At 70.1% G+C, this 48,900-nt stretch carries 47 protein-coding genes and 1 pseudogene (1 of these 48 cut by a window edge); 36 read left to right on the plus strand and 12 right to left on the minus strand.

Annotated features, from left to right (window positions below):
• The 4 genes from SLW56_RS17525 to SLW56_RS17540 all read left to right on the plus strand — a co-directional run.
• Window positions 1-225 carry the final stretch of a lysophospholipid acyltransferase family protein gene (locus SLW56_RS17525; RefSeq protein WP_019801786.1) on the plus strand. The gene continues 570 nt to the left of window position 1, outside the view, so only the last 225 of its 795 coding nucleotides appear in the window; its start codon lies off the left edge, out of view; it ends in the stop codon at window positions 223-225.
• Between the two features lie 67 nt (window positions 226-292).
• Window positions 293-1,285 (plus strand): alpha/beta fold hydrolase, encoded by a 993-nt coding sequence (locus SLW56_RS17530; RefSeq protein WP_043094059.1) that lies wholly within the window; start codon window positions 293-295, stop codon window positions 1,283-1,285.
• Between the two features lie 357 nt (window positions 1,286-1,642).
• The gene (locus SLW56_RS17535; RefSeq protein WP_320695238.1) at window positions 1,643-3,718 is read left to right on the plus strand and encodes a tetratricopeptide repeat protein; all 2,076 of its coding nucleotides are present in this window, start codon (window positions 1,643-1,645) and stop codon (window positions 3,716-3,718) included.
• Window positions 3,719-3,738: 20 nt separating this feature from the next.
• Complete coding sequence (locus tag SLW56_RS17540; protein WP_320695239.1) at window positions 3,739-4,350, plus strand: YbhB/YbcL family Raf kinase inhibitor-like protein; 612 nt, start codon at window positions 3,739-3,741, stop codon at window positions 4,348-4,350.
• A 382-nt stretch (window positions 4,351-4,732) separates the two neighbouring features.
• On the opposite strand, the gene SLW56_RS17545 is transcribed toward SLW56_RS17540, so the two are convergent.
• Window positions 4,733-5,524 (minus strand): undecaprenyl-diphosphate phosphatase, encoded by a 792-nt coding sequence (locus SLW56_RS17545; protein WP_017908899.1) that lies wholly within the window; start codon window positions 5,522-5,524, stop codon window positions 4,733-4,735.
• Between the two features lie 223 nt (window positions 5,525-5,747).
• Here SLW56_RS17545 and glnA point away from each other — a divergent pair, with 223 nt between their 5' ends.
• From glnA to SLW56_RS17580, 7 genes are all read left to right on the plus strand, one after another.
• Window positions 5,748-7,157, plus strand: coding sequence for a type I glutamate--ammonia ligase (gene glnA / locus SLW56_RS17550; RefSeq protein ID WP_017908900.1), 1,410 nt, complete (start codon window positions 5,748-5,750; stop codon window positions 7,155-7,157).
• Window positions 7,158-7,482: 325 nt separating this feature from the next.
• On the plus strand, window positions 7,483-7,821 hold the full coding sequence (locus SLW56_RS17555; RefSeq protein WP_010341076.1) for a P-II family nitrogen regulator: 339 nt from the start codon (window positions 7,483-7,485) through the stop codon (window positions 7,819-7,821).
• Between the two features lie 19 nt (window positions 7,822-7,840).
• Window positions 7,841-9,286, plus strand: a complete 1,446-nt coding sequence (gene amt, locus SLW56_RS17560; protein WP_170268085.1) for an ammonium transporter — start codon at window positions 7,841-7,843, stop codon at window positions 9,284-9,286.
• Window positions 9,287-9,620: 334 nt separating this feature from the next.
• Window positions 9,621-10,652, plus strand: a complete 1,032-nt coding sequence (locus tag SLW56_RS17565; RefSeq protein WP_039726947.1) for an ATP-binding protein — start codon at window positions 9,621-9,623, stop codon at window positions 10,650-10,652.
• A gap of 10 nt (window positions 10,653-10,662) precedes the next feature.
• A complete protein-coding gene (gene ntrC / locus SLW56_RS17570) occupies window positions 10,663-12,093 on the plus strand; it encodes a nitrogen regulation protein NR(I) (protein WP_267093281.1) in 1,431 nt (476 codons plus the stop codon).
• A gap of 269 nt (window positions 12,094-12,362) precedes the next feature.
• Window positions 12,363-12,941: a superoxide dismutase family protein gene (locus SLW56_RS17575; protein ID WP_267085350.1), complete on the plus strand. Its 579-nt coding sequence runs from the start codon at window positions 12,363-12,365 to the stop codon at window positions 12,939-12,941.
• A 79-nt stretch (window positions 12,942-13,020) separates the two neighbouring features.
• Window positions 13,021-13,647, plus strand: coding sequence for a superoxide dismutase family protein (locus tag SLW56_RS17580; protein WP_265531112.1), 627 nt, complete (start codon window positions 13,021-13,023; stop codon window positions 13,645-13,647).
• Between the two features lie 146 nt (window positions 13,648-13,793).
• On the opposite strand, the gene SLW56_RS17585 is transcribed toward SLW56_RS17580, so the two are convergent.
• A complete protein-coding gene (locus SLW56_RS17585; RefSeq protein WP_295969318.1) occupies window positions 13,794-14,360 on the minus strand; it encodes an NADAR family protein in 567 nt (188 codons plus the stop codon).
• A gap of 212 nt (window positions 14,361-14,572) precedes the next feature.
• Window positions 14,573-15,460 (minus strand): hypothetical protein, encoded by an 888-nt coding sequence (locus SLW56_RS17590; protein ID WP_267093283.1) that lies wholly within the window; start codon window positions 15,458-15,460, stop codon window positions 14,573-14,575.
• 105 nt (window positions 15,461-15,565) lie between these two features.
• On the opposite strand from SLW56_RS17590, the gene SLW56_RS17595 reads away from it, so the two are divergent.
• Window positions 15,566-16,846: an acetyl-CoA C-acetyltransferase gene (locus SLW56_RS17595; RefSeq protein WP_026143786.1), complete on the plus strand. Its 1,281-nt coding sequence runs from the start codon at window positions 15,566-15,568 to the stop codon at window positions 16,844-16,846.
• Between the two features lie 159 nt (window positions 16,847-17,005).
• Window positions 17,006-17,575: a hypothetical protein gene (locus tag SLW56_RS17600; RefSeq protein WP_267093284.1), complete on the plus strand. Its 570-nt coding sequence runs from the start codon at window positions 17,006-17,008 to the stop codon at window positions 17,573-17,575.
• Window positions 17,576-17,803: 228 nt separating this feature from the next.
• On the opposite strand, the gene SLW56_RS17605 is transcribed toward SLW56_RS17600, so the two are convergent.
• From SLW56_RS17605 to SLW56_RS17615, 3 genes are all read right to left on the minus strand, one after another.
• On the minus strand, window positions 17,804-19,072 hold the full coding sequence (locus SLW56_RS17605) for a heme biosynthesis HemY N-terminal domain-containing protein (RefSeq protein ID WP_017908649.1): 1,269 nt from the start codon (window positions 19,070-19,072) through the stop codon (window positions 17,804-17,806).
• Window positions 19,069-20,049 (minus strand): uroporphyrinogen-III C-methyltransferase, encoded by a 981-nt coding sequence (locus tag SLW56_RS17610; protein ID WP_017908650.1) that lies wholly within the window; start codon window positions 20,047-20,049, stop codon window positions 19,069-19,071. The genes SLW56_RS17605 and SLW56_RS17610 overlap by 4 nt, the downstream gene beginning before the upstream one ends.
• Window positions 20,050-20,161: 112 nt before the next feature.
• On the minus strand, window positions 20,162-20,944 hold the full coding sequence (locus tag SLW56_RS17615) for a uroporphyrinogen-III synthase (RefSeq protein WP_295965809.1): 783 nt from the start codon (window positions 20,942-20,944) through the stop codon (window positions 20,162-20,164).
• Window positions 20,945-20,977: 33 nt separating this feature from the next.
• On the opposite strand from SLW56_RS17615, the gene SLW56_RS17620 reads away from it, so the two are divergent.
• The 5 genes from SLW56_RS17620 to SLW56_RS17640 all read left to right on the plus strand — a co-directional run bounded on the left by SLW56_RS17620 (window position 20,978) and on the right by SLW56_RS17640 (window position 24,052).
• The gene (locus SLW56_RS17620) at window positions 20,978-21,448 is read left to right on the plus strand and encodes a YiiD C-terminal domain-containing protein (RefSeq protein ID WP_267121731.1); all 471 of its coding nucleotides are present in this window, start codon (window positions 20,978-20,980) and stop codon (window positions 21,446-21,448) included.
• 45 nt (window positions 21,449-21,493) lie between these two features.
• Window positions 21,494-21,913: a hypothetical protein gene (locus SLW56_RS17625; protein WP_026144149.1), complete on the plus strand. Its 420-nt coding sequence runs from the start codon at window positions 21,494-21,496 to the stop codon at window positions 21,911-21,913.
• Window positions 21,914-21,966: 53 nt separating this feature from the next.
• A complete protein-coding gene (locus SLW56_RS17630; RefSeq protein WP_150408901.1) occupies window positions 21,967-22,401 on the plus strand; it encodes a rhodanese-like domain-containing protein in 435 nt (144 codons plus the stop codon).
• An 88-nt stretch (window positions 22,402-22,489) separates the two neighbouring features.
• Window positions 22,490-23,008 (plus strand): protein-export chaperone SecB, encoded by a 519-nt coding sequence (gene secB, locus SLW56_RS17635; protein ID WP_017907745.1) that lies wholly within the window; start codon window positions 22,490-22,492, stop codon window positions 23,006-23,008.
• Window positions 23,009-23,026: 18 nt separating this feature from the next.
• Complete coding sequence (locus tag SLW56_RS17640; RefSeq protein WP_148829788.1) at window positions 23,027-24,052, plus strand: NAD(P)H-dependent glycerol-3-phosphate dehydrogenase; 1,026 nt, start codon at window positions 23,027-23,029, stop codon at window positions 24,050-24,052.
• A 176-nt stretch (window positions 24,053-24,228) separates the two neighbouring features.
• On the opposite strand, the gene SLW56_RS17645 is transcribed toward SLW56_RS17640, so the two are convergent.
• Both SLW56_RS17645 and SLW56_RS17650 read right to left on the minus strand, forming a co-directional pair.
• Window positions 24,229-24,801 carry an Ax21 family protein gene (locus SLW56_RS17645; protein ID WP_017907743.1) on the minus strand — a complete coding sequence of 191 codons (573 nt, stop codon included), beginning with the start codon at window positions 24,799-24,801 and terminating at the stop codon, window positions 24,229-24,231.
• 244 nt (window positions 24,802-25,045) lie between these two features.
• Window positions 25,046-25,588 carry a TetR family transcriptional regulator gene (locus SLW56_RS17650; RefSeq protein ID WP_152182519.1) on the minus strand — a complete coding sequence of 181 codons (543 nt, stop codon included), beginning with the start codon at window positions 25,586-25,588 and terminating at the stop codon, window positions 25,046-25,048.
• 147 nt (window positions 25,589-25,735) lie between these two features.
• Here SLW56_RS17650 and SLW56_RS17655 point away from each other — a divergent pair, with 147 nt between their 5' ends.
• On the plus strand, window positions 25,736-26,425 hold the full coding sequence (locus SLW56_RS17655) for a DUF1349 domain-containing protein (RefSeq protein ID WP_320695240.1): 690 nt from the start codon (window positions 25,736-25,738) through the stop codon (window positions 26,423-26,425).
• Between the two features lie 85 nt (window positions 26,426-26,510).
• Here SLW56_RS17655 and SLW56_RS17660 read toward each other — a convergent pair whose 3' ends face one another.
• Both SLW56_RS17660 and SLW56_RS17665 read right to left on the minus strand, forming a co-directional pair.
• A complete protein-coding gene (locus tag SLW56_RS17660; RefSeq protein WP_017907740.1) occupies window positions 26,511-26,990 on the minus strand; it encodes a tRNA (cytidine(34)-2'-O)-methyltransferase in 480 nt (159 codons plus the stop codon).
• Between the two features lie 41 nt (window positions 26,991-27,031).
• A complete protein-coding gene (locus SLW56_RS17665) occupies window positions 27,032-27,508 on the minus strand; it encodes a hypothetical protein (protein WP_043094087.1) in 477 nt (158 codons plus the stop codon).
• Between the two features lie 414 nt (window positions 27,509-27,922).
• Between SLW56_RS17665 and SLW56_RS17670 the strand changes: the two genes are divergently transcribed.
• The 6 genes from SLW56_RS17670 to SLW56_RS17695 all read left to right on the plus strand — a co-directional run bounded on the left by SLW56_RS17670 (window position 27,923) and on the right by SLW56_RS17695 (window position 35,365).
• Complete coding sequence (locus tag SLW56_RS17670) at window positions 27,923-30,796, plus strand: pitrilysin family protein (protein ID WP_320695241.1); 2,874 nt, start codon at window positions 27,923-27,925, stop codon at window positions 30,794-30,796.
• Window positions 30,797-30,921: 125 nt separating this feature from the next.
• Window positions 30,922-31,239, plus strand: a complete 318-nt coding sequence (locus tag SLW56_RS17675) for a DUF4156 domain-containing protein (RefSeq protein WP_152237149.1) — start codon at window positions 30,922-30,924, stop codon at window positions 31,237-31,239.
• A 102-nt stretch (window positions 31,240-31,341) separates the two neighbouring features.
• On the plus strand, window positions 31,342-32,358 hold the full coding sequence (locus tag SLW56_RS17680; protein ID WP_017907736.1) for a 3-oxoacyl-ACP synthase III: 1,017 nt from the start codon (window positions 31,342-31,344) through the stop codon (window positions 32,356-32,358).
• A gap of 118 nt (window positions 32,359-32,476) precedes the next feature.
• Entirely contained in the window at window positions 32,477-33,649 is a 1,173-nt protein-coding gene (locus SLW56_RS17685) for a Fic family protein (RefSeq protein ID WP_192578980.1), read from the plus strand.
• 85 nt (window positions 33,650-33,734) lie between these two features.
• Window positions 33,735-34,640 carry an alpha/beta fold hydrolase gene (locus SLW56_RS17690; RefSeq protein WP_267085343.1) on the plus strand — a complete coding sequence of 302 codons (906 nt, stop codon included), beginning with the start codon at window positions 33,735-33,737 and terminating at the stop codon, window positions 34,638-34,640.
• 245 nt (window positions 34,641-34,885) lie between these two features.
• On the plus strand, window positions 34,886-35,365 hold the full coding sequence (locus tag SLW56_RS17695) for a hypothetical protein (protein ID WP_017907733.1): 480 nt from the start codon (window positions 34,886-34,888) through the stop codon (window positions 35,363-35,365).
• A 177-nt stretch (window positions 35,366-35,542) separates the two neighbouring features.
• Here SLW56_RS17695 and SLW56_RS17700 read toward each other — a convergent pair whose 3' ends face one another.
• A complete protein-coding gene (locus SLW56_RS17700) occupies window positions 35,543-35,917 on the minus strand; it encodes a YkgJ family cysteine cluster protein (RefSeq protein WP_017911452.1) in 375 nt (124 codons plus the stop codon).
• 145 nt (window positions 35,918-36,062) lie between these two features.
• Between SLW56_RS17700 and oleC the strand changes: the two genes are divergently transcribed.
• Window positions 36,063-37,724, plus strand: coding sequence for an olefin beta-lactone synthetase (gene oleC / locus SLW56_RS17705; protein ID WP_295910798.1), 1,662 nt, complete (start codon window positions 36,063-36,065; stop codon window positions 37,722-37,724).
• 9 nt (window positions 37,725-37,733) lie between these two features.
• On the plus strand, window positions 37,734-39,296 hold the full coding sequence (locus SLW56_RS17710; RefSeq protein ID WP_295910800.1) for a winged helix-turn-helix domain-containing protein: 1,563 nt from the start codon (window positions 37,734-37,736) through the stop codon (window positions 39,294-39,296).
• On the opposite strand, the gene SLW56_RS17715 is transcribed toward SLW56_RS17710, so the two are convergent.
• Window positions 39,280-40,404 (minus strand): serine hydrolase, encoded by a 1,125-nt coding sequence (locus tag SLW56_RS17715; protein WP_295910801.1) that lies wholly within the window; start codon window positions 40,402-40,404, stop codon window positions 39,280-39,282. The genes SLW56_RS17710 and SLW56_RS17715 overlap by 17 nt on opposite strands.
• Before the next feature lie 194 nt (window positions 40,405-40,598).
• On the opposite strand from SLW56_RS17715, the gene oleD reads away from it, so the two are divergent.
• The 9 genes and pseudogenes from oleD to SLW56_RS17760 all read left to right on the plus strand — a co-directional run bounded on the left by oleD (window position 40,599) and on the right by SLW56_RS17760 (window position 48,544).
• Complete coding sequence (gene oleD, locus SLW56_RS17720) at window positions 40,599-41,609, plus strand: 2-alkyl-3-oxoalkanoate reductase (protein WP_295910802.1); 1,011 nt, start codon at window positions 40,599-40,601, stop codon at window positions 41,607-41,609.
• Window positions 41,610-41,672: 63 nt separating this feature from the next.
• On the plus strand, window positions 41,673-41,831 hold the full coding sequence (locus SLW56_RS17725; protein WP_003468167.1) for a DUF1328 domain-containing protein: 159 nt from the start codon (window positions 41,673-41,675) through the stop codon (window positions 41,829-41,831).
• 244 nt (window positions 41,832-42,075) lie between these two features.
• Complete coding sequence (locus tag SLW56_RS17730; protein ID WP_295910803.1) at window positions 42,076-42,258, plus strand: hypothetical protein; 183 nt, start codon at window positions 42,076-42,078, stop codon at window positions 42,256-42,258.
• A gap of 24 nt (window positions 42,259-42,282) precedes the next feature.
• Window positions 42,283-43,965, plus strand: a pseudogene (locus SLW56_RS17735) (S9 family peptidase).
• A 78-nt stretch (window positions 43,966-44,043) separates the two neighbouring features.
• Window positions 44,044-44,685 carry an SCP2 sterol-binding domain-containing protein gene (locus tag SLW56_RS17740; protein WP_295910804.1) on the plus strand — a complete coding sequence of 214 codons (642 nt, stop codon included), beginning with the start codon at window positions 44,044-44,046 and terminating at the stop codon, window positions 44,683-44,685.
• Window positions 44,682-46,340, plus strand: a complete 1,659-nt coding sequence (gene ubiB / locus SLW56_RS17745; protein ID WP_017911447.1) for a ubiquinone biosynthesis regulatory protein kinase UbiB — start codon at window positions 44,682-44,684, stop codon at window positions 46,338-46,340. Before SLW56_RS17740 ends, ubiB begins: the two co-directional genes overlap by 4 nt.
• 26 nt (window positions 46,341-46,366) lie before the next feature.
• Window positions 46,367-46,942 carry a class I SAM-dependent methyltransferase gene (locus SLW56_RS17750; RefSeq protein ID WP_267126306.1) on the plus strand — a complete coding sequence of 192 codons (576 nt, stop codon included), beginning with the start codon at window positions 46,367-46,369 and terminating at the stop codon, window positions 46,940-46,942.
• A gap of 178 nt (window positions 46,943-47,120) precedes the next feature.
• On the plus strand, window positions 47,121-47,894 hold the full coding sequence (locus SLW56_RS17755; protein ID WP_267121739.1) for a pseudouridine synthase: 774 nt from the start codon (window positions 47,121-47,123) through the stop codon (window positions 47,892-47,894).
• A gap of 320 nt (window positions 47,895-48,214) precedes the next feature.
• Window positions 48,215-48,544, plus strand: a complete 330-nt coding sequence (locus SLW56_RS17760; RefSeq protein WP_152182509.1) for a hypothetical protein — start codon at window positions 48,215-48,217, stop codon at window positions 48,542-48,544.
• Window positions 48,545-48,900 lie beyond the last annotated feature (356 nt).

The raw sequence follows: 48,900 nt of genomic DNA on the forward strand, positions 1-48,900 counted from the left end.
CAGCCGGTGGCGCTGCGCTACGGTGCCGGCGGCTCGGCGCAGCAGATCGTCGCGTTCGGCCCGCACGAGAGTTTCTTCGCCAACTTCCTGCGTCTGCTCGGCGAGCCGGGGCGGGTGGCCGAGGTGCATTTCCTGGAGCCGATCCGGCTGCAGGACGTGGAAGGGCGCCGCCGCATCGCCGAGATCTCGCGTGCGCGCATCGTCACGGCGATGGCACAACCCTGAACACCGGGACACTGTCGACGCCGCGCTTGACCGATTACTCCAGTCGACAGGCGCAAGCTCGCTGCCCATGAACGCGACCGATTACTCCCCCCCTCGCTGGCTGCGCAACCCGCACGTCCAATCGGTACTGGGTTCCAGCCTGCTGCGCGTGCGCCGTGGCGAACAGTTGCTCGCCGCCAGCGGCGCCACCACCACCTCGCACATCCTCGACGGCGGCGATGGCGTGCGCCTGCAGGGCTGGCTCAGCGTGCCGGCCGGCGAAGCGCCGCGCGGCACCGTGCTGCTGCTGCACGGCTGGGAAGGCAGCGCCGACTCCAGCTACATGCGCCTGACCGCGGCCAAGATGCTGGCGCTGGGCTACCAGGTGTTCCGGCTCAACTTCCGCGACCACGGCGGCACCCACCACCTCAACGTGGACCTGTTCCACTCCGAGCGCCTGGACGAAGTGGTCAACGCCGCCTGCGACCTGTGGCAGCGCTTCCCGGCGCCCACCCTGCTCGCCGCCGGCTACTCGCTGGGCGGCAACTTCGCCCTGCGCCTGGCGCTGCGCGCGCCGGCGGCGGGACTGCCCCTGCAGCACGTGGCCGCGGTGTGCCCGTTGCTGGACCCGGCCACCACCATGCAGCGGATCGAGAACGGCCCGCAGTTCTACGACTGGTATTTCCGCCGCAAGTGGCGCGAGTCGCTGCTGCGCAAGCGCGAACTGTTCCCCGACCGCCACGGCTACGACGACGCCACCCTGGCGCTGGACATGCGCGGGCTGATGGCCTGGCTGGCCGAGCGCCATGCCGGCTTCGCCAGCCTGGACGCCTATTTCGACAGCTACTGCATTGCCGGCGAGCGCCTGCTCGGCCTGCGCGTGCCGGCCGACATCCTGATGGCCGAGGACGACCCAGTGATTCCCCTGGACGACTTCCGCAGCTGGCGCCTGCCGGACCTCGCCCGGCTGGAAATCGCCCGCTGGGGCGGGCATTGCGGCTTCATCGAGAACGCGCGCGGCGACGGCTTCGCCGAACGCTGGGTGGCCGAACGGCTGACCGAGGGGTTGGTGGAGGCCTAAGCGGCGTTGCGCGCAGGCCGGCGGGCGACCTCGCCCGCGCCGGCGTGCGGCAGGCGGTCAGCAAGGTGGGCGCACCGGGATTCCCGGGTGTGGCACGCGTCGATGCTCCTTCCGCCGTTCCCGCACCATCACCGCCGCCGCCACGTAGCGCTGCCCGGCGCACGGGTCATCTACGCGGCCGGCATGCTCGGCAAACCTCGCAGGCGCGTCGCCTCAGTCCCCCGGCAGCGTCGGCGACACGGCCGCTCCCAGCGAGGCCCGATGCGCCCGATGTACCCGCCGCGCGGACGCAGGCGCCCGCGCAGGGCGGCCGGGCGCTCCCGCTACAATGCGGGTTTGCCCCAACGCCGGACCCACATGCACCAGCCCATTCTCGACGCCCTGCGCCGCCAGGACACCGCCGACGCGCTGCGTCTCGCCCAGACCTGGGCCGCCGAGGCCGCCGACGACCCGCAGGCCTTCCGCTGGCTGGCGCTGGCGCAGCAGCAGCACGGCGAGACCGCCGCCGCTCTCGACAGCATCGGCCGTGCGATCGCGCTGGCGCCGGAAGACGCCAGCCTGCACCTGCTGCACGCCGGCATGCTGGTCAGCGCCAACGATCTGGCCCAGGCCGAGGACGCGCTGGCGCAGACCGCGGCGCTGGATCCCAACGAATTCCTCGCCTACGTGATGCGCGCGCACCTGGCGCTGGGCCGCGGCGACCTGGACGAAGTGGAGCGGCTCAGCCGCACCGCCGCGCGCCTGCAGCCGGAGCATCCGCAACTGCTCGGCGTGGACGGCATGCTGGCGCTGCGCCGCGGCGACGCCGACCGCGCGCTGGCGCTGCTCGCGCGCGCCAGCAATGCCCTGCCGGAGGATCCGCGCCTGCTCTATGCGCTGGGTTTCGCCTACCTGGACAAGCAGCACTTCGCCTTCGCCGAGACCGCGTTCCGCCGCGTCGCCGCGCTCACCCCGGGCACCGGCGCGGCGATGATGGCGCTGGTCGCGCAGTTGGCCTACCGCCAGGGCCGCCTGGACGACGCCATCACCGCGCTGGAGACGGTGCTGGCCGATCCGTCCGGCGATACCGCCAACATGCGCCGGCTGGCCGGCGAATACGCCCTGCAGGCCGACCGCCCGGCCGAGGCGCTGGACCACCTGCGCCGCACCCTGGCGGTGGCCCCGGCCGACCGCCGCACCCTGCACGCGGCGCTGATCGCCTGGCAGCGGCTGGGCACGATCGACGATGCCCGCGCCACCCTGGAAGCGGCGCTGGCCACCACCACCGACGCCCACGACCTGTGGCTGGCGCGGCTGGCGCTGGAGCCGGTGGGCGGCCCCGAGGCGCGCGCGCTGATCGCGCGCTGGCAGGCGGCGATGCCGGCGCACGTGCCGGCGCTGGAAGCGCAGCTGCGGGTGCACGACATGGCCGGCGAACGCGACCAGGGCGAAGCCGTGGCGCAGCGCATCGTGGCGCTGGAACCGGGCCGGCTTAGCGGCGAGGAACGCCTGGTCGAGGCGCTGCTGGAGCGCGGCGAGCACGACGCCGCCATCGCCCACGTGCGCGGCCTGATGCAGCGCATGCCCGAACGCGACCGCACCGTGGTGCGGCCCTGGCTGGCGGCGGTGCAGGATGCGGCCGGGCGCCCGGACGACGCACTCGCGACCTGGGTAGCCTTCCAGCAGGAGCAGCTGCCGCACCGCCTGCCGCTGCCGCCGCTGGGCCAGGCCCCGGCGCAGTGGCCGCCGCTGGGCGCGGTCGATCCGCAGAACCAGGCGCGCCCGCTGTTCGTCTGGGGCCCCCCGGGCAGCGGCGTGGAGCGGGCGATCGCGGTGATCGACGCGGCCAGTCCGGTATTGCGCGGCGACCGCTTCGGCCAGCAGCCGCCGACCGACGGCCTGCAGCGCTTCCGCAGCGTCGAGGAACTGGACAGCGGCACCCTGGACGGCGCGGCGCTGGTCGCCGAGTGGCGCGCGCAACTGCCGGCGCGCGGTGTCGGCGACGGCAACATCGTCGACTGGCTGCTGTGGTGGGACAACGCGCTGCTGCGCGCGCTGCGCCCGCACCTGCCGGAAGGGCGGCTGCTGATCGTGCTGCGCGACCCGCGCGACATGCTGCTGGACTGGCTGGCCAATGGCGCCCCGGCACCACTGGGCCTGGCCTCGCCGGAGACCGGTGCGCAGTGGCTGGCGGCGGTGCTGGCGCAGGTCGCCGACCTGCACGAGCAAGACCTGTATCCGCACCACCTGGTGCGCCTGGACGGGACCGAGCACGATCCGGCTGGCGTGGCGGCGGCGCTGGAGCAGGCGTTCGGCGTGGCGTTCCCGACCATCGCCACGGTCGGCCCGCCGCGCCTGGCCGCCGGCCACTGGCGCGCCTACGCCACGCCGCTGGCCGCCGCGTTCGCGTTGCTGACGCCGGTCGCGGTGCGCCTTGGCTACCCTGAAACCTGATTCCCCAAGGAGATTCACGCATGCGTCTTCGCAGTGACAGCATCCAGCCGGGTCAGCCCATCGCCGCGACCTACGCGATGGGCCAGGCCGACGGCTTCGGCGGCAACCGCAATCCCCACCTGGCCTGGGACGCGGTGCCGGCCGGCACCCAGTCCTTCGTGCTGTTGTGCGTCGATCCGGACGTGCCGACCGTGGCCGAGATGGTCGGCCGCGACGACGTGCAGATCCCGGTCGAACAACCGCGCACCGAATTCGTGCATTGGGTGGCAGTGGACCTGCCGGCCGACCTGCGCGAGATCGCCGAAGGCAGCGCCAGCGACGGCGTAGTGGCCAAGGGCAAGCGGCAACCGCCCGGCCTGGACGGCGCGCGGCAGGGGCTGAACAGCTACACCGACTGGTTCGCCGGCGACGCGGCGATGGGCGGCGACTACCACGGCTACGACGGCCCGTATCCGCCGGCCAACGACCTGCGTGTGCACCGGTACTTCTTCCGCCTGTTCGCGCTGGATGTGGCGCAGCTCGACGTGTCGGCACGCTTCACCGCCGCCGATGCCTTGCGCGCGATGCAGGGCCACGTGCTGGCCGAAGCCAGCCTGCACGGCACCTACAGCCTCAATCCGGCCGCGAAGTGAGCCGTAAAGCCCCTCTCCCGCCGGGAGAGGGGTTGGGGTGAGGGTGCGGCGCGCGCAGCGCTTAGCCCGATCTGACATTGCGAGGCTCCGCCCGTACCCTCATCCGCCCCTGCGGGGCACCTTCCCCCGAAAAGGGGGCCATGGTCCCGACGGGAGAAGGGAGGCGCCGAGCCCCTCTCCCCTCGGGAGAGGGGTTGGGGTGAGGGACCGGCGCGCGCAGCGCCTAGTTGATCTGTCATTGCGAGGCTCCGCCCGTACCCTCATCCGCCCCTTTGGGGCACCTTCTCCCGACGGGAGAAGGGAAAAGCCAAAGCCCCTCTCCCACCGGGAGAGGGGTTGGGGTGAGAGTCCGGCGCGCGCAGCGCCTCGCCGACTCAACCCCTCACGCCGCCGGCAACCACAGCAGCAGCGCCGCGCCCAGCACGATCCGGTACACCGCGAAGGCGGTGAAGCGGTGCGACTTGATGTAGCCCAGCAGCCACTTCACCACCACGAAGCCGGTGACCATCGAGGCGACGAAGGCCAGGGCCACGTCGCCCCAGTTCTCGCTGCCCAGGCCGCCGTCCTTGTACAGCTCCAGGAACGAATACGCGCTGGCCGCGAACATGGTCGGAATGCCGACCAGGAAGGCGAATTCGGCCGCGGCCGAGCGCTTGCTCAGGCCCAGCAGCATCGCCAGGAAGATCGTCGCCGCCGAGCGCGAGGTGCCGGGGAATACGCCGGCCACCACCTGCGCCAGGCCGACCGCGATGGCCACCGTCCAGGTCACCGTCTCGCGCTCTGGCATGCGCGCAGCGAAGTACTCGGCCACCAGCATCCACACGCCGCCGATCACCAGCGCCCAGGCCACCGGCTGCACGCTGTCCGGCAACTGCCAGCCGGCCTTGCGGACGATGAGACCGACCACCGCGGTCACCAGGAAGGCGGCGCCCAGCTTGAAGGCGTAGTCGCGGTTGGCGCGGTCGCCCAGGCCGGTGGCCAGGTCCCACAGGCGCTGCCGGAACACCAGGGTGGTGGCCAGGATCGCGCCGGCCTGGATCACGATGTTGAAGAAGTCGGACCGGTGGCCGAGCCAGCGCTCGGCGATCAACAGGTGCCCGGTGCTGGAAATGGGCAGGAATTCGGTCAGGCCTTCGATGATGCCCAGCAGCAGGGCCGACAACAGATCGCTCATGGAGGAGAGGGTCGCTTTGGGGGAGGGGAAGCTGCGCAAGGATAGAGCATCCGCCTCGCGCACAAATTTGGTGCGTTCAGGTGTGAATGCACCACTAAAGTGCAGTGCATTTGCATCCTTCGCGTGCACGCTTCAGCAGAATCAAGGGCTTGTGAGTGCCACATGCTTGGCATGGCGATTGCTGATACTCGCCCACGCCCTTCACAACCCGAGGTTGCATCGAATGTCTGCGGAAACTATTGAGAAGCTGGTCAAGGACAACAAGATCGAGTTCGTCGACCTGCGCTTCGTCGACATGCGCGGCGTGCAGCAGCACGTCACCTTCCCGGTCAGCATCATCGAGCCGGCGCTGTTCGAGGAAGGCAAGATGTTCGACGGCAGCTCGATCGCCGGCTGGAAGGGCATCAACGAGTCGGACATGGTCCTGCTGCCCGACGCCGACACCGCCTTCGTCGATCCGTTCATGGCCGATCCGACCCTGGTGCTGACCTGCGACATCCTCGACCCGGCCACCATGCAGAGCTACGGCCGCGACCCGCGCGGCGTGGCCAAGCGCGCCGAGGCCTACCTGAAGTCCAGCGGCATCGCCGACCAGGCGTTCTTCGGCCCGGAGCCGGAATTCTTCATCTTCGACGGCGTGCGCTTCGGCAACGAGATGGGCCACACCTTCTTCAAGATCGATTCGGAAGAGGCGGCCTGGAGCAGCGGCAGCAAGATCGAAGGCGGCAACAGCGGCTACCGTCCGGCGGTCAAGGGCGGCTACTTCCCGGTGCCGCCGACCGACTCGCTGCAGGACCTGCGCGCCGAGATGTGCAAGACCCTGGAGCAGGTCGGCATCGAAGTCGAGGTGCACCACCACGAAGTGGCCACCGCCGGCCAGTGCGAGATCGGCACCAAGTTCAACTCGCTGGTGAAGAAGGCCGACGAACTGATGATGATGAAGTACATCATCAAGAACGTCGCCTACCGCAACGGCAAGACCGCGACCTTCATGCCCAAGCCGATCGTCGGCGACAACGGCTCGGGCATGCACGTGCACCAGTCGCTGGCCAAGGGCGGCACCAACCTGTTCTCCGGCGACGGCTACGGCGGCCTGTCGCAGATGGCGCTGTGGTACATCGGCGGCATCTTCAAGCACGCCAAGGCGATCAACGCCTTCACCAATTCCGGCACCAACAGCTACAAGCGTCTGGTCCCGGGCTTCGAGGCGCCGGTGATGCTGGCCTACTCGGCGCGCAACCGTTCGGCCTCGTGCCGCATTCCGTGGGTGTCCAACCCGAAGGCGCGCCGCATCGAAATCCGCTTCCCGGATCCGCTGCAGTCCGGCTACCTGACCTTCGCCGCGCTGATGATGGCCGGCCTGGACGGCATCAAGAACCAGATCGACCCGGGCGCGCCCAGCGACAAGGACCTGTACGACCTGCCGCCGGAAGAAGAGAAGCAGATCCCGCAGGTGTGCTCCAGCCTCGACCAGGCGCTGGAAGCGCTGGATGCCGACCGCGAGTTCCTCAAGGCCGGCGGCGTGTTCACCGACGACTTCATCGACGGCTACATCGCGCTGAAGATGCAGGAAGTGACCAAGTTCCGCGCGGCCACGCACCCGCTGGAATACCAGCTGTACTACGCCAACTGAGTTCCACGCGCGGCGATGGCGAAGGCTTCCCCTCCCTCCTTCGCCATCGCCGCCACCTGCCCGGCTGGGGAGCCGCGCAGGTGGTCCGCGCCCACCATCGCGTCATCGAGTGTCCAGGGGATGGACCGCGCAACAGAGCGCTTGCGTGCCGTGGGCCACGTTCCCTCCCACGTCGCCGTCGCCGCCGCACCTTGGGTGCGGTGGGCCACGGCGTGATCCACGGAACGCATCGCGCAGCAGCACCCGCGCCGTTCGCGGCGCGGTCGATGGGCCCAGTGCCGGTCGGCCTTCGGCGGCCGGTTCCTTCCACCAACGGGGTATGCGCATGAAACTGATCACCGCCATCATCCGGCCATTCAAGCTCGACGAGGTCCGCGAGGCCTTGTCGCAGGCTGGGGTGTCCGGCATCACCGTCACCGAGGTCAAGGGCTTCGGTCGGCAGAAGGGCCACACCGAGTTGTATCGCGGTGCCGAGTACGTCGTCGACTTCCTGCCCAAGATCAAGATCGAGACCGTGGTGACCGACGAGCGTCTGGATGCCGTGGTCGAGGCGATCCAGGGCGCGGCCGGCACCGGCAAGATCGGCGACGGCAAGATCTTCGTCACCGCCATCGAGCAGGTCGTCCGCATCCGTACCGGCGAAATCGGCGCCGATGCGCTCTAACCCCACCTTGGAGCCCTTCATGAAGACAGGTCTGTTCGCCGGGTGGAAGGCCCGGTTCTACGCGGTATGCATGCTGATGCTGGTCAGCGCGATGGCGGTCGGCATCCCCGGCAAGGCCTTCGCCCAGGCCGAAACCACCCCGGCGCCGACGCCGGACGTGGTCACCGAACAACTGACGCCGCCGCCTGCGCCGGCCGCCGCGCCGGCCGCGGCCGCGGCCACGCCGGCGCCGGTGGTGGACAAGGGCGACGTCGCCTGGATGCTCACCTCCACGCTGCTGGTGCTGCTGATGGTGGTGCCCGGCCTGGCGCTGTTCTACGGCGGCATGGTCCGCGCCAAGAACGTGCTGTCGGTGCTGATCCAGGTCGGCGTGGTGTTCTCGCTGATCGCGGTGCTGTGGGTGGTGTACGGCTACAGCCTGGCGTTCGCCGATGGCGGTCCGTTCATCGGCACGCTGCACAAGGCGCTGCTGGCCGGCGTCGACACCACCACGCTGGCCGACACCTTCTCCAAGGGCTTCAAGCTGCCGGAGTATGTGTTCGTCGCCTTCCAGTTGACCTTCGCCGGCATCACCGGCGCGCTGATCGTCGGCGCCTTCGCCGAGCGGGTGAAGTTCGCCGCGGTGCTGCTGTTCGTGGTCATCTGGTTCACCTTCGGCTACCTGCCGCTGGCGCACATGGTGTGGTCGGCCCCCGGCTTCCTGTTCGGCAAGGGCGCGCTGGACTTCGCCGGCGGCACCGTGGTCCACATCAATGCCGGCGTGGCCGGTCTGGTCGGGTCCTACTTCGTCGGCAAGCGCCTGGGCTTCGGCCACACCGCGCTGAAGCCGCACAACGTGACCCTGACCTTCGTCGGCGCCTCGCTGCTGTGGGTGGGCTGGTTCGGCTTCAACGCCGGCTCGGCGCTGGAAGCCAACGCCACCGCCGCACTGGCCTTCCTCAACACCCTGCTGGCCACCGCCGCGGCGGTGCTGGCCTGGTCGCTGACCGAGAAGGTGATCAAGGGCAAGTCCTCGGCGCTGGGCGTGGCCTCGGGCATGGTCGCCGGCCTGGTCGGCATCACCCCCGCCGCCGGCACCGTGGGGCCGTTCGGCGCCATCGCCATCGGCGTGGCCGCCGGAGTGATCTGCGTGTGGGGCGTGACCGGGCTGAAGAAGCTGCTCAATGCCGACGACACCCTGGACGTGTTCGGCGTGCACGGCGTCGGCGGCATCGTCGGCGCGATCCTCACCGGCGTGTTCACCGACAAGGCGCTGGGTGGCATGGGCTACGCCGAGGGCGTGACCATGGGCCACCAAGTGCTGGTGCAGGCCGAAGGCGTGCTGATCACCGTCGGCTGGATCGGCGTGGTCTCGGTGGTCGGCTTCCTGATCGCCAAGCTGGTGATCGGCCTGCGCGTGCCGGAAGACGCCGAGCGCGAGGGTCTGGACATCACCTCGCATGGCGAATCCGCCTACGAATTGTGAGTTTCGCCGGCCCGCGACGGCGGTCGCGGGCCTTGTCGCAGGACGTGTGGCCGGCGCTGGTGGCCGGTCCGCGCGGCCGCGGCCTTCGCCGGCGCTTCCTGGGGGGAAGCGCCGGCCATTCTCAAAAGATCGAGGTATTCCGCGTGGCCATTCGCCTCGCCACACCCCCGGCTTTCCGCAAGATTCCTGGTTGCGTCGCGATGCAGGGCCGGGTGGCACCACCCACTGGTCGTCAGGCGGCTGCGCGACGCGCCATCCGCGAGGGCAGCGGCCGCGCCATGCGCCGCTCGCCCGTGCCGCCTGCTCGGCTTTGCACTACATTGGTGCAATGGCCATGAACACCCCGCCGCCCCCGCTTTCCGCCCTTGGCACCCCGGTGGTCTGGGCCGATACCGACGGCCGCCTGCGCGGCGCCAATCCCGCCTTCGCGCGCTGGCTCGGGGTCAGCGTGCGGCGCCTGCTCGACCAGCCGCTGGCCTCGCTGGAAGTGCAGGGCGATGCGCTGGCCCGGTTCCTGCGCAACGACGAGCGCGACGTGCTGCGCCTGCACCGCATGGCCCTGGCGGTGCCCGGCGAACCCCCGCGCTTTGCCGAGGGCTGGCTGTCGCGGCTGGACGACGGCGGCTGGCTGCTGGAAGCGCATCCGGTCGACGAGTTCCCCACGCCGGACCCGGCGCAGGCCCTGCCGAACGCGCTCAGCGCGGCGCTGAAGGGCCTGGCCCACGAACTGCGCAATCCGCTGGCCGGGCTCAAGGGTGCTGCCCAGCTGCTGGCGCGGCGCGCCCAGCACCGCGACGAGGACGAACGCGAACTGATCGAACTGATCGGCGCGGAGATCGAGCGCCTCAACAGCCTGCTCGACCAGTTGCTGTCGCCGGCGCCGGCACGCCCGCACGCCATGCTCAACATCCACGCGGTGCTGGAGCGGGTGCTGCGCCTGGCCGAGAACGAAGGCGGCTGGTCGGTGCGCCTGCAGCGCGACTACGACCCCAGCATCCCCGAATTCCTCGGCGATGCCGACCGCCTCACCCAGGCGGTGTGGAACCTGGTGCGCAACGCGATCCAGGCCGGCGCCGCGCAGGTCACCTTGCGCACCCGCGTCGAGCACGGCCAGCGCATCCGCGACCGCGTGCACGCGCGCGGCCTGCGCCTGGAGATCGTCGACGACGGCCGCGGCGTGCCCGAGGAACTGGCCGAGCACCTGTTCCTGCCGCTGGTCAGCGGCCGCGCCGAAGGCAGCGGCCTGGGCCTGGCGCTGGCGCAGCAGGTGGCGCGCGAGCATGCCGGCTCGCTGACCTACCGCTCCCGCCCCGGCCACACCGTGTTCACCCTGCTGCTGCCGCAGCGCGCAGCGGACACCGATTAGGAGCACTGCGATGACCGACTCCCTGCAAGGAACGCAACGTATCTGGGTGGTCGACGACGACCGTTCGGTGCGCTTCGTGCTGTCCACCGCGCTGCGCGACGCCGGCTACAGCGTCGACGGCTTCGACAGCGCCGCCGCCGCGCTGCAGGCGCTGGCGCAGCGGCCCATGCCCGACCTGCTGTTCACCGACGTGCGCATGCCCGGCGACGACGGCCTGGTGCTGCTGGACAAGCTCAAGGCCGCGCATCCGCAATTGCCGGTGATCGTGATGTCGGCCTACACCGACGTGGCCAGCACCGCCGGCGCGTTCCGCGGCGGCGCCCACGAGTTCCTGTCCAAGCCGTTCGACCTGGACGATGCGGTGGCGCTGGCCGCACGCGCGCTGCCCGATCCCGGCAGCGCCATCGCCGCGGCGCCGCCAGTGGCGCCGGCCGGGCAGGGCAGCACCGAACTGATCGGCGACACCCCGGCGATGCGCGCGCTGTTCCGTGCCATCGGCCGGCTGGCGCAGGCGCCGCTGTCGGTGCTGATCAACGGCGAGACCGGCACCGGCAAGGAACTGGTGGCGCACGCGCTGCACACCGAGTCGCCGCGCGCGCGCAAGCCGTTCGTCGCACTCAACACCGCCGCGATCCCGGCCGAACTGCTGGAGAGCGAGCTGTTCGGCCACGAGGCCGGCGCGTTCACTGGCGCGCAGCGCCGCCACATCGGCCGCTTCGAGCAGGCCGACGGCGGTACCCTGTTCCTCGACGAAATCGGCGACATGCCGCTGCCGCTACAGACCCGGTTGCTGCGCGTGCTGGCCGAGAACGAATTCTTCCGCGTCGGTGGCCGCGAACTGATCCGGGTCGACGTGCGGGTCATCGCCGCCACCCACCAGGACCTGGAGGCGCTGGTCGAACAGGGTCGCTTCCGCGCCGACCTGTTGCACCGCCTGGACGTGGTGCGATTGCAGTTGCCGCCGCTGCGCGAGCGTCGCGCCGACGTGCCGCAACTGGCCGAGAACTTCCTGGCGATGGCCGCGCGCAAGCTCGACACCCCGCCCAAGCGGCTGGCGCCGGCGGCGCTGGACGCGTTGCGCGCCTATCCGTGGCCGGGCAACGTGCGCGAACTGGAGAACGTGTGCTGGCGCCTGGCCGCGCTGGCGCCGGCGGAAATCATCGATGCCGGCGACGTCGAGGCCGCCCTGCTGCGCGGCGGCCGCCGCGAGCGCAGCGGCGACGGCGGCGAGTGGGACACGCAACTGTCGGCCTGGGCGCAGCAGCGCCTGTCCGACGGCGCCGAGGGCCTGCATGCCGAGGCCCGCGAACGCTTCGACAAGGCGCTGCTGGAAGTGGCGCTGCGCTTCACCCAGGGCCGCCGCGCCGAAGCCGCCGCCCGCCTGGGCGTGGGCCGCAACACCGTCACCCGCAAGCTGGGGCCCGGGCGGCGGCGGCGCTGAAGTTCGTGATTCGGGATTCGGGATTGGGGATTCGCAACGGCGAGGCCCCAGGTTCGGGCGGGTGTCGCCCGCTGCATGCGGCGCGTGCTGCGGCACGGCGTCACAGGCCATTGCGCCGAACCGGCTGGCGCTACGCTCTTGCGAATCCCCAATCCCCAATCCCCAATCCCCAATCCCCAATCCCGCCCGATTAGACTGCGCCCCGTGCACCTTCATGGGGTCTGCACGGCCGCCCCTCTAGTTTCGCCATGCCACAGGAGTCGATGTCGATGCGTTATGGATTGCCCCTCGCCGCGAGCGCCTTGTTGATGCTGGCCGCGTGCAGCAGCGCGCCGCCCAAGGCCCCGCCGCCGCCGCCGCCCAAGGCCCCGCCGCTGGCCAGCGCCGGCACGGTGCAGCAGGCGCAGGCCGTGCTGGCGCCGGCCTCCGGCAGCCTGGTCAGCGGCAAGCTGTCGCTGGTCGCCGCGCCCGGCGGCGTGCGCATCACCGGCACGCTGGGTGGCCTGCAGCCCAACCACAGCTTTGCCTTCCATGTGCATGAGCGCGGCGATTGCAGCGCGGCCGATGCCAGCAGCGCCGGCGGCCACTTCAATCCGCTCGGCGCGCCGCACGGCCGCGCCGGCAGCGGTCCGCACCACGCCGGCGACATGGACAACCTCAACGCCACGGCCGACGGCACCGCGCAGATCGACGTGCTGCTGCACGGCGTGGTGCTCGGCGGCGGCGCGGCCAACGATATCGTCGGCCGCGCGCTGGTCGCGCATGCCGATCCGGACGACTACCGCAGCCAGCCGGCCGGCAACGCCGGCGCGCGCGTGGCTTGCGGCGTGATCCGCCCGCTGCGCTGACCTCGCATCGCTACTTCCGCCCGGGTCCGCCTGGGAGGTCCGTCCGCATTCCGCGGCTCTGCAACGAAGGAGAACCCCCGTGCGTCGTACCCTTCCCAGTCTGCTGTTCCTGGCCACCACCCTGGCGCTGAGCGCCTGCAAGCGCGAAGAACCCGCCTCCACCCCGGCGGCGACCCCCGAACCCGCCGCCGCCCCGGCCGCGAGCGCACCGCCGGCCGCGACCAACGCCACCGGCAGCGCCAGCGCCGCGCTCAGCCCGACCCAGGGCAACGAAGTGGCCGGCGAGGTCAAGTTCACCACCGTCGACGGCGCCGTGCACGTCACCGGCACCATCACCGGGCTCAAGCCCAACAGCGAGCACGGCTTCCACATCCACGAGTTCGGCGACTGCAGCGCGCCGGACGGCAGCAGTGCCGGCGGCCACTTCAACCCGGCCAAGACCGAGCACGGCCAGGTCGGCAGCGATCCGCACCACGGCGGCGACATGCCCAATCTCAAGGCCGACGCCGAGGGCAAGGCGACCATCGATGCGGCGGTGTCCAACAACGTCAACATCGGCAAGGGCGACGGCTTCGACATCCTCAACCACGCGGTGATCGTCCACGCCGACCCGGACGACTACAAGAGCCAGCCCACCGGCAATGCCGGCGGCCGCCTGGCCTGCGGCGTGATCAAGGGCGACGCGGCGGCCGCGCCGGCGCAGTAAGCGCACGCTGGATGGCGTTCGCGATGGCGGCGTCCGGGTTGCGGGCGCCGCCGTTTTCCGCTTCCTGGATCCGCTGATATCCGGAAAGTGGCTCCAGTTGCGCCGGATCGAGGCTGCATGAAGCAGAGCAGCATCGCGCGTCGTGCTTAGCGAGGATCTGATTCCGCCAGTCGCCGGCGGACCTCCATCAGGGCGAAGCCCAGCAGGTTCTCGCCCTGCCACGTCGTGGGATCGGCGGCGCGCGGGTCGTTCGCCGCCAGGCCGATGCCCCAGATCCGGTCGACCGGACTGGCTTCGACCAGTACCCTGCCGCCGGTCCCGAGCAGGAAGGTCTTCAGCGCCGCATGCTGGCCGAACTTGCCCAGGTTGCCCGCGATGACCAACTGCATGCGGGCATCGCGCCAGGTGGATTCATCGAAACCCTGGATCTCCCGCCCGATCGCCTTGGCTTCTCCGGGATGCGCGGCGGCCAGAATGCGGGCACAGGCGGCATGGTCGCCGAACAGCCGCGCCTTGCCGGCCATCATGTAATGCTCGGCGGTGGGGTAGGTCACCGAATCGAGCACGAACGGCGCCTCGAACCATTGGCTGAAACAACTGCGGTCGATGGCGCCGGGCTGCTTCGGCGTATGCCCCCAGAAGTGGACGAACTTGAGGTGTTCGCCCGCCTGCTGACGTGCGCACAGCGCGTCCACGGTCAACACGGTGTGCATGGATGTCCCCGCTGGAAATCAAGTTCGTCTGCACTGCTGCAACCCCGCGATGCCAGGGCAGCGCCGCGCATGCTGCGACATGCCGGTGCGACCACCTGTTGCCGCGTCAGCCCGGCATCGCGGTCTCTCTGCAACGCGCGCCTGCCCGCATGCCACCGCTGGCCCGCTTGCTCCGGTCGAGCGGCGCAAGCCAGTGGAAGTGCCGACGCGGCTCAGGCCGCCAGCAACGCCTGCTTGGCGTCCTGCCCGCTCTCGCAATGCACGTACAGCACCGGCAGGCCGTGGGCCTCGAGTACCGCGGCCAGTTGCCGCTGGCGCGCCAGGTACTGCTCGTAGACCCGCTGCAGGCGCTCGCAGTCCTGGCGGTCGTAGGCGTAGTGCGCGCACCAACTGGCCGGGTCGAACAGCGCCATGCGCACCTCGCCTTCGCGGTAGCGCAGCAGCGGCTCGGGCGGGGCCTGCAGCCATTCTTCCTGGTCCGGCGCCAGCAGCGCGGTTTCGATCAGCGGCCACAGCGGTGCCAGACCCTGGTTGTCGTACTGCATGGACATCATCGCCGCCAGGTCGTGGCCGGTCAGGTAGCGGGCGTGCTCGATCTCCGCGCCAAAGCCCTTCTGCGCGAGCAGCGCGGTATCGGCCTGCGCCATGCCCTGCGCCAGCAACACGTCCTCCAATGCCTCGGCCACGGACTGCACGGTGTCGGCCGGGCCGCTGAGCAGGAACGGCACCACCCGCAATGCGCCGCCGCGCAGGCCGGCGTCGGCCTGGAACGGCAGCGGCACGCTGCCGTCGGCATCGGCACCGAAGGCCAGCAGGCGCGGGCCGTCGGCGCGGCCCGGCGCGCGGGCGGCGAGTTCCTCCAGGCGCCGGTGCAGCGGCCAGCCCGGACGCAGCGCTTCGGCCGGATCGAAATGCGCGCCGGCCAGGCTCAGTTCCAGTTCGCGCACCGCCGGCACCAGTTGCGCCAGGTCGCGGCCGACCTTCTCGGCCAGTTCGGCGGCCTGCGCATGCGGCAGCGCCGGGTGCGCCGGTTCGCGCCCGGAGGACAATTCCAGGGCGATGACCCCGTGGGCGTGGCGAGTGGCGGAGGCTTGGGTCATGGGATTGGCGGTTGGCCCGTCGCGGGCGCATAGCTACACTCGCTTCATTATGCCTGCGCTACCGTGCAGGCCATGTCCCCGACTCCCCTCGCGCGAGGTAATCCCATGCCAGCAGCCCGTCCCGTCGCCATTCTCGGCGGCGTCCGCATTCCGTTTTGCCGGCAGAACACGGCGTATGCGGATGTCGGGAACCTCGGCATGTCGGTGCGCACGCTGGGCGCGCTGGTCGAGCGTTACGGGCTGCACGGGCAGCAACTGGGCGAAGTGGCGATGGGCGCGGTGATCAAGCATTCCAGCGACTGGAACCTGGGCCGCGAGGCGGCGCTGTCCTCCGGGCTGTCGCCGCTGACTCCGGGCATCACCCTGCAACGCGCTTGCGGCACCAGCCTGGACAGCATCATCACCGTCGCCAACAAGATCGCGCTGGGGCAGATCGAGTCGGGCATCGGCGGCGGCTCGGACACCACCTCCGAAGTGCCGATCGTCTACGGCAAGAAGCTGCGCGCGCGCCTGCTGGCGGCCAACCGTGCCAAGAGCACCGGCGACAAGCTGCGCGCGCTGACCCGCGGCTTCAAGTTCGCCGAGCTCAAGCCCGAGTTCCCGGGCGTGGCCGAGCCGCGCACCGGCAAGAGCATGGGCGACCACTGCGAGGACATGGCCAAGCAGTGGAACATCTCGCGCGATTCGCAGGACGCCTGGGCGGTGTCCTCGCACCACAAGCTGGCCGCCGCCTACGAGCGCGGCTTCTTCGCCGACCTGATCGCGCCGTTCCGCGGCGTGGAGCGCGACAACATCCTGCGCGCGGATACCTCGCTGGAGAAGCTGGCCACGCTGAAGCCGGCGTTCGACAAGGTCAGCGGCCGCGGCACCCTGACCGCGGCCAACTCGACCCCGCTGACCGACGGCGCCGCCGCGGTGTTGCTGGCCTCGGAAGAATGGGCGCAGGCGCATGGCCACGTGCCGATGGCCTACCTGCGCGATGCGCAGGTGTCGGCGGTGGATTTCGTGCACGGCGAAGGCCTGCTGATGGCGCCGACCGTGGCCGTGCCGGAGATGCTCAAGCGCCATGGCCTGCGCCTGCAGGACTTCGACATCTACGAGATCCACGAGGCCTTCGCCGCGCAGGTGCTGTGCACCCTGCGTGCCTGGGAGAGCGAGGATTACTGCCGCACCCGGCTGGGCCTGGATGCGCCGCTGGGGCAGATCGATCCGGCCAAGATCAATCCGGTAGGCTCGTCGCTGGCCACCGGCCATCCGTTCGCCGCGACCGGCGCGCGCATCGTCGCCACCGTCGCCAAGCAACTGGTCGAACGCGGCGGTGGCCGCGCGCTGATCTCCATCTGCACCGCCGGCGGCATGGGCGTGGTGGCGATCGTCGAACGCTGAGCGTCACCGCGCGCTGGCACTCGTGCCGGCGTGCGCCGCGCCACGGCCTTCGGCCCTGCGGCGCCGCCCCGGCGCTGACCGCGCCGCATCCGTCGCGCTACCATGCCCGCCGATTCGCCTGCGTCACGCGGGCGACACGGCGCGCAGGGGGCGCAGGCCATGACCGAGCAGGGCAGTTTCAATCCGTACCAGGCGCCCAGCGTCGCCAGTCCGTCCAGCCTGCCGCCGCCGTTGCCGGGCGAGACGTTGTGGCGCGATGGCACGGATTTGCTGTGCCTGCGGGATGCGCCGTTCCCGCCGCACTGTGTGAAGTGCGGGGCGGCGCTGGGCAACGACGAACTCAAGAAGCGCACCTTCTACTGGCACGCGCCGGGCTGGTACGCGCTGATCCTGGTGAGCATCCTGGTCTATGCGATCGCGGCGCTGGTCGCGCGCAAGCGCAGCAGCCATGTGCTCGGGATGTGCGCGGTGCATCGGCGTCGGCGCAACCGGTACATCCTGTTGATCGCCGGTGCCTTCCTGGTTGGCCCGCTGCTGGGATTCGCCGTCGGCGGTGAGAGTGGGTTCTGGCTGGGAGGCGCCGTGTTCCTGGTCATGCTGATCTGGGGCATGTTCGGCGCGCGCATCCTGGTGCCGCGGCGCATGGACGAGCGCTACGCGCGCTACAAGGGCCTGGCACCCGCGTTCCTGGCGCGCCTGCCTGCGCTGCCGCCGGCCTTGCGGCGCTGAGCGGACGGACGCGGCCGGCCTACCTTCGGATGCGATGACCGGCGCGCCGCCGGCCTGGGCACACGACGCGGCCCAGGCCTTCTGCCGTGCTCCTCTTCGCTGATCGGCGCAGGAGCGATGCGCGTGCGCTGCCGCGTCCGGAAGCAGCCATGACGCGCTTTCGCCGCGGATCAGCGTGCCCGGCCTGGTCTTGCAGGCTCGGCCATCTCTGACAACACCGGGACGGACTCAACCCTCCAGCCGCGGGAATCCATGGTCGTCGCGGCGTTCCGTGCTGTCCGGCGCCGGCGCGATCGGGGTCACCGGCGCGACCGGCTCGGGCAGCGGCTGCGCGATGTCGCCGCGCTGCACGCGTAGCGCATTGGCGTAGCAGCGCTGCGCCGCGAGCATGTCGCCGGCGTCGGCATAGCCGTCGCCGAACACCTCCCAGGCCTCGGCACCGGCACCCAGCGCCAGCGCGCGGTGCAGGAATTCCTCCGCCTGCGGCCACTGCTGCTGGCGGCTGGCCAGACGCGCCAGGGTCAGCAGCAGCGCCGGGCTGTCCGGATGCGCCTGCAGCCAGCGCTGCGCGCTGGCGCGGCGCGAATCGTACTTCTCCACCGGCAGGCGCCCGTACAGCGCGGCCAGGCCTTCGTCCCAGCGCGTGTCCAGCGCCTGCTCCAAGCTGCGCAGCGCCGCATCGTCCCAGCGCAGGGCGGCCGCGCGCACCGCGTAGGCGGCGACCACCGCCGGCTCGCTGCGCAGCGATTTGGGCAGGCTCTCCCAGCGCTCGGCCAGGGCATTGGCATCGGCGGCCTGGTCCAGCGAGGCCGCGGCCAGGCGCGTTTCCAGCGTGGCGATCGCCTCCAGCGGCAGCGCCTGCTGCTGGCGGATCGCGCCGAGCTGGCCGTAGGCCTCGCCGGCACGACCGATGCGGGTCAGTGCCTCGGTGCGCAGCAACAGCCCGCGCGGCGGCAGCGGCTGCGCCGCGGCCACGTCCAGCGCATTGATCGCATCGACCGGGCGCTGCTGCTCCAGATGCAGTTCGGCCAGCAGCAATGCATGCGCGGCCGGATCGCGTTCGGCCAGGCGCCGCAGGTGGCGCTCGGTGGCCTCGCGGTCGCCGCGCGCATCGGCCGCGCGTACCGCGGCGATCAGGGCGATGGCGCTGACCTCGGGGTCTTCGGCGGCGGCGTTGAGCTGCTTCTCGGCCCGCGTCCACTGGCCGGCGTGGGCGGCGGCCAGGCCGTCGAGCAGGCGCGCGCGCGACTGCTTGCGGCGGCGCCGGCCCCAGGCGCGGAACGGGAAACTGAGCACGTTCCACACCAGCCACAGCGCCAGGAACGCGATCACCAGCAGCAGCGAGGCCTGCGGCAGCGAGGCGATGTAGTCGGTACCGCCGACGCGCACGATCACCTCGCCGAGCTGGCGCACCTGGTCCTGCCCCAGCCATTGCGCACCGATCACGCCCAGCGCGATGACGATCAACAGCACGATCAGGGAACGAAGGGATTTCATGACGGGCTCCTTGCGTCGCGCATCGCGCGCAACTGTTGCAGGGTGGTTCCGAGTTCGGGAATGGTCGGGCGCAGATCGGCATTGGCCAGGGTGCGCAGCGCGGCGCGGCGTTCGCGCAGCTGCGGCGACTCCGGCCACAGCCGCGACAGCCAGCGCCCGGCGCCGGCCAGGGCGCTGCGATAGCCACGCGTGTCGCCGCGTTCCAGCGCCGCGCGCGCCAGGGTCAGGTCGAGCTGCAGCGCGTCGTGGGCGGCCACGCGCTCCGAGCCGGCGGCCAGCACGCCGCCCTGCGAGGGGCGGATCTTCACCAGCGGCGCCAGCAGGCGCTGCCACAGCGGCTGCTGCGCGCTCTCCGGCAATTGCGTCGGCAATTTGTCCAGGCTGGCGGCGAAGGCATCCAGTTGCGCCGCCAGGCGTGCCTGCGGCCCGTCGCCCAGCGCGTCCAGCGCGGTACGTTCCTGCAGCAGCGCCTGGCGCAGGTTGAGGAATTGCGGATCGTCGATGCCGTCCAGCACACCGCTGGCCAGCGCGTAGGCACGCCGCGCGCCGGCCGCATCGCCGGCCAGCAGCAGGCGCTGCTGGCCCTGGTTGAGCAGCAGTTCGACCTCGTCCAGGCGCAGCGCCTGCGCGCCGTGACGGTTGGAATCGGCGAGCTTGGCGACATTGGCCTCCAGCAGCGCGCTGCGCTGGCTCAGGCCGAGCATTTCGTCGCGCAGCACGCGGTTGGTGCTGGCCGCGTCCTGCAGCCGCTGCGCGGTGGCGCGCTGGTCGCGGCGCAGGCTGTCCTGGGCCTGCTGCAAGGCCTGCAGTTGCTGCTGCAGGTCCGACTGCTGGGCCAGTTCGCGCGCGCTGCGCGCCTGCCACCAGTCCCAGCCACGCCAGCCGGCGAACGCCAGCGCGGCCAGCGTGGCGAGCACCAGCAGCAACCAGATCCAGCGTGTGGAACGGCGAGGCGTGATCGGGATTTCGTCGGTCATCGGCAGCGTCCTGGGGGCCGTCGCCCGTCGCGAGCAAGGCGGCGGTCGGCGCGGCACCGCCGGAGCATGGCGTGAGCGGCACTGCGGCCGCAACCCGGGCGGCGGTCCGCGTTCAGCGAGGTGGCGAGCGCGTTACGATCGCGGCCGCTGCGGCGACCAACTGCTGCGGCATCGGTCCGGCCGCCTGGGCGACGTCGACGAACCCCAGGTCCGCGGCCAGGGTCGCCAGGCGCGCGCTGGCCGCGACCACCGGCCGTGCACGCCAGGCCCGGGCCAACTCCTCCGGCAACTGCGCCAGCAGCTGTTGCAGCGCCTCGCCGCTGCTCAGCGCCAGCACACCGGGCGGCGCCGCACGCAGGCGGGCCAGGTCGGCCGCGCGCAGTCGTACCGGTTCGCGCACGTACACGTCCGCGCGCATCAGCGGGGTGCCGCGCGCCTGCAGGTGTGCGGCGATCAGGCCGCGGCCGCCGGGAGCGGTGATCAGTCCCACCGGCAGGTCGTGCGCGGACATTTCCGGCAGCGCCAGCAGGCCGTCGCTGTCCATTCGCGTCGGCGTCGCCACCTCGGCGATGCCGTGCTGGCGCAAGGCGCGCGCCGTGCCCGCGCCCACCGCCAGCCAGCACTGGCCGGGGCGTGCGGTCAGCGGCTGCAGCGCCGCGGCCGCGCGCACCGCCGCCGGGCTGCTGACGATGACCCGTGGCGCAGCCAGCGCCGCGGCCAGGGCCGCGCGGGTGGCGGGATCGGCGCGCGGCCGCAGCCGCCACGGCGACACCGCCAGCACCCGTGCGCCACAGCGCGCCGCGGCCCGCCGCAGCGGCGCGTGCTCGCCCTGCGGGCGCAGCGAGATCAGGGTCCAGGCCGGGGCGGCGGTTGCATGCGCGCTCATGCCAGGCATTATGCGAGCCCCCACCGGCAGCACAATCGCACCATGGCAGCGGATCTTTCCTTCGAGGCGTTCCTGCAGCAGTTGCAACGGCAGTTCCAGGCCATGCCGCCGGTGGCGGCGCTGCAGGTCGCCGTGCACGAGTATGCCGAGCAGCGCCTGCAGCTGGTCGCACCGCTGGCGGCCAACCTCAACGACAAGGGCAACGCCTTCGGCGGCAGCCTGGGCTCGGTGATGACCCTGGCCGGCTGGGGGCTGGTCAACTGCGAGCTGCACCGCGCCGGTCTGCAGGCCGACGTCTACGTCGCCGACAGCCAGGTGCGCTACCTGTCGCCGCTGTACGCCGATCTGCATGCCCAGGCCAATGCCGATGCGGAGGCCGACTGGGCTGTGTTCGTGACTACCTTCCGCCAGCGCGGCCGCGCCCGCATCGGCATCCAGGCCCAGGTCGGCGCGCCCGGCGCGGCCGCGGCAGCGACCCTGAGCGGTCGCTTCGTGGCCCTCGCCAAGGGGTAGGATGCGCGGATCGCGCGCCCCGCGCGCCGCCACCTGGACGCCGCCATGCCCTCGATGTTCCGCGCGCTCGCGCTGCTGTTGCTGCTGGGCTGGACCGGCGCGGCCGTGGCCGGCAGCCGCGCGCAACAGCGCAAGCTCGACGATCTGCAGACCGCCTACGCCGCGGCGGTGCGCTGGAGCGAGTTCGAGACCGCCTGGCAGGTGGTCGACCCGGCCTACCGCCAGGCGCATCCGCTGACCGACCTGCAACTGGAGCGCTACCGGCAGATCCAGGTCTCCTCCTACAAGGTCGGCGGCGGCGCGGTCGGCGACGGCGAGGCGCTGCGCGAGATCGAACTGGGCGTGATCAACCGCAATACCCAGGCCGAGCGCATCGTCCGCTACCGCGAGCGTTGGCGCTGGGACCCCGAGGCCAAGACCTGGTGGCTGCAGGACGGCTTGCCGGACCTGTGGAACGGCCAGTAGCGCGGTCGCCGAGCTGTGCGACAATCGGCGCCCGCTTCCAGCCCCCGAGTCCCGTGAACTTCGAAGAACTGCTGGCCTTCGCCGGCCGCAACCCGATGCTGGCCCTGGCCCTGGTAGGCCTGACCATCGCCCTGATCGTCACCGAAGTGGCGCGCCTGTTCCGTGGCTACAAGAGCCTGCGGCCGGCGGAGCTGACCCGCCTGATCAACGCCGGCAATGCGGTGATGGTCGACCTGTCGGCCTCGGCCGATTTCGAGAAGGGCCACATCGCCGGCAGCCGCAATGCCACCGCCAGCCAGTTCGGCCCCGAGCACAAGCTGGTGGCCAACGCCAAGGCGCAGCCGGTGGTGCTGGTCTGCCGCACCGGCACCACCGCCGACGGCGCCGCCAAGCAGTTGAAGAAGGCCGGCTTCGAGCAGGTCTACGTGCTCGAGGGCGGCATCGCCGCCTGGCAGCAGGCCGAGCTGCCGCTGGTCAAGGGCCGCTGAGACACCGCGTCCGGTCCGACCTCGAGGGGCGCGGCCGGCGTGTGATAATCCCGTTTCTTTCTGTTACCGAATCCACCGGAGTCAAGCAATGTCCGACCTCACCAACAACGGCGCCGCGGCGCCGGCCGACGCCGCGGCCGGTCCGGCTTTCACCATCGAGAAGATCTACGTCAAGGACGTGTCCTTCGAGTCCCCCAACGCGCCGTCGGTGTTCAACGACAACGCGCAGCCGGAACTGCAGCTCAACCTCAACCAGCGCGTGCAGCAGCTGAATGAGCAGGCCTTCGAAGTCGTGCTGGCCGTGACCCTGACCTGCACCGCCGGCGGCAAGACCGCCTACGTGGCCGAAGTGCAGCAGGCCGGCGTGTTCGGCCTGGTCGGCCTGGACCCGCAGGCGGTGGACGTGCTGCTCGGCACCCAGTGCCCGAGCATCCTGTTCCCGTACGTGCGCTCGCTGGTCAGCGACCTGATCCAGGCCGGCGGCTTTCCGCCGTTCTTCCTGCAGCCGATCAACTTCGAGGCCCTGTACGCCGAGACCCTGCGCCAGCGCGCGCAGCAGGGCGAGGGCCAGTCGCTGGCCGATTCGGAGCCGGCCGGCAACGCCTGAGCGCGTTCGCCGTTGCGCATGCGCGATAACGCCAAGAAGAAGATCGCCGTCCTCGGCGCCGGCTCCTGGGGCACGGCGCTGGCGTCGCTGACCGCACGGCACGGGTACCCGACCGTGCTGTGGGGACGCGATGCCGTGGTCGCCGAGGCCATCGGGCAGCGCCACGAAAACCCGCGCTACCTGCCGGGGATCGCGTTGCCGGAGGGCCTGCAGGCCACCACCGACCTGGCGGCGGCCATCGACGGCGCCGACTGGATCCTGGTGGTGGTGCCGTCGCATGCGTTCACCGAAACCCTGCGCCAGCTCGCGCCGCTGCGCCCGGCGCAGGCCGGCGTGGCCTGGGCGACCAAGGGCTTCGAGCCCGGGTCCGGGCGTTTCCTGCACGAAGTGGCGCAGGAGATCCTCGGCGAGGAGGTCCCGCTGGCGGTGGTCACCGGCCCGTCCTTCGCCAAGGAAGTGGCCCTGGACCTGCCGACCGCGGTGACCGTGCACGGCGATGCCGCGTTCGCGCAGCAGGTCGCCGATGCGATGCACGGCCCGACCTTCCGCGCCTATACCGGCGACGACATGGTCGGCGCCGAGCTGGGCGGGGCGATGAAGAACGTGCTGGCGGTGGCCACCGGTGTGGCCGACGGCATGGAACTGGGCCTCAACGCCCGTGCCGGCCTGATCACCCGCGGCCTCAACGAGATGCTGCGGCTGGCCGCGGCGATCGGCGCCAAGCCGGAAACCCTGATGGGGCTGGCCGGACTCGGCGACCTGGTGCTCACCTGTACCGGCGACCTCTCGCGCAACCGTCGGCTGGGCCTGGCGCTGGGCCGTGGGCAACCGCTGCAGGAGGCGGTGCGCGCGATCGGTCAGGTGGTCGAGTCGGTGCAGACCGCCGACGAGGTGATGCGCCAGGCCGAGCGCCACGGCATCGATCTGCCGATCTCCAACGCGGTGCGCGCGGTCCTGCATGGCGAGCTGACCCCGGCGGTCGGCCTGCAGCAGCTGCTGGCGCGCGAACAGAAGCCCGAGTACCCGACCACCTTGTTCAGTTGATCCGGCTGCCGCCGGACACGAAAGCGCCCGGCCTGGCCGGGCGTTTGCGTGTCTGCATATCCGTGGGTCAGCGATGAGCCGGATCGGCAGGCAAAAAAAAGCCCGGTCGTGGGACCGGGCTTTCCGAACCGCGCGCGGCGGGAGAGAGAGACGACGCGCGCGGCGCTAGGCAACGCTTACCAGCTGAAGCGCGGGCCGACGAACCATTCCTTGTCGCCGTGGCGGTCCATCTTCAGGTCGGCGCTCAGGCCCCAGTTCTGGTTCAGCTTGGCCTGGGCGCCCAGACGGCCGTAGAAGGTGCCTTCCGGATTGACGCCGTCCTTCTTCAGGTAGTCCTCGTAACCACCCAGGGCATAGACTTCCAGGTACGGGTTGAACGCGGTGCGGATACCCGCTTCGGCGCTCCAGCCGTTGAACTTGGTGCCGTATTCCGGGGCGAAACGGTTGTAGGCCACGCGGGTCACCAGGTCGGTGCTGGTCGCGATCTCGTGGTTGTAGCCGGCGCCGACGCGCCACTGGTCGACGCGTGCGTCGGCAAAGTCGGTCTTCTGGCGGTTGAAGTCGCCGAACACGCTGAAGTTCGGGTGGAACGCGTAGGAACCCTTGACCGCCCAGCCGTCGGCATCGCCGCCGCTGGCGTCGGTCTTGACGTAGCCGGCTTCGGCATAGTTGTAGGAAAGGCCTTCGGCGGCCGAAGCGGCGAACGGCAGGGTGGCCAGGAGGCCGAGAGCAAGCAGAGAGGTCTTCATAATCGGGGTACCTTCGTTATTGGTTTGTCGGCGCTGAGGCGTGGGGCCGTTCGCTGCCGATATGTAAATTATCCGTTAGCGACCCGAACTCGCCCTGAATCCCAAACCGACCAGTCCATAAATTAAACGCCCCGTTCAGGCGCTCGCGATGCATTGTTGTGATGCGCGCCGTTGCATTCCAGGCAACAGGGAATTTCAGGACTGTCGGCGCAGGTGGCGACGCCCACCGCGTGCGAGCGGCACGCTACAGCGCGGCAAGCGTCTCGATCGCCGCGCGCACGCGCTGCCTGTCCATGGGCACGACCGAGCGGTGGATGGTCGCGCCTTCGATGAAGGCATCGATGGCGGCGGATGCGGCGACGGAGAACTGCGTTTCCAGGGCGGCCCGGCTCCTGGCCATCCACTGCTGCATGATCGCGGTCATCTCCGGATGCCGGCGGGCGAACGCATACAGTTCGTAGCTCAGCAGCAGCACCCGCGGGGACGCCGTCCCCTCGGCGAAGATGATGTTCACCACCGCCTCGCAGGCCTGGTCGCGGTTCTGCGCGGTGCGGATTTCGGCGGCGAAGTCGGCGGACACCTCCTGGGAAAATCGGGTGAACGCGGCGACCAGCAGGTCGTGCATCGAGCCGAAATAGTAGGTGGTGGCGCTGAGCGGAACGCCGGCTTCCTCGGCGACCTTGCGGAAGGTGGTGCCGGTGACGCCGTGATCCAGGATCACCCGCAGCGCGGCCTGCTCGATCGCTTCCTTCCGGTGCGGATCCTGGCGCCAGGTCCTGCCGCTCATGCCTGTCCAACGCTGTCTCGACGAAGCCGATGATCGCAGGTCGCGGTTGACGCCTCAATTGGTACAGATGTACAAATTCGCCGATGAGGTCGACGAAGGCCATCGCCGCGATGGCGCCTCCGAAACAGCGACGTGAGGAGCAGTGCGATGGCGAATTCCGGGGAGCAGGACGTGCATATCGGTCGTCGGGCGACCCTGGGTGGGCTCGCCGCCGGCAGCGTCGTGCTGGCGAGGGGTGCGCGCGCGGGGGCAGCTTCCGGCTGGGAGGCGGGCACCTGGCTCAACGCGCCCAAGGTCCATCGGATCCTGCCGGGCGGCGTGCTCGAGGTCGTCACCGACAAGGGCGGCGATTTCTGGCGCGAAACCCATTACGGGTTCACCCGCGACAGCGGGCATTTCCTCGGCATCGCCGCGCCCGTGCGCTTCACCTGCCAATTGCGCGTGCGCGGCAAGTTCGAACAGCTCTACGATCAGGCCGGCCTCATGGTGCGGGTCGACGAGCGCCGCTGGGTCAAGGCCGGCATCGAACTGAGCGATGGGCGGCCGATGCTCAGCAGCGTATTGACCGACGGCCGTTCGGACTGGGCCACCGGCCCGTACGAAGCGGACGCGTCGGATTTCTGGATGCGCGCCACCGTGGACAAGGGCGTGCTGCGCCTGCAGGTCTCGCGCGACGGGAAATCCTGGCCGCTGGTGCGGTTGTGCCCGTTCCCGGTCGCCTCCTCCTATCTCGTCGGCCCGATGACGTGCACGCCGGAACGGGAAGGATTGAAGGTCCGCTTCTCCGACTGGAGCCTGGGGCCGGTGCTGGGCAAGGACCTGCACGATCTGTCCTGACGCCTGCAGTGCCGCGGCGTGCTGCGTCAGCGATGCAGCGATAGAACATCGGATGGCGCGTTGCCAGGCGACGCGCGACGTACGCTCAGTCGGCGCCGGGAAAGCCCAGTTGCCGCCACGCCTCGAACACCACCACCGCGACCGCGTTGGACAGGTTGAGGCTGCGGTTGTGCGGCTGCATCGGCAGGCGCAGGCGCTGCGCGTCGGGCACTTGCTCCAGCACCGTGTCCGGCAGGCCGCGGGTTTCCGGGCCGAACAGGAAGGCGTCGCCGTCGGCGAAGGCGGGCGTGTCGTAGCGGGTGCTGCTGCGGGTGCTGAGGGCGAACAGGCGGCGCGGGGCGATGGCCTGCAGGGCCGCATCCAGCGATGCATGGACCTGCAATCGTGCGTACTCGTGGTAATCCAGGCCGGCGCGCTTGAGCTGACGGTCGCCGAGGTCGAAGCCCAGCGGCTCGATCAGGTGCAGTTGCGCGCCGGTGTTGGCGCAGAGACGGATGACGTTGCCCGTGTTGGGCGGAATTTCGGGCTGGTACAGCAGAACGTGCAGCGTTGGGGTGGCGATCATCGGCGCAGTGTACGCGCCGGCGCGGAGGCCTTGGTGCCGATTCAGCGCACCAGGCCGACCGCCAGGTCCTGGCCCAGCTTCTGCAGGCTCGGCTGCAGCTGCAGCATCGCTGTGTCCAGCGTCTCGCCGACCACGTCGCCGATCGCCAGCATGCTGCCCATGTCCGCATCCGGACGCACCTGCACGGTGGCCAGGGTCACCACGTGCTGGCTGGCGGCCTGCTCCTGGTTGCGCTCGGCGAGCTGCTCGGCCGAGGGCCGCACCTGCACCGCCGCCAGGGTGGCGATGCGACTGGACAGTTCGGCGTCGCGCTGGGCGATCTGCTCGGCCGAGGGGCGCACCTGCACCGCCGCCAGGGTGGCGATGCCGCTGGTCTGCTCGACGTTGCGCTGGGCGATCTGGTCGGCCGACGGGCGCACCTGCACGGTCTCCAGGGTGGTGATCTGCGCGGCGGCGAAGGACGGCGCGGCGAACAGGGCGGCGATGGCGGCGGTCAGGAGCAGGGTGGTGGTCTTCATGGCGGGCCTCGTTGGTGTTGTTGATCAGTGGTGTGGTAGTAAAGTAGTACACCTAATCAGGGGTTGCAAGAACTTTTTTGCGCCCGGTTGTTTTATTAAGCTTTCATTCACTTAATGCCGGTGGCTCTTGCGCTTGAGGATGTGTAAGCAGACCGCGTGCCAATTCCAAGTTTCTGTTTTTGAATGAGAATTTTCCTTGGCGATGTGTCCGCGGGCGGACACCCGGGCGCTCGCGTACGCCGGACGCGGACACCGCGGCGCCGTCCGCGGCGGCAGCCGACCCGCTGATGGGTCGGAGGTGACGCCGTTGAAGGAGGACGTCAGCGACAACGGCGGACTGCGCGCCGTGCGGTACGCCCGGTACGATCGGCGTTCACCGGCTGTTTCACTCGCCCCAAGGAAGAAGGAATCCGCATGACCGTCTCGACCCGCCCGCGTGGCACCCTGCTGGCCGTCGCCCTGTCCGTCGCGCTCGGCGCATTGAGCTACGCGCCGCCTTCGACGGCGGCCAGGCCTGCTGCCGCCGCGTCGGTGGATATCGCCTACGAGCAATTCACCCTGCCCAATGGGTTGCGGGTGGTGGTGCACACCGATCGCAAGGCGCCGATCGTGGCGGTCAACCTCTGGTACCACGTCGGCGCCAAGGACGAGCCGGCCGGGCGCACCGGGTTCGCGCATCTGTTCGAGCACCTGATGTTCCAGGGCAGCGAGAACCACCACGGCGAGTTCTTCGAGCCGTTCAAGCAGGTCGGCGTCACCGACCAGAACGGCACCACCAACAGCGACCGCACCAATTACTTCGAGAACGTGCCGACCACCGCGCTGGACATGGCGCTGTGGATGGAGTCGGACCGCATGGGCCACCTGCTCGGCGCCATCGATCAGGCGGCGCTGGACGAGCAGCGCGGGGTGGTGCAGAACGAGAAGCGCCAGGGCGAAAACCAGCCGTACGGGCAGGCCTGGAGCCGGCTGAGTCGCGCGCTGTACCCGGCCGGCCACCCGTACCACCACACCGTCATCGGCTCGATGAACGACCTCAACGCGGCCTCGCTGGCCGACGTGAAGCAGTGGTTCCGCACCTGGTACGGTCCCAACAACGCGGTGCTGGTGCTGGCCGGCGACATCGACGTGGCCACGGCCAAGGAGAAGGTGACGCGCTACTTCGGCGACATCCCGGCCGGCCCGAGCATGGCCCAGCCCAAGGTCGACGTGGCCCAGCGCAGCCAGTCCACCCGCGAGACCATGACCGACAAGGTGCCGCAGACGCGGATCTATCGCGTCTGGAACGTGGCGCAGACCGGTACCGAGGACGTCGACCGCCTGCAACTGCTGGCGCAGGTGCTGGGCGGCGCCACCTCCTCGCGGCTGGACCGGCGCCTGGTCCACCAGGACAAGCTGGTGGATATGGTCAGCGCCTCGGTCTGGCCGTCGCAGCTCGGCTCCGGCTTCGGCATCATCGCCATGGTCAAGCAGGGCGTGGACCCGGCCAGGGTCGAGGCGGCGATCGACGAGGAACTGCGCCGGCTGCTGGACAAGGGGCCGGACAAGGCCGAACTGGCGCGCGCCAAGACCGCCTTCCGCGCCGGCTTCATCCGTGGCGTCGAGCGCATCGGCGGCTTCGGCGGCAAGGCCGACGTGCTGGCCGAGTGCGCGGTGTACACCGGCGACCCCGGCTGCTTCCGTACCTCGCTGGCGACCATCGCCGACACCCGCCCGCGCGATCTCACCGCCGTCGGCCGCAAGTGGCTGGGCAAGGGCGACTACACCCTGCTGGTGCAGCCGGGCGAACGCGTGGCGCAGGCCGAGGAGCCGACGGTGCAACCGGCGCCGCTGAATCCGCCGCCGGTCGATCCCAAGTACCGCACCCTGCCCAGCGTGGTCGACCGCAGCGCCGGCCCGCCCAAGACCACCCAGTTTCCGAAACTGACGTTCCCGACGCTGCAGCGCGCGACGCTGAAGAACGGCACCACGATGATCCTGGCCGAACGCCACGAGGTACCGGTGGTGCAGTTCAGCTACGAGTTCCAGGGCGGCTACAGCGCCGACCAGGGGCGCAAGCCGGGGACGGCCAACTTCACCATGGGCATGCTCGACGATGGCGCCGGCGAGCGCGATGCGCTGGCGTTCGCCGATGCGGCCGAGGCATTGGGGGCGTCGCTGGCGGCCGGCGCTGCGCTGGACGGCAGCAATGCCTACCTGTCGGCGCTGAAGGAGAACCTGGCGCCGTCGCTGGCGCTGTACGCGGACATGCTGCGGCGGCCGCGCTTCGCGCCGAACGAGATCGAACGGGTCCGCGCCAGCTGGATCGCCAGCATCCGCCAGGAGAAGGCCCAGCCCAACGGCGTGGCGATGCGGGTGCTGCCGCCGCTGCTGTACGGCGTCGGCCATCCCTACGCGATGCCGTTCAGCGGCATCGGCACCGAGGCGGCGATCGCGGCCCTGCAGCGCGAGGATCTGGTCGACTTCCACCGCGACTGGGTGCGCCCGGAGCACGCCACCCTGATCGTGGTCGGCGACACCACCCTGGCCGAGATCGTGCCGCTGCTGGACGCGCAGTTCGGCGACTGGAAGGGTGAAGGGACGGCGCCGTCGGTGCCGGTCCCGGCCCGCGTGGCGCGGCCGGCCAAGCCGCGCGTGTACCTGATCGACCAGCCCGGCGCGGTGCAGGCCAACCTGTTCGCCTCGGAACTGGTGCCGCCGACCACCGATCCGGCGGCGGTCCGCTTCGACATCGCCAATGGCGTGATCGGCGGCGACTTCACCTCGCGCCTGAACATGAACCTGCGCGAGAACAAGCATTGGTCCTACGGCGCGCGCAGCGGCGCGGCCAGCGCCCTCGGCCAGCGGCCGTGGACCGCCTCGGCCCCGGTGCAGATCGACAAGACCGCCCCGGCGCTGCAGGAGATGTACAAGGAGATCAGCGCCTTCGCGAGCGGCAAGGCACCGCCGACGGCGGAGGAGGTGGCACGCATCCGCAACATCCAGACCCTGAGCCTGCCGGGCGCCTACGAGACGGCCAGCGCGGTGATGGGCGCGATCGGCGGCATCGTCCGCTACGGCCGCCCCGACGACTACGTGTTCAAGCGCAAGGCCGAGATCGAGGCGATGACCCCGGCGCAGGTGCGCGAGGCGGCGTCGATGCTCGACCCGAACACCTTGACCTGGGTGGTGGTGGGCGACCTCAAGCAGATCGAGGCGCCGGTGCGCGCGCTGAAGCTGGGCGAGGTCACCGTGATCGATGCCGACGGGGTGCCGCAGGGCGCGGCGGCGGCCCCGGCGCCGCGCTGAGTGCGGCAGGTGCGCGTCGGCGATGGCCGGCGCGCGCCGCCTGCCGGCGCCGGCGGGCCGACGGTGTCATGGCCGATTCAGCGTTTTGCGGCACAATCCGGATTCACCTGCCAACGGGCCCGTCCATGCGTCTACCGATCGCCTTCGTCCTGCTCGCCACGCTCGCCGGCTGCACCTGGGTGCCGATGGCGCCGGAAGGCAAAGGGGTGCGAGTCCTGCCGCCAGGTCAGGCCGCCAGCGGCTGCGAGAAGCGCGGCGAGGTGGTGGTGTCGGTGAAGAGCAGCGTCGGCTTCTACCAGCGCAACCCGCTGCGGGTGCGCGAGGAGCTGGAGACCCTGGCCCGCAACGAGGCGCCCGGCGTGGGCGCCAACACCGTGCAGGCGATGGGCGACCCGGTCGACGGCGACCAGCGCTTCACCGCCTACCAATGCAGCGGCCGCTGAACCGCTCAGACCATACGCTTTCCGGGGATTTGTTAAAGATGCGGTAAAACGGTGTAACCGCTAGAATTGGCGCCCCCTCGCCTGACCCTGGCGTACACCTCGATGCTCTTCACCAACGTCTCGATCGCGGGACTGGCGCATATCGACGCGCCGCACACGCTGACCTCCAAGCAGATCAACGCGCGCCTGCAGCCTACCTTGGACCGGCTGCGGATCCGTGCCGACGTGCTCGGCGACATCGCCGGCGTCCACGCGCGGCGCATGTGGGACCAGGACCTGCAGGCGTCCGACGTGGCGACGCTGGCGGCGCGCAAGGCGATGGGCGATGCGGGCATCGAGGCTGGGCAGGTCGGGCTGCTGGTCAACACGTCGGTGAGTCGCGATTACCTGGAGCCGTCCACCGCCAGCATCGTCGCCGGCAATCTGGGCGTGAGCGAGCAGTGCATGACCTTCGACGTCGCCAACGCCTGCCTGGCCTTCATCAACGGCATGGACATCGCGGCGCGCATGATCGAGCGTGGCGATATCGACTATGCGATGGTGGTCGATGGCGAGACCGCCAACCTGGTGTACGAGAAGACCCTGGAGCGGATGGCCTCGCAGGACCTGACCGCCGACGCCTTCCGCGACGAAATGGCGACCCTGACCCTGGGGTGCGGTGCCGTGGCGATGGTGATGGCGCGTACCGACCTGGCACCGGATGCGCCGCGCTACCGCGGCGGCGTGACCCGCTCGGCCACGCAGTGGAACACCCTGTGCCGGGGCAACATGGACCGCATGGTCACCGACACCCGCATGCTGCTGATCGAAGGCCTCAAGCTGGGCCAGAAGACCTTCGCCGCCGCGCGGCAGGCGCTGGGGTGGGCGGTGGACGAACTGGACCAGTTCGTCATCCACCAGGTCAGCCTTCCGCACACCAAGGCCTTCATGAAGAGCTTCGGGATCGACCAGAAGAAGGTCATGACCATCTTCGGCGAATACGGCAACATCGGCCCGGCCAGCGTGCCGATCGTGCTGAGCAAGCTGCGCGAGCTGGGCCGCCTGAAGAAGGGCGACCGGATCGCGCTGATGGGCATCGGCTCGGGCTTGAACTGCTCGATGGCCGAGGTGGTTTGGTAAGCGCCAGGCGCAGGACAGGCGCGCAAATTTTCCTTGCGTGCCGTATTTGGGTGTTTAGAAAGAAATTTGCTAAATTTCTTTCCTAAGAGCCGTCTCCGGCCACGGCAAGGATTGCCTGATGTCGTCTCGACGCTGTACCGGACACTATGTCCCCGGGTCGCTGGCGGGCAGCCGTTATCAGGCGTTCGTTCCTGATCCGCTGCCGCCCGAGCCGCCGCTGCAGTTGGCGGCGCCGCTGCTGATCGCGCGCAAGGAACAGGCCGACCAGGCGCTTGGTCGCCTCGATGGCATCACCCTGATGCTGCCGGACCCGGAGCTGTTCCTCTACCACTACGTGCGCAAGGAAGCGGTCCTGTCCTCGCAGATCGAGGGCACGCAATCGTCGCTGTCCGATCTGCTGCTGTTCGAACTGGACGAGGCACCGGGTGTGCCTCTGGACGACGTCGAAGAAGTCTCCAACTACGTCGCTGCGCTGAACCACGGGCTGCGGCGCTTGCGCGAGGATGACTTCCCGCTGTCGCTGCGCCTGATCCGCGAAATGCACGCGCTGCTGTTGCAAGGTGGGCGTGGTGCCGGCAAACGTCCGGGCGAATTCCGTTCGGGCCAGGTCTGGATCGGCGGTGCCTCGCCGGCGTTGGCGCACTTCGTGCCGCCGCCGCCGGAAGCCCTGGATGCGGTGCTGGCCGCCTTCGAGCGCTTCCTGCACGCGCCGGGCCGCGACGTCTCGCCGATGGTCAAGGCAGCCTTGGCGCATGTGCAGTTCGAAACCATCCATCCCTTCAGCGATGGCAACGGCAGGCTGGGGCGGCTGCTGATCGCGTTGATCCTGTGCAACGAAGGTGTGCTGCGCGCGCCCAGCCTGTACCTGAGCCTGTTCTTCAAGCGCCATCGCGCGCGTTATTACGAGCGCCTCAACGCGGTACGCACCGAGGGCGACTGGGAAGGCTGGCTGGATTTCTTTCTCGAGGGCGTTGCAGACACCGCGCAACAGGCGGTGTCCACCGCGCAGCGCCTGCTGGCGCTGCTGGCAGCCGACCGCACACGTATCGCCGGATTGGGAACGCGCGCTGGCAACGTGGGCCTGGTGTACGAGCAGTTCGCCCGTCGTGTCCTGCTGGGCGTGCCGCAGGTCCAGCCGCATTTGCCGCTCAGCGCACCGACGATCCGTGCCGCCATCCGCACCCTGCAGGATCTGGACATCGTCAACGAACTCACCGGGCAGCAGCGGCACCGCGTGTTCGCCTATCAGGCTTATCTGGACATCCTCAGCGAGGGTGCGCAGCCGTTATGAGTTCCCCAGTGCCGCACGCCGACGGCAATGCGCCATGCGCCGCGGCGGCGCCGTCTTCCCCCCCCATCTCGCATCGGTCCCCCGCATGAACTACCCCGGCTATCCCTTCACCCCGCAGCGCTTCCAGGTCCGCCCGGGGCTGCACATGTCCTATCTCGACGAAGGTCCGCGCGACGGCGAGGTGGTGGTGATGCTGCACGGCAATCCGTCGTGGAGCTATCTGTGGCGCACGCTGGTGAGCGGGCTGTCGGACCGCTACCGCTGCATCGTGCCCGACCACATCGGCATGGGCCTGTCGGACAAGCCGGACGATGCGCCGGGCGCGCAGCCGGGCTACGAGTACACCCTGCAGTCGCGCGTGGACGACCTGGACGCGCTGCTGCGGCATCTGCGCATCGACGGGCCGGTGACGCTGGCGGTGCACGACTGGGGCGGCATGATCGGTTTCGGCTGGGCGCTGTCGCACCATGCGCAGGTGCGGCGCCTGGTCATCACCAATACCGCGGCGTTCCCGCTGCCGGCGGCCAAGCCGATGCCGTGGCAGATCGCGATGGGGCGGCACTGGCGCCCGGGCGAGTGGTTCATCCGCACGTTCAATGCGTTCTCTTCGGGCGCGTCGTGGCTGGGCGTGTCGCGACGCATGCCCGCCGCTGTGCGTCGCGCCTACGTGGCGCCGTACGACAATTGGGCCAACCGCATTTCCACGATCCGCTTCATGCAGGACATTCCGCTGTCGCCGGCCGACAAGGCCTGGTCGCTGCTGGCGCGGGCCGAGCAGGCGCTGCCGTCGTTCGCCGATCGCCCGGCCTTCATCGGCTGGGGCCTGCGCGACATCTGCTTCGACCATCATTTCCTGGAAGGCTTCCGCCGCGCGTTGCCGCAGGCCGAGGTGATGGCCTTCGAGGATGCCAACCACTACGTGCTGGAAGACAAGCACGAGGTGCTGGTGCCGGCGATCCGCCGGTTTCTGGACGCACATCCGTTGTCCTGAGCACGCACGCCGGCCAGATCCGGCGTCTTCCTGCGGCGCGCCGCACATGCAGGAAGGGGATTGCCGCCGGTTGCGCCGTGATGCCGCCGCCGGCGTTGCGCCGTGGATCGTCTACACGGGCGCGCGCAAACTGCTACCGATTGCCGTGATGCAACATTGTTGGCTGGGTACAGTCGCCGCCGACGTGCGCGTCGCGCGGAAGCGGACGCTGCACGCAATCGGACAGGAGACAGAGAGTGAAAGCGATGGCGATGGCGATGCTGTTGACGGCGATGAGCGTGCCTGGTGCGCATGCGGAAGACCTGACCACGTCCGCGGACGGCAAGACGCTGACGGTCGGATTCGGCCAGCCCACCTGGAAGCAGGTGCTGCACTACCGCAAGCTGTACGACAAGAAGCCGTTCCCCGATGCGGAGATCTATTACTACAGCAACGGTATGTACAAGATCATTTCGCAGGGCGAGAACCACTACGGCGTGTACGTGCTGCAGGGCAGCTTCGACGACCAGACCTACACGATCCGCTTCATCTCGCTGCCGTCGGAGGACTGGGGCAACAAGACCGCCTTCCACCAGCTGACTTTCATCCGTGGCGAGGACAGGAACGTCTTCATCCAGAACGCGATCGTCGACACCGGCGAGGCCATCGCCCAGCAGAACGGCACCTACACCCTCGAAAAGAACACCGTGACCAATCCGGTGCCGACGGCGTGGAAGCACCGCTGAGCCGATGCGGCGCGCGTTCGCCGTGCTTCGGATGCCGCCAGGATGGGCGTTTGCAGGAGTTTGCGTAGGAGCGGCTACAGCCGCGATCGGGCGTTGCCGGTAACGCGGATCGCGGCTGATCCCGCGACGACAAGGGCAGATGCTACGGCCCCCCTGCCGTGTTGGCGCCGCCGCCGCTCAGGCGTCCGGCAGATTGCGTTCGACTACGCCGTCCCAGTCGGCCAGGGTCAGCAGCGGCAGGCCGTGCGCCAGACGCGACTTGTCGCACTGCGCGCTGCGTTCGCCGAACTCCAGCGAGGCCGGCACCGCGGCGCACACCGACGGCCGCCGCTCGTGGATGCTGCAGCGACTGTAGCGGCCGATGTCCGCGTCCAGGGCGATGCAGCGCGGCTGCGCCTGCGAGGTGCCACGCATCACCCGCTCATGGGTGCGCAGCGGTTCGGTCAGCTCGAACGGGACCCTGCCGCCCAGCGCGGGATCGGCTTCGCTCCAGTGGAAACTGACGCGGAAGTAGGCGCAGCAGGCGCCGCAGGTGAGGCAGGGATGGGACATGGCGGCCGGGCCTTGCGCGGCGAACAGCGTGGGGGGCGCGGCATTCTGACCGAACCGGAGCGCGCTGCAAGCATTCCGGCATTCAGCCGCGGCTGCCGCGGCCGGGGTGTCGGCTGCGGCCGGGCGCATCGGCGATAATCGGCGCATGACCACGACCTGCAACATCGCGGCGACGCTGCCGCGGCTGGCGCGCGAGCGCCCGGACCAGATCGCCATGCGCTGCCCCGGCCGACCCGGCCCCGGCGGCATGGCGGCCTACGACGTGACCCTGAGCTATGCGCAGCTGGACGCGCGCAGCGATGCCATCGCCGCCGGCCTGGGCGCCTACGGCATCGGCCGCGGCACCCGCACGGTGGTGATGGTGCGGCCGTCGCCGGAGTTCTTCCTGCTCATGTTCGCGCTGTTCAAGGCCGGCGCGGTGCCGGTGCTGGTCGATCCGGGCATCGACCGGCGCGCGCTCAAGCAGTGCCTGGACGAGGCGCAGCCGGACGCCTTCATCGGCATTCCCTTGGCGCAACTGGCGCGGCGCCTGCTCGGCTGGGCGCGCTCGGCAAAGCGGATCGTCACCGTCGGCCGACGCTGGGCCTGGGGCGGCACCACGCTGGCGCGGATCGAGCGCGCCGGCCAGGGCGCCGGCAGCCAGCTCGCAGACACGGCCGCGGACGACGTCGCCGCGATCCTGTTCACCAGCGGCTCCACCGGCGTGCCCAAGGGCGTGGTCTACCGGCACCGGCATTTCGTCGGCCAGATCGAGCTGATGCGCAATGCCTTCGACATGCAGCCTGGCGGGATCGATCTGCCCACTTTCCCGCCGTTCGCGCTGTTCGACCCGGCGCTGGGGCTGACCTCGGTGATCCCGGACATGGACCCGACGCGTCCGGCCAAGGTCGACCCGCGCAAGCTGCACGATGCGATGCAGCGCTTCGGCGTGACCCAGCTGTTCGGCTCGCCGGCCCTGATGCGGGTGCTGGCCGACTACGGCAAGCCGTTGACCAACGTGCGCTGCGCTACCTCGGCCGGCGCGCCGGTGCCGCCGGACGTGGTGGCGCGGATCCGCAGCCTGCTGCCGGAGGACGGCCAGTTCTGGACGCCCTACGGCGCCACCGAGTGCCTGCCGGTGGCGGTGATCGAGGGCCGCGAGTTGCAGGACACGCGTGCGGCGACCGAGCGCGGTGCCGGCACCTGCGTCGGCACGGTGGTGCCGCCCAACCAGGTGCGCATCATCGCCATCGACGACGCCGCGATTCCCGAGTGGAGCGGCGTGCGCGAAGTCCCCACCGGCACGGTCGGCGAGATCACCGTGGCCGGGCCGACCGCCACCGACACCTATTTCAACCGCGATGCGGCCACGCGCCTGGCCAAGATCCGCGAACGCCTGGACGACGGCAGCGAGCGCGTCGTGCATCGCATGGGCGACGTCGGCTATTTCGACGCGCAGGGCCGGCTGTGGTTCTGCGGGCGCAAGACCCAGCGCGTGGAAACCGCGCAGGGGCCGCTGTACACCGAACAGGTGGAGCCGATCTTCAACGCGCTGCCGGGCATCGGCCGCACCGCCCTGGTCGGCATCGGCGCGCCGGGGCAGCAGCGCCCGGTGCTGTGCTACGAGCTGGAAGTGGGCGCCATGCTCTCGAGCGGCCCTGAACTGCAGGCGCTGCAGCAGCGACTGCGCGATACCGCCGCCGCGCATGCGCACACGGCCGGCATCGTCGATTTCCTGAGCCATCCGGGCTTTCCGGTGGACATCCGCCACAACGCCAAGATCGGCCGCGAGAAGCTGGCGCTGTGGGCCGCGGAAAAGCTGCACTAAGGCAAGACGATGGCCGCGCGCTACCGGCTGGGCAACCTGCGCATTGACGCGGCGCGGCAGCGGGTCGAGCGCGACGGAGCGGTGCTGGAGGTGGGCGGGCTGAGTTTTCGCCTGCTGCATTACCTGCTGCAGCAGGGTCAGCGCGTGGTGGGGTTCGATGAACTGATCGCGCAGGTGTGGGCGCCGGCGCTGGTCAACGAGGAGACCGTCACCCAGCGCGTGCGCCTGCTGCGCCAGGCGCTGGGCGACACCTCGCGGCAACCGCGCTATCTGCGCTCGGTGCGCGGCCAGGGGTATCAACTGTGCCTGCCGGTGCAGTCCGACGCCGCCCCCGATCCTGCCGACGCCGCCCTTGCGCCGCGGCCGATGTGGCGCAGCCGTGGCGCCTGGGCGATCGCGGCCGGTGCGGTGGTGATCGTCTCGGCAGCGATGGCATGGCGCTGGCAGGCGGCCGCGCCGACGCCAGCCGCGTCGCCGCTGCTGCAGCGCGCCGAGTACTACGCCGGCATCGGCCAGCGCGACGACAACGCGCGTGCGATCGCGCTGTACCAGCAGCGCCTGCAGCAGGCACCGGACGAGGCGGCGGCATTGATCGGCCTGAGCCGCGCCTACAGTGCGCGCGTCTGCCAATACGACGGCGACCAGCAGGTCGCATTGCGCGCGCAGCGGTTGGCGACGCAGGTGCTCGCGGCGCACCCGCGTCTGGCCGCCGCGCATGCCGCGCTTGGCTATGCGTACGATTGCCGCGGCGACAACGCCGCGGCGCTGGCCGCCTACGAGCGCGCGTTGCAACTGGACCCGCAAGCCGATGCCGTGCGCGGCTCGGCGGCCTATCTGTACGAGCGCCAGGGCCGCCTGGCGCAGGCGCTGGCGGCGAACATGCGGGTGCGCGATCCGACGCGGGTGCGCTTCCTGACGCTGCAGATCGCCAGCAACCTCGATCTGCTGGGCTACGCCAGCGCCGCTGAGGTCCGCTACCGCGACAGTTTCCAGCTCTATCCCGACAGCGCGTATTCCAATCTGGCGTGGCCGCGCTTCCTGTTCTTGCATGGCCGCACGGCCGAAGCCCAGGTCGCGCTGGACCAGGCGCTGGGGCGCGGCACCGACTACGCCGGGCTGTTCCTGCTGCAGGCGGAGCTGGCGCTGGCGCGCGGCGACACCGCGCACGCACGCCAGGCCAGCCTGCAGGCGATGCGTCTGCGGCCGCAGGGCAGTTTCGTCCAGACCGTGGCCTGGACGCTGCAGGCGCAACCGCTGCCGCCGGTGCCGCAGTTGCGCGCGCGGGCCCAGGCTTTGCTGGACGGCGTGACGCGCGGCACCGACCTGCTGGATGCGGTGGATGCGTCGCTGCTGCTGCAACTGGCCGGCGACCGGCCGGCGGCCCTGGCCGCGCTGCGCCGGGCGCAGGCCGCGGGCTATCGCGACGGCGCCTACCTGCGGGTGTCGCCGCTGCTGGCGCCATTGCGCGCCGAGCCGGGTTTCGCGGCGCTGCTGGCGCGCAACGAGGCCGATGTCGCCGCGCAACGCGTGCAGGCACAGCGTGCCGGACTGGTGCCTACGGCAGTGCCGTGAGCACGTAGTCGGCGAGCAGCGCCTGCGATTGCGGGTGCATCTGCGGCCGGTTGTAGGCACGCCGGGTGATCACTACCACCAGGCGTTCCTCCGGCAGCACGAACACATAGTTGCCGCCGTTGCCCGACATCGCCCAGACCCCGCGTTCGATGCCATGCGCCTGGAAGCGGAAGCGCCACAGCAGGTAGCCGTAGTCGGCATCGTCGCGGGCTTGTGCATGCACCTGGGTCATTGCCCGGATCCATGCCGCCGGCAAGACCTGCGTGCCGTGCCAGCGGCCCTCGTCGAGCAGGAGCTGGCCGAACTTGGCCAGGTCGCGGCTGCGGTAGCGGGTGCCGCCACCGCCCATGCCCACGCCTTCGGCGGCGTGCAGCCAGCGTGCACCGACGATGCCGAGCGGCCGCTCCAGGACCTGCCCGGCGAAGTCCTCCAGGCGCTTCCCGGTGGCCTTCTCGAGCAGCGCACCGAGCAGGAAGCTGCCGGCGGTGCAGTAGGAGAAGGCGCGCCCATACGGGCTCTCCTCGGGGCGGCGCATCCAGGGCGCATAGCCCTTGAGCGGCAGGTCCAGCGCGAACTGCGTCCAGTCGGCGCTGACGTACATGCGTTCCTCGTGGCCGCTGGAAAAGGCGTTGTCGTCGTCGCACTCCCATTGCGAACTCATCGTCAGCAGGTCTTCGACGGTGATCGCGCGCTTGCGCGGCGCATCGTGCTGCCAGTGGTGGTCGCCGAAGAAGTCGTAGACGCGTGCCTGCACGCCGGGCAGGCGGCCGCGGGCGATCGCCGCGCCGACCAGCAGCGCGGTCACGCTCTTGGTCGCCGAGCGGGTGTCGTGCAAGGTCTGCCGGTCGGCACCGCCGAGGTAGTGCTCGTAGACCAGGGCGCCGTCGCGCACGATCAGCACGCTGGTGGTATCCGGCGCCGCGCCGTCGGCGATGGCGCGTTCCATGGCGGCCAGCCGGTCCAGCTTCCAGCCGCCGGTGGCGGCATCGGCGACGGGCCAGCCGTCATCCTGCGCCGGCGGTGCGGTCGCGGCCGTTGCTACGGCGGCGGAAGCACACGGAACGACGAGGGAGAGGGTGAGGCACAGCAGCAGCGGCAGGGGCGACATGGCGGAACTCCGGTGGAAGGCCAGCGCACTTACGCCCGTGGCATCGCTGAAGTGCCTGATGCCAGAGTGAAGAATTCTGAAGGTCAGTCGGATCAAGGGCTTGCGCGGCTTGCATCGCCGGCGTCGTCATCGCGGATCGCCTTCGCCGGCGCCCCCGGCTATCGTGTGCGCCCTGGTTCGATCGGTACGACGCGATGAAGATTGTGGTGACGGGTGGCGGTGGATTCCTGGGCCAGGCGCTGTGCCGCGGGTTGGTGGCGCGCGGGCACCAGGTGGTCAGCTACAACCGCGGGCACTACCCGGAACTGCAGGCCTTGGGCGTGGCCCAGGTGCGGGGCGATCTGGTCGACGCGCAGGCGCTGCAGCATGCGCTGGCCGGCGCCGATGCGGTGTTCCATAACGCCGCCAAGGCCGGCGCCTGGGGCAGCTACGACAGCTACTACCAGCCCAATGTGGTCGGTACCGAGAACGTGCTGGCGGCCTGCCGCCTGCACGGCGTGTCGCGCTTGGTCTACACCTCCACACCGAGCGTGACCCACCGCGCCACCCATCCGGTCGAAGGCCTGGGCGCGGACCAGGTGCCCTACGGCGAGGATTTCCAGGCGCCGTACGCGGCGACCAAGGCGATCGCCGAGCGCATGGTGCTGGCCGCCAACGACGCGCAGCTGGCGGTGGTGGCGTTGCGCCCGCGGCTGATCTGGGGGCCGGGCGACAACCAGATCCTGCCCAAGCTGGTGGCGCGCGCGCAGGCCGGGCGCGTGCGCCTGGTCGGCAGCGGCGACAACAAGGTCGATTCCACTTACATCGACAACGCCGCGCAGGCGCACTTCGACGCCTTCGAGCACCTGGCGGTGGGCGCGCCCTGCGCCGGCAAGGCCTACTTCATCTCCAACGGCGAGCCGTTGCCGATGCGCGTGCTGCTCAACAAGCTGCTGGCCGCGGTCGGCGCACCGGCGGTGACCAGGACGCTTTCGTTCAAGGCCGCCTACCGCATCGGTGCCGCCTGCGAAACCCTGTGGCCGCTGCTGCGCCTGCGCGGCGAGCCGCCGCTGACGCGGTTCCTCGCCGAGCAGCTGTGCACCCCGCACTGGTACAGCATGGAGCCGGCGCGGCGCGACTTCGGCTACGTGCCGCAGGTAAGCATTGAGCAGGGACTGCAGCGACTTGCGTCCTCATGGCGCCACGACATGCCCGTCACTCCTTGACGACCCGCGGTTTCCGAAGATGATGCCGCGCCGATTCGGCACGACAACCTTCTGGACATTGCCATGCTGCATTACGCCATCATTTTCTTCGTGATCGCCATCATCGCCGCCGTGCTCGGTTTCAGCGGCATCGCCGGCGCGGCGACCAACATCGCCTGGATCCTGTTCGTGGTGTTCCTGATCCTGGCGGTGATCTCGATGTTCCGCCGCGGCAAGGTGTAGTCCGCCGCGACAATCGAACCTCGATGCTTGCCCGCGGCGCCCTGCGTCGCGGGCAAGTCGTTTCTGGGCTCCGCGCCGCGAGGGCGCCTGCCGCCCGGAGGCAGCGCGGCGGGGCAGGGCTGGACGTTCCGCTCGGCGCTTGTCACCATCCTCCGCTCAGGGGACAGGGGCGGATCGAATGCGAGCGTGGATCGTGTGGGCAGGCCTTGCGCTTGCGGGGAGCGCGTGCGCGCAGGTGCCGCCGGTGGACCTGGCGCCGTATATGCAGCGCGACCAGTTCGACCGGGTCAAGATCTCCCCGACTGGTGCCTACTATGCAGTGATCGCGCCCCTCGAGGACCGCACCGTGCTGGCGGTGATCCGGCGCAGCGACAAGCAGGTCTCGGCCAAGATCATGGGCCAGGCCGATTCGGTGGTGCACGATTAGTGGTGGGCCAGCGACGAGCGCATCGTGGTGTCGATGGCCGAGCGCCTGGGCGCACTGGACCGCCCCGTGGCGATCGGCCAGCTGCATGCCATCGATGCCGACGGCAAGAATGCGCGCTTGCTGGCCAGCCCCTACGGGCTCAACGACAGCGTCAACGGCGTCACCTACAAGGCCGGCCTGGATCCGTCGGTGTTCATGCTCGACACCTTGCCGGACGACCCGCGCGCGGTGCTGGTGTCGGTGGTGGAGCAGACCAAGGACCCCACCGTGCATGTGGACAGGCTCGACATCTACAACCACCGACGCACGCCGGTGGCGCGCGCCCCGGTGGCGCGTGCGGACTTCGTCACCGACCACGGCGGCCACGTGCGCTTTGCGCAGGGTGCCGAGACCGGCAGCACGGTCAACAAGCTGTTCTACCGCAACGATGACGCCAGTCCGTGGCGGCTGATCAACGACGAAGCCAGCAGCGGGCATCGCAGCTTCCCGCTGGGCTTTTCCGCGGACGACAGGATCGCCTACCTGCAGGTGGAGCAGGCCGAAGGGCCCGACGCGGTGGTGGCATGGGACCCGCAGAGCGACCGGTCCACGCCGCTGCTGCGCGATGCCAAGGTCGATCCCTATCAGGTGCTGCGCGACCTCGATGGCCGCACCCCGATCGGCGTGTCGTTCATGAGCGACTGCGTGCATAACCGCTTCTTCGACGAGACCGCGCCGACGGCGCGGCTGTACCGCGCGCTGGAGCAGGCCTTCAATGGCGATGCGGTGTACATCACCTCCGCCACCGCCGATCGGCGCCTGCTGATGCTGTACGTGTGGAGCGATCGCAACAACGGCGATTACTTCCTGTTCGACACCGCGGACAAATCGGCCAAGCGGGTGTTCAGCCGTCGCGAATGGTTCGTGCCGGAGCGGATGCCGTCGACCCGTGAGGTCGCCTTCAAGGCCAGGGATGGGATGGCCCTGTACGGCTATCTGACCCTGCCGCTGCAGGCGCCGGCCGGCAAGCCGCTGCCGATGGTGCTGTTGCCGCATGGCGGGCCGTTCGGCCTCTTCGATGGCTGGGAATTCGACGACGATGCGCAGGTGCTGGCCGCAGCCGGCTACGCGGTGTTGCGGGTGAACTACCGTGGCTCGGGTAACTACGGCCGCGCCTATACCCAGGCCGGTGCCCGGGAGTGGGGCGGGCGCATGCAGGACGATCTCACCGATGCCACCCGCTGGGCGATCGACCAGGGTATCGCCGACGCCGCACGCATCTGCATCTACGGCGCCAGCTACGGCGCCTATGCCGCGCTGATGGGCGCGGCATAGGCGCCGGACCTGTACCGCTGCGCGGCCGGCTATGTCGGCGTCTACGATCTGGAAACCATGTACCGCGACCAGGCCAGATACGCGCGTTGGACCAAGGCCTGGGCCGGCGACTGGCTGGGCGAACGCGACAGCCTGGCGGCGCGTTCGCCGGTCAATCTGGCTGCGCGCATCCGCGTGCCGGTGTTCCTGGCGGCCGGCGGCAAGGACGAGCGTGCGCCGATCGAACACACCGAGCGCATGGAAAAGGCGTTGAAGAAGGCCGGGGTGCCGGTGGAGTCGTTGTATTTCCCCAACGAGGGCCACGGCTTTTATACCGAGCCGCACCGGCGCGCCTATTACACGCAGTTGCTGGCGTTCCTGAGCAAGCACCTGGGCGGCGCGCAGGCGCAGTAGCGGTTGGCGGTGGCATGGCGGGACATCTGTCTCGCCCTGAGCACGGCCTGGCGACGTGTCTGCCGCTAGAATGCGGGGATGTCTGGATCCCCCCTCGATGCTCTCAAGCCCCTGGCCGGCCGCGCGCTGGAAGCGGCGCTCAATCGCGCGCTGGCGCTGGACTCGGAAACCGGCGAGGCCCTGCGCGACCTCGACGGCCAGCGCGTGGCGCTGACCTTGGAGGCGCCGGCACTGGCCCTGCAGATCCGCGTCGACGGCACCCAGCTGCGGGTCGGTCCGGTGGATCCGGCGCAGGAGCCGGAGCTGGCGGTGCGCAGCACCCTCGGCGGCCTGCTTGCGCAGTTGCCGTTCCTGGCGCAGGCGCGGCGCCCCGGCGGCCCCGGCGGGCGCGTGCGGGTCTCCGGCGATGCCGAACTGGCGCGGCGTCTGCAGCAGTTGGCGACGCGCTTCGACCCGGACTGGCAGCGGCCGTTCGTGCAGGTGTTCGGCGAGGTGCTCGGCGTGCAGGTGGCCAATACCGCGCGCTCGGCGCTGCAGCAGGCCCGACGCAGTGCGCAGGACCTGGCGCAGAGCGCGGCCGAGTACGTGACCGAGGAGTCGCGCGACGTGGTCGCGCGCGCCGAGCTGGAGGCTTTCTACGACGACGTCGACGTGCTGCGCGACGACATCGAACGTCTGGCCGCGCGTGTGGCGCGGCTGCAGCCGGAGCGCGGCGCATGAAGGCGATGTTCCGCGCCAGCCGCATCGGCCGGGTGATCCTGCGCTATCGCCTGGACGACCTGCTCGACGGCACCCCGGCCGAGCGCTGGCTGCGCCTGGCCAAGCCGTTCGTGCCGCGCGCCAGCCCCGACATCGCTGCGCAGTCGCGCGGCGCCCGGCTGCGCCTGGCGCTGCAGGACCTGGGGCCGATCTTCGTCAAGTTCGGGCAGATCCTCTCCACCCGGCGTGACCTGATGCCGCCGGACGTGGCCGAGGAACTGACCCTGCTGCAGGACCGGGTGCGCCCGTTCGACGGCGAGGCGGCGCGGCGCATCGTGGAACAGGCGTTGGGGCGGCCGATCGCGGTGGCGTTCGCGACCTTCGACACCGAACCGCTGGCCTCGGCCTCGATCGCGCAGGTGCACGCGGCGACGCTGCACGACGGCCGCGAAGTGGTGGTCAAGGTGCTGCGCCCGGACATCGAGCGGCAGATCGACGCCGACATCGCCTTGCTGAAATCGGCCGCCGCGCTGGTCGAACGCACCCACCCACGCGCCGACAAGATCCGCCCGCGCGAGGTGGTGGCCGAGATCGAGACCACCCTCGCCGCGGAGCTGGACCTGCAGCGCGAGGGCGCCAACGCCAGCGTGTTGCGCCGTTTCTGGCTGCACTCGGACGACCTCTACGTGCCCGAGGTGATCTGGACCCACACCGCCGAGCGCGCGCTGACCCTGGAGCGGGTGCGTGGCATCCCGTCCGACGACATCGCCTCGCTGGACGCCGCCGGCATCGACCGCCGCGCGCTGGCGGCCAAGGGCGTGCGGGTGTTCTACACCCAGGTATTCCGCGACAACTTCTTCCATGCCGATGCGCACGCCGGCAACATCTGGGTCGACAGCGACCCGGCGCGCCGCGACAACCCGCGCTTCATCGCGCTGGACTTCGGCATCATGGGCCAGCTCTCGCAGGAAGATCAGTACTACCTGGCCGAGAACTTCATGGCCATCTTCAACAAGGACTACCGGCGCATGGCCGAGCTGCACGTGGAGGCGGGCTGGATGCCGGCCAACGTGCGCATCGACGAGCTGGAGGCGGCGGCGCGCTCGGTGTGCGAGCCGTACTTCACCCGGCCGCTGTCGCAGATCTCGCTGGCCGAGGTGCTGATCAAGCTGTTCCGCGTGGCCCAGCGCTACCAGCTGACCCTGCAGCCGCAACTGATCCTGCTGCAGAAGACCCTGCTCAACATCGAAGGCGTCGGCCGCCAGCTCGATCCGGAACTGGACATCTGGGCGGTGGCGCGGCCGGTGCTCGAACGCATCCTCATCGAGCGCTACAGCCCGCAGCGCGCGCTGCACGAACTGCGCAAGCGCCTGCCGGAGATCATGACCCACGCGCCGGACATGCCGCGGCTGATCCACGGCTGGCTGCGCCAGCAGGTCGAGGGCCGGCACGAGCTGTCGATGCGCTCGCGCGACCTGTTCGAACTCAACCTGCTGGTGCGGCGCATGCAGCGGCGGGTGGTGGCGGCGATCGCCGGCGTCGGCCTGCTCACCGTGGCCACGCTGCTGTACGCGCTCGACGCGGGCGGGCCGCAGCTGGGCGGGGTGTCGCTGTGGGCCTGGATCAGCGGCGGTGCCGGCACCGCGGCCTTGCTGTCGGCGTGGTGGCGGCGCTGAGCGTGGCGGCGCTGGATCGCGCGCGGCTGCACGCGGTGCGCGCCGAACTCGGTGAGGAAGGTCCGCGTCACGATGCAGGCCAGCCCGAGCGCGCGCAGCGCCTGCTCAATATCACCCCGGAGACCGGCGAACTGCTGGCGGTGCTGGTGCGCGCCACGGCTGCGCGGCGGGTGCTGGAGATCGGCACGTCCAACGGCTATTCCACCCTGTGGCTGGCCGAGGCCGCGGCGGCGTTGGGTGGCGGCGTGACCACGCTGGAATATGCCGCGCACAAGATCGCGCTGGCACAGCGCAATTTCGCCCACGCCGGCGTGGAGGGCTGCGTCGACCTGATCCACACCGATGCCGGCGCCTGGCTGGCCGCTGCGGGTTCGGCCACGTTCGACCTGGTGTTCCTGGATGCCGAGCGCACGCTGTATTGCCACTGGTGGCCGCAGCTGCGTCGCGTGTTGCGGCCGGGCGGTCTGCTGGTCGTGGACAACGCGCTGTCGCACGCGACGGAGATGGCGCCCTTCGCCGCGCTGTTGCAGGCCGATGCCGCGTTCACCTGCACCACGCTGCCCGTCGGCAACGGCGAACTGCTGGCGGTCAAGGACGCGTAGGCGCAGCGCGGCGGCGTGCCTGCCCGCGACGTGCGTCGTCGGGTCAAGCAACCGTCGGCGCGAGCTGCAGCCACGTCGTCATCGGTGCCATGGGTGCCGTTGTCGTGAGCGAGGTCATGGCTCAGTGCAGCGGACACTGCCGCTCGGCGCCACCTGCATGCGCGCCTCGTTGCCTGCAATGCGCATTGTCGCGCCGCGGCACGGCGCGGATAATCCGGCAGTGAACACCGACGCCGATTCCCTGCAGATCCTCTATCAAGACCCGCTGCTCGCCGTGGTCGACAAGCCCGCCCGGCTGATGGTCCACGACAGCAAGCTCGCCCGCGGCGAGGACGATTTCCTCGCCGACCGTCTGCGCGCACAGCTGGGTCGGCCGATCTTCCTGGTGCACCGGCTCGACCGCGCCACCAGCGGCTGCCTGCTGCTCGCCTTCGACCGCGATACCGCCAGTGCGCTGGGCAAGGCGCTGATGGGGGGCGGCGTGGACAAGGACTACCTGGCGATCTGCCGCGGCTGGCCGGCCGAAGACCGCTTCGAGGTCGACCACGACCTCGACGGCGGCCCCGGCAAGCCCATGAAGAAACCGGCGCAGACCCGCTTCGCGCGCCTGGCCTGCGGCGAACTGCAGGTACCGTCGGGCGAGTTCGCCACCTCGCGCTATGCGCTGCTGCGCTGCAGTCCGGTGACCGGGCGCTTCCGGCAGATCCGCCGCCACCTCAAGCACCTCTCGCATCACCTGATCGGCGACACCAGCCATGGCGATGGCCGCCACAATCGCATCTTCCGCATGCAGGGCGTGCACCGCATGCTGCTGCACGCCGAACGTTTGGCGTTTCCGCACCCGGACGGCCATCGGATCGCGGTGACGGCGCCGCTGGATGCGGAATTCGTGCGGGCGTTCGGCTTGTTCGGCTGGGATCCGGCGCCGTGGCGGGTGGATGCGAGTAGGTAAGCAGTGGGATAGCGGATCGGTGAGTGCACATGGTCTGTACCGCTGCGTCGATCATCTCGGTGAAAGCATCGACGTTCGTTGACGCAAGTCACGTGGTCTCATCACAATGCGGCCTATCGGGGGAGAAACGCCGCCAGGCGTCGCAGCGCATGCGTGCGGGGAAAGCGCTGCAGTTTGGCGTTCGACGCGCGAAAGCGATGCACGGTTCGCGCTGAGGTCGGAAAGCACACACTACCGGATGTGGCAAGTGGTCAGGCTCGACTGCGCTTCTGCGTGTGTCGCGCATCGACTGAAGTGGATGTCTAACAAAGGGGGAAGACATGAAACAAACGCGCGCACCCTGGTCGGTGGGGCTACTTTTTTTGGGCGCTGCCGCGCTGGCGCAGGCGGAGCCTACGAGCGATCTGGTGAGCGTCGTTTCGCTCCGGCCCTATATCGGCGACTCGATGGTCTACATCGAGGTGGATTCGGACGCCTTATGCGGCACGCTCACGTTCACCATCGATACCTCGCAGCCCAACGGCAAGGAGGTGTACGCCGCGGCGATGACGGCGCTCACCACCGGCAAGAAGGTGCGTTTGGAGGTGCCGACGAGTATCGGTTGCAAAGGCTGGGGCAGCAAACTGCAGTCGATCTACATCTACCGGTAGCACGAGCCACGTAACAGCTTTTTTCTGCACTGTTCCGCCCAACCAACGTAGGAGCGGCTTCAGCCGCGACCGGGCGTTCCCGACGCATCCCGGTCGCGGCTGAAGCCGCTCCTTGTATCTGGACATGTCGCCCCTAAACAGGCGTCATGTCTTCCGACTGATCATCGGAGGAGGTGCGGGAGGTCCAGTCGCTCCTAAAGCTTCGAGCTTGCATCGCAGATCGGCTCCGCCCTCCACATGCTGGCCCTTGTGTGTCCGAACGGTATCCAGAGTCCGCCCCCAGGCGTGAACTCGCATCGACAAGGCAGGACCGGGCCCAGCGCCGATCATGACCCTGACACGATGGAGGAATCGCG

Source organism: Xanthomonas sp. LF07-6 (assembly GCF_034105445.1).
GTDB classification, from domain to species: domain Bacteria; phylum Pseudomonadota; class Gammaproteobacteria; order Xanthomonadales; family Xanthomonadaceae; genus Xanthomonas_A; species Xanthomonas_A sontii.

Bases quoted from the DNA above. Each gene is read 5' to 3' on its own strand.
- ntrC (WP_267093281.1), top strand. From the start codon at position 10,663: ATGACCGACTCCCTGCAAGGAACGCAACGTATCTGGGTGGTCGACGAC.
- oleC (WP_295910798.1), top strand. From the start codon at position 36,063: ATGACCACGACCTGCAACATCGCGGCGACGCTGCCGCGGCTGGCGCGC.
- SLW56_RS17575 (WP_267085350.1), top strand. From the start codon at position 12,363: ATGCGTTATGGATTGCCCCTCGCCGCGAGCGCCTTGTTGATGCTGGCC.
- SLW56_RS17700 (WP_017911452.1), bottom strand. From the start codon at position 35,917: ATGTCCCATCCCTGCCTCACCTGCGGCGCCTGCTGCGCCTACTTCCGC.
- SLW56_RS17665 (WP_043094087.1), bottom strand. From the start codon at position 27,508: ATGAAGACCACCACCCTGCTCCTGACCGCCGCCATCGCCGCCCTGTTC.
- SLW56_RS17760 (WP_152182509.1), top strand. From the start codon at position 48,215: ATGAAACAAACGCGCGCACCCTGGTCGGTGGGGCTACTTTTTTTGGGC.
- amt (WP_170268085.1), top strand. From the start codon at position 7,841: ATGAAGACAGGTCTGTTCGCCGGGTGGAAGGCCCGGTTCTACGCGGTA.
- SLW56_RS17725 (WP_003468167.1), top strand. From the start codon at position 41,673: ATGCTGCATTACGCCATCATTTTCTTCGTGATCGCCATCATCGCCGCC.
- SLW56_RS17545 (WP_017908899.1), bottom strand. From the start codon at position 5,524: ATGAGCGATCTGTTGTCGGCCCTGCTGCTGGGCATCATCGAAGGCCTG.
- SLW56_RS17615 (WP_295965809.1), bottom strand. From the start codon at position 20,944: ATGCCTGGCATGAGCGCGCATGCAACCGCCGCCCCGGCCTGGACCCTG.
- SLW56_RS17600 (WP_267093284.1), top strand. From the start codon at position 17,006: ATGACCGAGCAGGGCAGTTTCAATCCGTACCAGGCGCCCAGCGTCGCC.
- SLW56_RS17695 (WP_017907733.1), top strand. From the start codon at position 34,886: ATGGCGATGGCGATGCTGTTGACGGCGATGAGCGTGCCTGGTGCGCAT.
- SLW56_RS17680 (WP_017907736.1), top strand. From the start codon at position 31,342: ATGCTCTTCACCAACGTCTCGATCGCGGGACTGGCGCATATCGACGCG.
- SLW56_RS17590 (WP_267093283.1), bottom strand. From the start codon at position 15,460: ATGACCCAAGCCTCCGCCACTCGCCACGCCCACGGGGTCATCGCCCTG.
- secB (WP_017907745.1), top strand. From the start codon at position 22,490: ATGTCCGACCTCACCAACAACGGCGCCGCGGCGCCGGCCGACGCCGCG.
- SLW56_RS17565 (WP_039726947.1), top strand. From the start codon at position 9,621: ATGAACACCCCGCCGCCCCCGCTTTCCGCCCTTGGCACCCCGGTGGTC.
- oleD (WP_295910802.1), top strand. From the start codon at position 40,599: ATGAAGATTGTGGTGACGGGTGGCGGTGGATTCCTGGGCCAGGCGCTG.
- SLW56_RS17540 (WP_320695239.1), top strand. From the start codon at position 3,739: ATGCGTCTTCGCAGTGACAGCATCCAGCCGGGTCAGCCCATCGCCGCG.
- SLW56_RS17715 (WP_295910801.1), bottom strand. From the start codon at position 40,404: ATGTCGCCCCTGCCGCTGCTGCTGTGCCTCACCCTCTCCCTCGTCGTT.
- SLW56_RS17640 (WP_148829788.1), top strand. From the start codon at position 23,027: ATGCGCGATAACGCCAAGAAGAAGATCGCCGTCCTCGGCGCCGGCTCC.
- SLW56_RS17685 (WP_192578980.1), top strand. From the start codon at position 32,477: ATGTCGTCTCGACGCTGTACCGGACACTATGTCCCCGGGTCGCTGGCG.
- SLW56_RS17740 (WP_295910804.1), top strand. From the start codon at position 44,044: ATGTCTGGATCCCCCCTCGATGCTCTCAAGCCCCTGGCCGGCCGCGCG.
- SLW56_RS17755 (WP_267121739.1), top strand. From the start codon at position 47,121: ATGCGCATTGTCGCGCCGCGGCACGGCGCGGATAATCCGGCAGTGAAC.
- SLW56_RS17690 (WP_267085343.1), top strand. From the start codon at position 33,735: ATGAACTACCCCGGCTATCCCTTCACCCCGCAGCGCTTCCAGGTCCGC.
- ubiB (WP_017911447.1), top strand. From the start codon at position 44,682: ATGAAGGCGATGTTCCGCGCCAGCCGCATCGGCCGGGTGATCCTGCGC.
- SLW56_RS17675 (WP_152237149.1), top strand. From the start codon at position 30,922: ATGCGTCTACCGATCGCCTTCGTCCTGCTCGCCACGCTCGCCGGCTGC.
- SLW56_RS17595 (WP_026143786.1), top strand. From the start codon at position 15,566: ATGCCAGCAGCCCGTCCCGTCGCCATTCTCGGCGGCGTCCGCATTCCG.
- SLW56_RS17625 (WP_026144149.1), top strand. From the start codon at position 21,494: ATGCCCTCGATGTTCCGCGCGCTCGCGCTGCTGTTGCTGCTGGGCTGG.
- SLW56_RS17620 (WP_267121731.1), top strand. From the start codon at position 20,978: ATGGCAGCGGATCTTTCCTTCGAGGCGTTCCTGCAGCAGTTGCAACGG.
- SLW56_RS17660 (WP_017907740.1), bottom strand. From the start codon at position 26,990: ATGATCGCCACCCCAACGCTGCACGTTCTGCTGTACCAGCCCGAAATT.
- SLW56_RS17645 (WP_017907743.1), bottom strand. From the start codon at position 24,801: ATGAAGACCTCTCTGCTTGCTCTCGGCCTCCTGGCCACCCTGCCGTTC.
- SLW56_RS17605 (WP_017908649.1), bottom strand. From the start codon at position 19,072: ATGAAATCCCTTCGTTCCCTGATCGTGCTGTTGATCGTCATCGCGCTG.
- SLW56_RS17710 (WP_295910800.1), top strand. From the start codon at position 37,734: ATGGCCGCGCGCTACCGGCTGGGCAACCTGCGCATTGACGCGGCGCGG.
- SLW56_RS17585 (WP_295969318.1), bottom strand. From the start codon at position 14,360: ATGCACACCGTGTTGACCGTGGACGCGCTGTGCGCACGTCAGCAGGCG.
- SLW56_RS17555 (WP_010341076.1), top strand. From the start codon at position 7,483: ATGAAACTGATCACCGCCATCATCCGGCCATTCAAGCTCGACGAGGTC.
- SLW56_RS17655 (WP_320695240.1), top strand. From the start codon at position 25,736: ATGGCGAATTCCGGGGAGCAGGACGTGCATATCGGTCGTCGGGCGACC.
- glnA (WP_017908900.1), top strand. From the start codon at position 5,748: ATGTCTGCGGAAACTATTGAGAAGCTGGTCAAGGACAACAAGATCGAG.
- SLW56_RS17610 (WP_017908650.1), bottom strand. From the start codon at position 20,049: ATGACCGACGAAATCCCGATCACGCCTCGCCGTTCCACACGCTGGATC.
- SLW56_RS17530 (WP_043094059.1), top strand. From the start codon at position 293: ATGAACGCGACCGATTACTCCCCCCCTCGCTGGCTGCGCAACCCGCAC.
- SLW56_RS17670 (WP_320695241.1), top strand. From the start codon at position 27,923: ATGACCGTCTCGACCCGCCCGCGTGGCACCCTGCTGGCCGTCGCCCTG.
- SLW56_RS17650 (WP_152182519.1), bottom strand. From the start codon at position 25,588: ATGAGCGGCAGGACCTGGCGCCAGGATCCGCACCGGAAGGAAGCGATC.
- SLW56_RS17535 (WP_320695238.1), top strand. From the start codon at position 1,643: ATGCACCAGCCCATTCTCGACGCCCTGCGCCGCCAGGACACCGCCGAC.